The sequence below is a fragment of the Paenibacillus sp. FSL R5-0378 genome (genome assembly GCF_038009285.1).
Lineage (GTDB): Bacteria > Bacillota > Bacilli > Paenibacillales > Paenibacillaceae > Paenibacillus_AQ > Paenibacillus_AQ favisporus.
The window spans coordinates 1,689,509-1,745,275 of the sequence record NZ_JBBPAY010000001.1 but is presented as its reverse complement, the minus strand read 5'-3'; the positions used below and the strand labels follow the sequence as shown (position 1 = coordinate 1,745,275).

The 55,767-nt window shown below is 54.8% G+C and carries 61 protein-coding genes (1 of these 61 running past the window's edge); 16 read left to right on the top strand and 45 right to left on the bottom strand.

The features are described 5' to 3' along the window. Both MKY74_RS08010 and MKY74_RS08005 read right to left on the bottom strand, forming a co-directional pair. Positions 1 to 40, bottom strand: the 5' portion of a protein-coding gene (locus MKY74_RS08010) for an H-type small acid-soluble spore protein (RefSeq protein WP_076175007.1). 140 nt of this gene lie to the left of the window's left edge; only the first 40 of its 180 coding nucleotides appear in the window; it begins with the start codon at positions 38 to 40; its stop codon lies off the left edge, out of view. Positions 41 to 180: 140 nt separating this feature from the next. Beyond that, the gene (locus MKY74_RS08005; RefSeq protein ID WP_076175009.1) at positions 181 to 504 is read right to left on the bottom strand and encodes a hypothetical protein; all 324 of its coding nucleotides are present in this window, start codon (positions 502 to 504) and stop codon (positions 181 to 183) included. Between the two features lie 164 nt (positions 505 to 668). Here MKY74_RS08005 and ku point away from each other — a divergent pair, with 164 nt between their 5' ends. The 3 genes from ku to ligD all read left to right on the top strand — a co-directional run bounded on the left by ku (position 669) and on the right by ligD (position 3,537). After that, complete coding sequence (ku, locus tag MKY74_RS08000) at positions 669 to 1,577, top strand: non-homologous end joining protein Ku (protein WP_076175011.1); 909 nt, start codon at positions 669 to 671, stop codon at positions 1,575 to 1,577. A 22-nt stretch (positions 1,578 to 1,599) separates the two neighbouring features. Further along, on the top strand, positions 1,600 to 2,541 hold the full coding sequence (locus tag MKY74_RS07995) for an ATP-dependent DNA ligase (protein WP_076175013.1): 942 nt from the start codon (positions 1,600 to 1,602) through the stop codon (positions 2,539 to 2,541). A 93-nt stretch (positions 2,542 to 2,634) separates the two neighbouring features. Next, entirely contained in the window at positions 2,635 to 3,537 is a 903-nt protein-coding gene (ligD, locus tag MKY74_RS07990; RefSeq protein WP_076175015.1) for a non-homologous end-joining DNA ligase, read from the top strand. 50 nt (positions 3,538 to 3,587) lie between these two features. On the opposite strand, the gene MKY74_RS07985 is transcribed toward ligD, so the two are convergent. Beyond that, positions 3,588 to 4,412 (bottom strand): YitT family protein, encoded by an 825-nt coding sequence (locus MKY74_RS07985; RefSeq protein ID WP_240913448.1) that lies wholly within the window; start codon positions 4,410 to 4,412, stop codon positions 3,588 to 3,590. A 257-nt stretch (positions 4,413 to 4,669) separates the two neighbouring features. Between MKY74_RS07985 and MKY74_RS07980 the strand changes: the two genes are divergently transcribed. Next, on the top strand, positions 4,670 to 4,993 hold the full coding sequence (locus tag MKY74_RS07980) for a YnfA family protein (protein ID WP_076175017.1): 324 nt from the start codon (positions 4,670 to 4,672) through the stop codon (positions 4,991 to 4,993). Between the two features lie 31 nt (positions 4,994 to 5,024). Here the strand turns inward: MKY74_RS07980 and cls are convergent, their stop codons facing one another. Continuing rightward, the gene (cls, locus tag MKY74_RS07975; protein ID WP_076175019.1) at positions 5,025 to 6,461 is read right to left on the bottom strand and encodes a cardiolipin synthase; all 1,437 of its coding nucleotides are present in this window, start codon (positions 6,459 to 6,461) and stop codon (positions 5,025 to 5,027) included. A gap of 198 nt (positions 6,462 to 6,659) precedes the next feature. Between cls and MKY74_RS07970 the strand changes: the two genes are divergently transcribed. Both MKY74_RS07970 and MKY74_RS07965 read left to right on the top strand, forming a co-directional pair. Continuing rightward, entirely contained in the window at positions 6,660 to 7,655 is a 996-nt protein-coding gene (locus MKY74_RS07970) for a M23 family metallopeptidase (protein WP_076175021.1), read from the top strand. 148 nt (positions 7,656 to 7,803) lie between these two features. Next, positions 7,804 to 8,223, top strand: coding sequence for a bactofilin family protein (locus MKY74_RS07965; protein WP_076175023.1), 420 nt, complete (start codon positions 7,804 to 7,806; stop codon positions 8,221 to 8,223). A gap of 106 nt (positions 8,224 to 8,329) precedes the next feature. Here the strand turns inward: MKY74_RS07965 and MKY74_RS07960 are convergent, their stop codons facing one another. The 5 genes from MKY74_RS07960 to MKY74_RS07940 all read right to left on the bottom strand — a co-directional run bounded on the left by MKY74_RS07960 (position 8,330) and on the right by MKY74_RS07940 (position 12,835). Then, positions 8,330 to 9,109, bottom strand: coding sequence for an ABC transporter permease (locus MKY74_RS07960; protein ID WP_076175025.1), 780 nt, complete (start codon positions 9,107 to 9,109; stop codon positions 8,330 to 8,332). Continuing rightward, positions 9,102 to 10,013, bottom strand: coding sequence for an ABC transporter ATP-binding protein (locus tag MKY74_RS07955; protein ID WP_076175027.1), 912 nt, complete (start codon positions 10,011 to 10,013; stop codon positions 9,102 to 9,104). Before MKY74_RS07955 ends, MKY74_RS07960 begins: the two co-directional genes overlap by 8 nt. Positions 10,014 to 10,490: 477 nt before the next feature. Beyond that, positions 10,491 to 11,447 carry an LCP family glycopolymer transferase gene (locus tag MKY74_RS07950; protein WP_076175029.1) on the bottom strand — a complete coding sequence of 319 codons (957 nt, stop codon included), beginning with the start codon at positions 11,445 to 11,447 and terminating at the stop codon, positions 10,491 to 10,493. 61 nt (positions 11,448 to 11,508) lie between these two features. After that, positions 11,509 to 12,180: a sugar transferase gene (locus MKY74_RS07945; protein ID WP_076175222.1), complete on the bottom strand. Its 672-nt coding sequence runs from the start codon at positions 12,178 to 12,180 to the stop codon at positions 11,509 to 11,511. Between the two features lie 223 nt (positions 12,181 to 12,403). Further along, entirely contained in the window at positions 12,404 to 12,835 is a 432-nt protein-coding gene (locus MKY74_RS07940; protein ID WP_076175032.1) for a hypothetical protein, read from the bottom strand. Positions 12,836 to 13,056: 221 nt separating this feature from the next. Here MKY74_RS07940 and MKY74_RS07935 point away from each other — a divergent pair, with 221 nt between their 5' ends. Beyond that, complete coding sequence (locus tag MKY74_RS07935; protein WP_076175034.1) at positions 13,057 to 13,425, top strand: helix-turn-helix domain-containing protein; 369 nt, start codon at positions 13,057 to 13,059, stop codon at positions 13,423 to 13,425. A gap of 206 nt (positions 13,426 to 13,631) precedes the next feature. Here the strand turns inward: MKY74_RS07935 and MKY74_RS07930 are convergent, their stop codons facing one another. From MKY74_RS07930 to thpR, 6 genes are all read right to left on the bottom strand, one after another. Then, the gene (locus tag MKY74_RS07930; RefSeq protein WP_163882458.1) at positions 13,632 to 13,787 is read right to left on the bottom strand and encodes a hypothetical protein; all 156 of its coding nucleotides are present in this window, start codon (positions 13,785 to 13,787) and stop codon (positions 13,632 to 13,634) included. 337 nt (positions 13,788 to 14,124) lie between these two features. Further along, positions 14,125 to 18,723 carry a glutamate synthase large subunit gene (gene gltB, locus MKY74_RS07925; RefSeq protein ID WP_076175036.1) on the bottom strand — a complete coding sequence of 1,533 codons (4,599 nt, stop codon included), beginning with the start codon at positions 18,721 to 18,723 and terminating at the stop codon, positions 14,125 to 14,127. 386 nt (positions 18,724 to 19,109) lie between these two features. Then, positions 19,110 to 19,595: a ferritin-like domain-containing protein gene (locus MKY74_RS07920; RefSeq protein WP_076175038.1), complete on the bottom strand. Its 486-nt coding sequence runs from the start codon at positions 19,593 to 19,595 to the stop codon at positions 19,110 to 19,112. 95 nt (positions 19,596 to 19,690) lie between these two features. Beyond that, positions 19,691 to 20,374: a metal-dependent hydrolase gene (locus MKY74_RS07915; RefSeq protein ID WP_076175040.1), complete on the bottom strand. Its 684-nt coding sequence runs from the start codon at positions 20,372 to 20,374 to the stop codon at positions 19,691 to 19,693. Between the two features lie 55 nt (positions 20,375 to 20,429). Beyond that, complete coding sequence (locus MKY74_RS07910; protein ID WP_076175042.1) at positions 20,430 to 21,287, bottom strand: cell wall hydrolase; 858 nt, start codon at positions 21,285 to 21,287, stop codon at positions 20,430 to 20,432. Positions 21,288 to 21,543: 256 nt separating this feature from the next. Continuing rightward, a complete protein-coding gene (gene thpR, locus MKY74_RS07905) occupies positions 21,544 to 22,161 on the bottom strand; it encodes an RNA 2',3'-cyclic phosphodiesterase (RefSeq protein WP_167372921.1) in 618 nt (205 codons plus the stop codon). Between the two features lie 394 nt (positions 22,162 to 22,555). Between thpR and MKY74_RS07900 the strand changes: the two genes are divergently transcribed. Beyond that, on the top strand, positions 22,556 to 23,527 hold the full coding sequence (locus tag MKY74_RS07900) for a D-2-hydroxyacid dehydrogenase (protein WP_076175044.1): 972 nt from the start codon (positions 22,556 to 22,558) through the stop codon (positions 23,525 to 23,527). A gap of 340 nt (positions 23,528 to 23,867) precedes the next feature. On the opposite strand, the gene MKY74_RS07895 is transcribed toward MKY74_RS07900, so the two are convergent. The 5 genes from MKY74_RS07895 to glpK form a co-directional block, all read right to left on the bottom strand. Continuing rightward, positions 23,868 to 24,818, bottom strand: coding sequence for a TRM11 family SAM-dependent methyltransferase (locus MKY74_RS07895; protein WP_076175050.1), 951 nt, complete (start codon positions 24,816 to 24,818; stop codon positions 23,868 to 23,870). A 142-nt stretch (positions 24,819 to 24,960) separates the two neighbouring features. Next, entirely contained in the window at positions 24,961 to 25,899 is a 939-nt protein-coding gene (locus MKY74_RS07890; protein ID WP_076175052.1) for an LLM class flavin-dependent oxidoreductase, read from the bottom strand. Positions 25,900 to 25,927: 28 nt separating this feature from the next. Beyond that, positions 25,928 to 27,337 (bottom strand): deoxyguanosinetriphosphate triphosphohydrolase family protein, encoded by a 1,410-nt coding sequence (locus MKY74_RS07885; protein ID WP_076175054.1) that lies wholly within the window; start codon positions 27,335 to 27,337, stop codon positions 25,928 to 25,930. A gap of 309 nt (positions 27,338 to 27,646) precedes the next feature. Continuing rightward, positions 27,647 to 29,311, bottom strand: coding sequence for a glycerol-3-phosphate dehydrogenase/oxidase (locus MKY74_RS07880; protein WP_076175056.1), 1,665 nt, complete (start codon positions 29,309 to 29,311; stop codon positions 27,647 to 27,649). 57 nt (positions 29,312 to 29,368) lie between these two features. Then, complete coding sequence (glpK, locus tag MKY74_RS07875) at positions 29,369 to 30,859, bottom strand: glycerol kinase GlpK (protein ID WP_076175058.1); 1,491 nt, start codon at positions 30,857 to 30,859, stop codon at positions 29,369 to 29,371. Positions 30,860 to 31,524: 665 nt separating this feature from the next. On the opposite strand from glpK, the gene MKY74_RS07870 reads away from it, so the two are divergent. Continuing rightward, on the top strand, positions 31,525 to 31,890 hold the full coding sequence (locus MKY74_RS07870) for a hypothetical protein (protein WP_076175060.1): 366 nt from the start codon (positions 31,525 to 31,527) through the stop codon (positions 31,888 to 31,890). 14 nt (positions 31,891 to 31,904) lie between these two features. Next, on the top strand, positions 31,905 to 32,081 hold the full coding sequence (locus MKY74_RS07865; RefSeq protein WP_167372922.1) for a hypothetical protein: 177 nt from the start codon (positions 31,905 to 31,907) through the stop codon (positions 32,079 to 32,081). Here the strand turns inward: MKY74_RS07865 and MKY74_RS07860 are convergent. The 21 genes from MKY74_RS07860 to MKY74_RS07760 all read right to left on the bottom strand — a co-directional run bounded on the left by MKY74_RS07860 (position 32,065) and on the right by MKY74_RS07760 (position 46,557). Then, positions 32,065 to 32,382 carry a hypothetical protein gene (locus tag MKY74_RS07860; RefSeq protein WP_076175062.1) on the bottom strand — a complete coding sequence of 106 codons (318 nt, stop codon included), beginning with the start codon at positions 32,380 to 32,382 and terminating at the stop codon, positions 32,065 to 32,067. The two genes, MKY74_RS07865 and MKY74_RS07860, sit on opposite strands and share 17 nt — an antisense overlap. A gap of 89 nt (positions 32,383 to 32,471) precedes the next feature. After that, entirely contained in the window at positions 32,472 to 33,215 is a 744-nt protein-coding gene (locus tag MKY74_RS07855) for a glycoside hydrolase family 73 protein (RefSeq protein WP_144025511.1), read from the bottom strand. Then, positions 33,212 to 33,481, bottom strand: coding sequence for a phage holin family protein (locus MKY74_RS07850; RefSeq protein ID WP_076175064.1), 270 nt, complete (start codon positions 33,479 to 33,481; stop codon positions 33,212 to 33,214). The genes MKY74_RS07855 and MKY74_RS07850 overlap by 4 nt, the downstream gene beginning before the upstream one ends. 25 nt (positions 33,482 to 33,506) lie before the next feature. Then, positions 33,507 to 33,797 (bottom strand): hemolysin XhlA family protein, encoded by a 291-nt coding sequence (locus MKY74_RS07845; RefSeq protein WP_244169417.1) that lies wholly within the window; start codon positions 33,795 to 33,797, stop codon positions 33,507 to 33,509. 84 nt (positions 33,798 to 33,881) lie between these two features. Beyond that, entirely contained in the window at positions 33,882 to 34,076 is a 195-nt protein-coding gene (locus tag MKY74_RS07840; protein ID WP_076175066.1) for a hypothetical protein, read from the bottom strand. Between the two features lie 194 nt (positions 34,077 to 34,270). Next, a complete protein-coding gene (locus tag MKY74_RS07835; protein WP_341011885.1) occupies positions 34,271 to 34,489 on the bottom strand; it encodes a hypothetical protein in 219 nt (72 codons plus the stop codon). 11 nt (positions 34,490 to 34,500) lie between these two features. Then, complete coding sequence (locus MKY74_RS07830) at positions 34,501 to 35,817, bottom strand: tail fiber protein (RefSeq protein ID WP_076175068.1); 1,317 nt, start codon at positions 35,815 to 35,817, stop codon at positions 34,501 to 34,503. Between the two features lies 1 nt (position 35,818). Beyond that, complete coding sequence (locus MKY74_RS07825) at positions 35,819 to 36,394, bottom strand: YmfQ family protein (protein WP_076175070.1); 576 nt, start codon at positions 36,392 to 36,394, stop codon at positions 35,819 to 35,821. Continuing rightward, the gene (locus MKY74_RS07820) at positions 36,387 to 37,505 is read right to left on the bottom strand and encodes a baseplate J/gp47 family protein (RefSeq protein WP_076175072.1); all 1,119 of its coding nucleotides are present in this window, start codon (positions 37,503 to 37,505) and stop codon (positions 36,387 to 36,389) included. Before MKY74_RS07820 ends, MKY74_RS07825 begins: the two co-directional genes overlap by 8 nt. Next, complete coding sequence (locus MKY74_RS07815) at positions 37,505 to 37,963, bottom strand: DUF2634 domain-containing protein (RefSeq protein ID WP_076175074.1); 459 nt, start codon at positions 37,961 to 37,963, stop codon at positions 37,505 to 37,507. Before MKY74_RS07815 ends, MKY74_RS07820 begins: the two co-directional genes overlap by 1 nt. Continuing rightward, positions 37,956 to 38,366 (bottom strand): hypothetical protein, encoded by a 411-nt coding sequence (locus tag MKY74_RS07810; protein ID WP_076175076.1) that lies wholly within the window; start codon positions 38,364 to 38,366, stop codon positions 37,956 to 37,958. The genes MKY74_RS07815 and MKY74_RS07810 overlap by 8 nt, the downstream gene beginning before the upstream one ends. Then, on the bottom strand, positions 38,359 to 39,336 hold the full coding sequence (locus tag MKY74_RS07805) for an XkdQ/YqbQ family protein (protein ID WP_076175078.1): 978 nt from the start codon (positions 39,334 to 39,336) through the stop codon (positions 38,359 to 38,361). Before MKY74_RS07805 ends, MKY74_RS07810 begins: the two co-directional genes overlap by 8 nt. Continuing rightward, on the bottom strand, positions 39,333 to 39,968 hold the full coding sequence (locus tag MKY74_RS07800) for a LysM peptidoglycan-binding domain-containing protein (protein ID WP_179232172.1): 636 nt from the start codon (positions 39,966 to 39,968) through the stop codon (positions 39,333 to 39,335). Before MKY74_RS07800 ends, MKY74_RS07805 begins: the two co-directional genes overlap by 4 nt. Before the next feature lie 42 nt (positions 39,969 to 40,010). Further along, the gene (locus MKY74_RS07795; RefSeq protein WP_076175082.1) at positions 40,011 to 41,663 is read right to left on the bottom strand and encodes a hypothetical protein; all 1,653 of its coding nucleotides are present in this window, start codon (positions 41,661 to 41,663) and stop codon (positions 40,011 to 40,013) included. Between the two features lie 15 nt (positions 41,664 to 41,678). Next, complete coding sequence (locus MKY74_RS07790; protein WP_263880942.1) at positions 41,679 to 41,813, bottom strand: hypothetical protein; 135 nt, start codon at positions 41,811 to 41,813, stop codon at positions 41,679 to 41,681. Between the two features lie 23 nt (positions 41,814 to 41,836). Further along, positions 41,837 to 42,271 carry a phage tail assembly chaperone gene (locus MKY74_RS07785; protein WP_076175084.1) on the bottom strand — a complete coding sequence of 145 codons (435 nt, stop codon included), beginning with the start codon at positions 42,269 to 42,271 and terminating at the stop codon, positions 41,837 to 41,839. A gap of 361 nt (positions 42,272 to 42,632) precedes the next feature. Further along, entirely contained in the window at positions 42,633 to 43,040 is a 408-nt protein-coding gene (locus MKY74_RS07780) for a phage tail tube protein (RefSeq protein ID WP_076175086.1), read from the bottom strand. 74 nt (positions 43,041 to 43,114) lie between these two features. Continuing rightward, positions 43,115 to 44,575 (bottom strand): phage tail sheath family protein, encoded by a 1,461-nt coding sequence (locus MKY74_RS07775; RefSeq protein ID WP_076175088.1) that lies wholly within the window; start codon positions 44,573 to 44,575, stop codon positions 43,115 to 43,117. A 3-nt stretch (positions 44,576 to 44,578) separates the two neighbouring features. After that, the gene (locus tag MKY74_RS07770) at positions 44,579 to 44,788 is read right to left on the bottom strand and encodes a hypothetical protein (protein ID WP_076175091.1); all 210 of its coding nucleotides are present in this window, start codon (positions 44,786 to 44,788) and stop codon (positions 44,579 to 44,581) included. 11 nt (positions 44,789 to 44,799) lie between these two features. Then, complete coding sequence (locus tag MKY74_RS07765; protein WP_076175094.1) at positions 44,800 to 45,639, bottom strand: hypothetical protein; 840 nt, start codon at positions 45,637 to 45,639, stop codon at positions 44,800 to 44,802. Positions 45,640 to 46,080: 441 nt separating this feature from the next. Continuing rightward, complete coding sequence (locus MKY74_RS07760; RefSeq protein WP_076175096.1) at positions 46,081 to 46,557, bottom strand: ArpU family phage packaging/lysis transcriptional regulator; 477 nt, start codon at positions 46,555 to 46,557, stop codon at positions 46,081 to 46,083. Positions 46,558 to 46,819: 262 nt separating this feature from the next. Between MKY74_RS07760 and MKY74_RS07755 the strand changes: the two genes are divergently transcribed. From MKY74_RS07755 to MKY74_RS07745, 3 genes are all read left to right on the top strand, one after another. Next, complete coding sequence (locus tag MKY74_RS07755; RefSeq protein WP_076175099.1) at positions 46,820 to 47,278, top strand: helix-turn-helix domain-containing protein; 459 nt, start codon at positions 46,820 to 46,822, stop codon at positions 47,276 to 47,278. A gap of 39 nt (positions 47,279 to 47,317) precedes the next feature. Beyond that, positions 47,318 to 47,731: an ImmA/IrrE family metallo-endopeptidase gene (locus MKY74_RS07750; RefSeq protein WP_076175102.1), complete on the top strand. Its 414-nt coding sequence runs from the start codon at positions 47,318 to 47,320 to the stop codon at positions 47,729 to 47,731. 102 nt (positions 47,732 to 47,833) lie between these two features. Continuing rightward, positions 47,834 to 49,666 carry a 5'-nucleotidase C-terminal domain-containing protein gene (locus MKY74_RS07745; RefSeq protein WP_076175104.1) on the top strand — a complete coding sequence of 611 codons (1,833 nt, stop codon included), beginning with the start codon at positions 47,834 to 47,836 and terminating at the stop codon, positions 49,664 to 49,666. 158 nt (positions 49,667 to 49,824) lie between these two features. Here MKY74_RS07745 and MKY74_RS07740 read toward each other — a convergent pair whose 3' ends face one another. Together MKY74_RS07740 and MKY74_RS07735 are read right to left on the bottom strand one after the other, a co-directional pair. Next, complete coding sequence (locus MKY74_RS07740) at positions 49,825 to 50,976, bottom strand: transglutaminase domain-containing protein (RefSeq protein ID WP_076175107.1); 1,152 nt, start codon at positions 50,974 to 50,976, stop codon at positions 49,825 to 49,827. A 39-nt stretch (positions 50,977 to 51,015) separates the two neighbouring features. Then, positions 51,016 to 51,471 carry a hypothetical protein gene (locus MKY74_RS07735; protein ID WP_076175110.1) on the bottom strand — a complete coding sequence of 152 codons (456 nt, stop codon included), beginning with the start codon at positions 51,469 to 51,471 and terminating at the stop codon, positions 51,016 to 51,018. A gap of 363 nt (positions 51,472 to 51,834) precedes the next feature. On the opposite strand from MKY74_RS07735, the gene MKY74_RS07730 reads away from it, so the two are divergent. The 3 genes from MKY74_RS07730 (at position 51,835) to MKY74_RS07720 (ending at position 53,804) form a co-directional block, all read left to right on the top strand. Next, a complete protein-coding gene (locus MKY74_RS07730; RefSeq protein WP_076175112.1) occupies positions 51,835 to 52,992 on the top strand; it encodes an MFS transporter in 1,158 nt (385 codons plus the stop codon). A 107-nt stretch (positions 52,993 to 53,099) separates the two neighbouring features. Further along, positions 53,100 to 53,270 carry a hypothetical protein gene (locus MKY74_RS07725; RefSeq protein WP_167372920.1) on the top strand — a complete coding sequence of 57 codons (171 nt, stop codon included), beginning with the start codon at positions 53,100 to 53,102 and terminating at the stop codon, positions 53,268 to 53,270. Between the two features lie 174 nt (positions 53,271 to 53,444). Continuing rightward, entirely contained in the window at positions 53,445 to 53,804 is a 360-nt protein-coding gene (locus tag MKY74_RS07720; protein WP_076175114.1) for a toprim domain-containing protein, read from the top strand. A gap of 55 nt (positions 53,805 to 53,859) precedes the next feature. Here MKY74_RS07720 and MKY74_RS07715 read toward each other — a convergent pair whose 3' ends face one another. Both MKY74_RS07715 and cyoE read right to left on the bottom strand, forming a co-directional pair. Continuing rightward, positions 53,860 to 54,471, bottom strand: a complete 612-nt coding sequence (locus MKY74_RS07715; RefSeq protein ID WP_076175116.1) for an SCO family protein — start codon at positions 54,469 to 54,471, stop codon at positions 53,860 to 53,862. A 226-nt stretch (positions 54,472 to 54,697) separates the two neighbouring features. Beyond that, a complete protein-coding gene (cyoE, locus tag MKY74_RS07710; protein WP_076175118.1) occupies positions 54,698 to 55,633 on the bottom strand; it encodes a heme o synthase in 936 nt (311 codons plus the stop codon). Positions 55,634 to 55,767: the final 134 nt, after the last annotated feature.

Sequence of the window (55,767 nt, the reverse complement as noted above, 5' to 3'; positions counted from 1 at the left end):
CCTTTGCCTGATAAATATCCAGCGCGCGCTGAGCATCCATGTTGGTTTCAGCCTCCTGTGTAATAGAATCATAAGCTATCATTGTGCGCAGAACCTAGCATTCTTCGCTAGAGGCCTGCCGCTCTTCTGCGTTTACTTTGAAAATTTTAATTGCTTGTACATTTCAGCATTCCCGGGCTATCAGCCTTCCTCGGGATCTCCCTCTTGCGCGGGACCGATCATGCCCGGCTCAACGACGATCGTGTCGGTCGTGCTCGCCCCGATGTAGCCGTTGTCTGCCGTAATGTTGCCGCCGCCTAGTCCCTCATTGACCATCCGGTCGATATCGAGCATATGGGTATCCAACGATATATCCTCATCCGGCGAGGTTACGTTATGCCAGTTGACGTTGTCCGCATCGATATAATCCGAAGATTCGATCGTATCTCTGGCCGCCTCGTAATTTTCGAGCGCTTCCAGCGTCAGCTCCTTGTCGTCGTCCGGGTCCTGTCTTCTGTCCTTCAACCTTGCTCCCTCCTCGCTGCAGCATGCATGTAGTCATGGGTTCAATATGCCCTGCAGGCGGCCAAACCATTCATTTTTTCCTGGGCCAAATCGGCGGCGGGCCTTATAGAAACGGGATATTTTCCCCATACTAGTAGGAAAAAAGCGTTAAAGGAGCGATAACTATGCATACCGTCTGGAAGGGAGCGATCAGCTTCGGCCTGGTCCACGTCCCGGTGAAAATGTTCTCCGCTACGGAGGACAAAGATATTTCCATGAGGTACGTCCATAAAGAGTGCGGCAGCCCCCTCTCCTACGTCCGCAAATGCCCGGTCTGTGACGAGGAAGTGGGCTGGGAAGAAATCGCAAAGGGCTATGAATACGAGAAAGGAAAGTTCGTTTTGTTTGAAAAAGAGGAGCTCGAGCAGATTACCGAGCAGGCCAACAAGGCGATTGCCATCCTCGACTTTGTCGATCTGTCCGAAATCGATCCGATCTACTTCCAGAAGACGTATTACCTCGCTCCGGATCAGGCCGGGGGCAACGCTTACCAGCTGCTGAAAGAGGCGATGCAGCAGAGCGGCAAGATCGGGATCGCCAAAATCTCCATCCGCTCCAAGAGCAGCCTCGCGGCGATCCGCGTGCTGGATGAGTGCCTTGCGATCGAAACGATGTTCTACCCGGACGAAATCCGCCCGGTCTCCCAAGTGCCGAACCTTCCGGAAAATATCCAGGTCAACGATAAGGAGCTTGGCATGGCGCAAATGCTGATTGAGCAGCTCTCCACGCCGTTTGAGCCGAAAAAATACGGGGACGACTACCGCGAACGCCTGCTCGATCTGATCGAGCACAAGGTGGCCGGCGAAGAGATCAAGATCGCTCCGGCGAAGCAGGAGACGAATGTCATCGACTTGATGGCCGCCCTGCAGGCCAGCATCGAAGCGGCCAAGCCGGTGGCGACCGACCCGGGTCCGGCCAAGAAGACCGCCAAGGGCAAAGCCAAAGCCAAGCCGGCGGAACCTGCCGCCGCTGCCGGCGAAGGGCCCAAGCCGAAACGCCGCAAGACGGCCAAGAAAAACGAAACCGTCTCGTAACGGTTAGATCGGAGGATCATCGATGCCGCTTACCCCGATCGTCCCTTTCGAACCCATCATGACAGACCTCCTCCCTTCCGGAGAGCAGTGGATCGCCCAGATCAAATGGGACGGTGTCCGGATGATCACCTATTACGACGGCGGGGAGGTCCAGCTTGTGAACCGCAAGGGGAACAACCGGACGCGTCAGTATCCAGAGCTGCTGGATATCGCTTCTTACTGCCGTGCCGATTCGGTCATTCTGGACGGCGAAATCATCGCGCTGGTAGACGGGGTGCCTTCCTTTCATCAGGTCATGAAACGGGACAGCCTCCGCGTAGAGCAGCAAATCAAAGCCCGCGTCCAGCAGGTTCCGATCGTCTATATGATCTTCGACATCCTGTATTATAACGGCGAATGGGTAACGGGACGGCCGCTGCGCGAGCGGCAGCAGCTCCTGACGGAAACTGTGATCCCCAGCGGGCACGTCCAGCTTGTGCCGAGCTATACGGACATCCCGCTGCTGCATGACGTGTCGGTCCAGCACCGGCTTGAAGGCATCGTTGTCAAAGACGTTAACAGCGTCTATGCCCTGGGCGGCAAGGACAAGCGGTGGCAGAAGCGGAAGAACATCCAGGACGTGAACGCTGTAGTCGGCGGGGTGACGTTCCGGGACGGCATCGTGAATGCGCTGCTGCTCGGCCTGTACGCCGAGGACGGGAGGCTGGTCTATATCGGCCATGCCGGAACGGGCAAGCTGAAGGTGGCCGACTGGCGCAGCATCACCGAGCGGGTCGCGGACATGGCGGTGAAGGACCGTCCCTTCGTCAACCAGCCGGAGCGGCACAAAGGGGCGGTATGGATCCGTCCCGAGTGGGTGATCAAGGTGAATTTCCTGGAATGGACGCCCGGCGGCACCCTGCGCCAGCCCAGTATTCAGGCGTTTGTCGATGTTTCTCCCGCGGACTGCCGGTTGGATCCGTAGCTTCCAAAGGATCACGGCGAGGATCTATGGCCGTGACGTTCCATCATGCAGCTCAGAAATGGCATCCCGCCTAAAATGATTGGAGGTATCCGTATGCCGCGAACCGTGAAAGGCACGATTTCGATCGAGGGACAAGACATTCCCATTACCAATCCCGATAAGCCACTGTGGCCGGAAATGGGCATTACCAAGGCCATTTATTTGCAAAAGCTCGCGGCGCTCGCTCCTTATTTGCTGAAGTACTGCCGGAACCGGCTGCTCACGACGATCCGCTATCCGCATGGGGTGCCTGGCGAATTTTTTTATCAAAAAAATGCGCCGGAGCCGCTCCCTCCCTACGTCCAGACGGCCGAGAAGGACGGGATCAATTACATCCTGCTGAACGGCCTGCCCGAGCTGCTCTGGCTGGGCAACCTGGCCGCGCTGGAGTTTCACCCGTCCCTCCATTACGTAGGGAGCACGCTGCCCTGTGAATGGATGATTGACCTCGACCCGTCGCGGGAGGTCGAACCGCGGATCATGGAGGCCGCGTCCATCGTCGGCAAGGTGCTGCGCTCGCTCGGACTGCAGTCGGTGCCGAAGACGTCCGGGGCGACGGGTATTCAGATCATCGTGCCGATCAATGAAGGGATCACGTTCGACGAGCTGCGCACCGTCGGGCATTTCGTCGGCATGTTCGTGACGGAGAAGCACCCGGAACTGTTCACCCTGGAGCGGCTCAAGAAAAACCGCGGCGATAAAATCTACTTCGATTACCTCCAGCACTATCAGGGAAAAACACTCGCCGCCCCTTACACCCCCCGGGCACGTCCAGGCGCGACGGTGTCAACCCCGCTGCACTGGGAGGAAGTGGACAGCAACGTTGCCCCGACCGATTTTCACCTGCTTAACATCGAGGAGCGGCTTGCCCGCCACGGCGACCTGATCGCCGCGCTCGCCCCGCAGCCAATCGAGCAGGTGATCCGCCATTTAAGCGCATCAAAGCCCGGAAGGTAACCTTCCGGGCTTTGATGCATTTCACGGGTCAGTCCAGCTTCGCTGCCCCGCTAATGGATATCTTTTTTCTTGAAACGGCCGCCCTTAACGTCATGGATATTACCAACCGCAAGGAAGGCATCCGGATCCCAATCACCGACGATGGCCTTCAGCTTGGCCTCTTCCAGACGGGTGATGACCACGAAGATCACTTTCTTGCTGTCTCCGGAGTAGGCTCCTTCCCCTTCCAAATACGTGACGCCGCGTCCCAGGCGCTGGGTGAGGGCATCACCGATGTCCTTGTATTTCTCACTGATGATCCATACCGATTTGGACTGGTCGATCCCTTCGTTGGTGATATCAATCACTTTAAAGGCGATAAAGTAGGCGATCAGCGAATACATCGCGTTATTCCAACCGAATACGAAGCCCGCGCTCGTCAGGATAAAGAAGTTGATGAACATGATAATCTCCCCGACGGAGAACGGCGTCTTTTTGTTGATGAGAATCGCGACGATTTCGCTGCCGTCCGTGGAACCCCCTGCCCGGATGACCAGGCCGACGCCCGCACCGAGGATCACGCCTCCGAAGATGGCTGCCAGCAGCGGATCGAACGTAATGGGTTTAACGGGTTCCAGCAGCGCGGTGCCAATCGACATCACCAGGACGGCTGCCAGCGTGGAGAAGGCAAACGTCTTGCCGATTTGCTTGTAACCCAGAAACAAGAAAGGAATATTGAGAACCGTAAGAAAAATGCCGAGCGGCAGATGAAAAAGGTGGGACAGCATAATGGAAATGCCGGTAATCCCGCCGTCAATGATGTTATTGTTTACGAGGAATACTTCCAGTGCAACAGAGACCAATCCGGCTCCGATCAGCATGACCAGGATGCGCATGAACACTCTGGCTTTCGAGGTCGGCGCCTTGAGCGGCTGCAAATCCTGCGGCAGGTTTGGCCTATCCGTGGATTGCGGGTTTGAAGGTACAGCCATCGAATCCCCCCGATTCTATAGATTGTTGTAGCATAAAGGGACATGAAACGCCCGGGTAGCATCGTGTACAGCCTAAGAAATCTGGACTTCCGTGATTATTCCCTTACTTTATTATATCATAGTTTTTAGCTGTATATTATCAGGATGGGAGTTTTTCTGTCATGAAATCCTTATTATTATTTATAGCGGCCGGGCTGGCCGAGATCGGCGGCGGTTACCTGGTATGGCTGTGGATCAAGGACGCGAAGCCCTGGTGGTTCGGCGCGGCGGGCAGCCTACTCCTGATCCTGTACGGGATCATTCCCACCCTGCAGAATTATCCTTCCTTCGGCCGGGTTTATGCCGCATACGGGGGCATCTTTATCGTCCTTGCCCTGCTGTGGGGCTGGTGGATCGACAAAAACACGCCCGACGTCTACGACTGGATCGGAGCGGCTCTGTGCATGGCCGGCGTATCCGTCATTCTATGGGCTCCACGGCACTAGGCTTGGCAGCAGCAGATTCCGGGCCACGCAGTCATAACAGCGGGGACAGCATCCGGCACAGCACTTCCGCCAGCTTATGCAGAAACGGCCGGGCCTGAAACTCCTCGGTTACGATTTGATGGCTCTGGCTCATATCTTCCTTGAAATCTTTCACCAGTCGGTCGATCGAGGACTGCTCGAACAGCGCTGCCGTCAGCTCAAAGTTGCAGAAAAAGCTTCGCATGTCCATATTAGCGGTACCTACCGAGGCCATCAGATCGTCGACGATCATGACCTTGGCATGAATAAAGCCTTTCTGATATTCATAGAACTTCACTCCGGCCAGCAGGAGGTCTTCAACATAAGAGAGCGAAGCCAGGTGCACCAGCCTGGAATCGGCTTTCAACGGAATGATGATCCGCACGTCCACTCCGCTGACCGCAGCGGTTTTGAGTCCTTCATAGATGCCCTGATCGGGAATAAAGTAGGGCGAGGTGATCCAGATCCTTTTTTTCGCGACCGTAATCGCGCCAAAGCACATCTCCTGGATGGCATTCCAATCCTGATCGGGTCCGCTGCTGACGATTTGAACCTGTTCATCGGCTTCGCATTGATGCTTGGGAAACAGCGCAGGGTCCGACAACCGCTCGCCTGAAGCGAGCTTCCAGTCGCTCAAAAACACATTTTGCAAAAAATAAACGGCATCTCCCTCGATCTCCAGGTGCGTGTCGCGCCAATACCCCATTTTCTGATATTTCCCCAAATAGTCATCGCCGACATTCAGCCCGCCGACAAAGCCTTTGGTTCCATCGACGACAATAATTTTGCGGTGGTTGCGGTAGTTGATCCTGCGGTCGATCATGGCCAGAAGCGGCGGCAGGAAGAAGTGGAACTCCACGCCCGCTTCCTTCAGCTCCTGGATGAACCCGCGCCTGCGACCAAGCCTGTAGCTTCCAAAACCGTCGCAGAGCAGCCTCACCTTGACCCCGGCTTTCGCCTTCCGGACCATGATGTCCTTGAACCGGTTCCCGATATCGTCGTCCCGGAAAATATAAAATTGAATATGTAAGTGATCTTCTGCTTTGTCCATGGCGGCGAGCATCGCGCCAAAGGTTTCCTCCCCGTCGGTCAGCACCCTGCTCTTGTTGCAGCCGGTAATCGGGCTCTCGGACAGATGGGACAGCAAATTAAACAAGCGCTCCTGATGCTGAAAATCCTTGCTGTGCATATCCCCGGCACGCTTTACCAAGGACGCCTGACTCCATATCAAGGGACGGATCTCTTGAAACAGGCGCGAACCCTGCGTACGGACCTTCTTCCTCGCTTTATAGTCCTGGGCCACAAAATAATAGACCACAAAGCCGATCAACGGGCAGCAAAACAATATAAACAGCCAGGCGACCGTCTTGTAAGGATTGCGGAATTCCAGAAGCAGAATCGTTGCCGTTTGAAAAATAAAAACGAGTAGTGCGATAAGCAGCCACAGCATACGTCAGCCTCCTTGCGGGTCAAAAGCAATCTGTATGTTCAGGATTGACCACTTTCAACCTGCTTTATTCAGTATTTACCCGGATCAGCCTCATGCAGACGCAGCGGCGGCAAAGATCACATTTTTGACATGTTTTAAGAGATCAGAGAATACATAGAAGATAAGACAAGTACAATCAAGCCGAGGAAAGGAGCCGCCATGAAAAATGCCAAAGGCAACGGGCGGGTGACGCTCCTGGTCATGCGGGACGCCCAGCATTCCGTCAAACAGCTGCATCTCTCCAAGCCCTTGATGATGGCCGTCCCCGCCGTGGCCGTTCTGTCGCTGTCCGGACTCGTTCTTGCGCTGCAGGCCCACTCATCCCAGGTGATCTCCCAACTGGAGCAAAAGGTCACCGCCGAAAGCCTGAAGAACGTCCAGATGCAGCGGACGGTGAACAGCCGGGAGCAGTCCATCGAGCGCCTGCAGAACGAAATCGTCAACCTGTCGAGCCAAGCCAAAGATATGAAGCAGAGGATGGACCGCGTGGATGAATTGGAAAACCAGCTGCAGCAGTTCATTGACAAGCACGGGACCACCAGTATGGCCGAGCCTGCTTCCGGGGCCAAAGCGTCTTCCCTGTCCTGGGATGCCTCGCAGCATGTCGGTGGCGAATATATCGCTGTGCATGAGAACGATATGCTGGACCTGGCCCAGGAGACGAAAGATGACTTTCAGGAGATGCAGACGCTGCTGCGGTCCATGGAGAACCAAATCCCTTCGACCTTGAAAAAAGCCGAGGAAACGCAGGATCGGATCTCCGGGCAGCCCGACCTGTGGCCGACCGAGTCCCGGGTGACGACCTCAAGCTTCGGCTACCGGACGGACCCTTTTACCGGAAGGGCGTCCTTCCATGCGGGGATCGATATTGCCGGGGATAACGGAAGCCCCGTATATGCGGCGGGAGCGGGTACGATCGTGACGGCTGAGAACAGCGGCGGTGCGCGGGGACGGTATATCGTCATTGAGCATCCGAACGGCCTGCAAACCTGGTATATGCACCTCAGCAAAATCCAGGCCCATGTCGGCCAAACCGTCGACAAAGGCGAACAGATCGCCGAGCTCGGCTCGACCGGGCGAAGCACCGGCCCCCATCTTCATTTTCAGGTCGTGAAGAAGGATAAGCCTGTTAACCCGCTGCCTTATATTCAGTAGTAGGGTTTGATCGTAAGAAAAACGTCTATCGACGTACCTTCAAAGAAGACAGACCGCGTTTAGCTGAAGTTTTTCTTGCGATTATAGAATGGTTCAGCTTCGCTGAATTTTATAAATTCTATAATCTTAAAAAGGAGGGATTTCAAACATGAGCAGATCCAAAGCGAGCCGGCACCAGAGCGCAACGGACACTTTGATCGGCAAAGGGACAGAAATCGAAGGGACGCTGGCCTGTGAGGCCAACCTGCGCATCGAAGGCAAATTTAACGGCGTTATTGAGAGCAAAGGCAGCGTCATTGTCGGGGAGCATGCGGTGGCCAGATCGCACATTCATGCCAAAGAGGTCATCATTGCCGGAAAAGTGTACGGCGATGTGACCACGCTCGGCCGGCTGACCATCACGGCGACCGGGCAGATGTTCGGGGACGTGCTGGGAGCAACGTCGCTGGTCATTACCGAGGGCGGCATCCTTCACGGATCCAGCAAAATGGAGCTGAAGGACGCCCCGGAGGAAATGGCGCAGGAGGCCGCCTCCACCCCGCGGTATTTGGAATCGGAAGCCGGCTGATGCGGCCCGAAGCTTCTGCTTTCTTATCTTTGCAAAAAACGCAGTCGCAAGTGAACGGATCACGTCCACATGCACTGCGTTTTTTGGCTTTTAAAATCGTGACAGGTCAGGCCGCGACGTCCCGTTTGCCGAACACGGTCCAGGCGATGACCAGAAACAAGACGTAGTAGATGGCCAGAATCAGAATCGAGAACCCAAGCGTCACACCCCCAGGTCCCACCGAAGAGGCCAGATACTGCGACAGATCCATGTGCATAAACGGCAAAAACTTCGCCCAGCTGTAGCGCTCAGGATTGAACAGCATATTAAAGATGCCCTTCGCGAACATGATGAACAGGGACAGCCCGATGGCGAGCCCGCTTGCCCGGAACACGGCCGAGAGCATGAAGGCCAGCGCCACGGTCATGAATAGGTCTACATAATCGCAAAGCATAATCAGAAAGTAATGACGCGGCCCGATGCGCTCGCCCATAAGGGACCCGCCCGCTCCTCCCGAGAAGAAGATCGCGGAGACTCCGTATGACACGGCCATCAGCAGAACCGTGCACAGCAGGCTGAACAACACAACGGCAATATATTTGGAGAGCAGAATCTTCGATCGGCTCCATGGGCGGATCAGCAGCAGCTTGATGGTCCCCCAGGAGAATTCACCTGCAACGGAGTCCGACGCGACCACAACCGAAAATATGGTGCACAGAAAAAACGTAAACGCCCCGGTCTGAAGCACGCTTTCCCATAAGCTGATATTGCCCCCGCCATCCGCCAAATGAAACAGGAGCGGCATCAGAATGTTGACGATGGCCAGGATCGACAGCATGATCCACGTCCGGGCTCTCCGGTATATCTTCATATTCTCGTTCTGCACGAGATGGATAAAGCTACCCAATCTGATCACTTCCCGTCATTTCCAAGAATTGGTCCTCCAGCGACCGGGTTACCTTCTGAATCCCGTACACCTTGAATCCGCTCTGGACGAGCCGGGCATTCGTGTCGGCAATGCCATTTCGGTCGAGCCGGACGATCAGCAGTCCATCGCGTACCGTACCTCCCCCAAGCAGCTCCTGCGCCTGCTCCGGACGGTCCAGCGCAAATGCCGTTTCCACGGTCGTCTCCTGCGCTCCCTCAACACCGGCCAGTGTGCGTACATCAATCAACCGTCCGTTCTGGATGATCGCCACGGCGTCGCACATCAGCTCCATCTCGGACAGCAGATGGCTGGAGACGAATACCGTCGTCCCCTCTTCCCTGCACAGCCGGCGCAGGTAGTCCCTCAGTTCGCGGATTCCCTGCGGGTCCAGCCCGTTGGTGGGCTCGTCCAGGATCAGCAGCTTCGGACGGTGCAAAATCGCCTGAGCTACGCCCAGGCGCTGCCGCATGCCCAGTGAATACGTCCGCACCGGATCCTGAATCCGGTTGCTCAGCCCTACGAGCTGAACCACTTCCCGAATGCGCTCCTCGGTAATCCCTGACATCATCCGGGCAAAGTGCCGGAGGTTTTCATACCCCGTCAAAAACTTATACATTTCCGGGTTTTCCACGATCGCCCCCACGTGGACGATGGCCTGCTCAAAATGATCCTTGATGCTGTAACCGCAAATTTTAATATCTCCCTTGGTGATCTTGGTCAGCCCGACCATCATGCGGATAGTCGTCGTTTTTCCGGCCCCGTTCGGACCGAGAAAACCAAAGACCTGCCCGGGAGGGATGTCCAGCGTAACATCCTCAACCAATGTTTTGGATGAGACTTTCTTCGTGACACCTTCCAGCCGAACCACCGGTTCCTGCTGCATTTCTATCACCCCTTCTGCCCAAGTCTGGCCCCATTGTAGCATATTCGCCTTGCAGATGCCCATCATATGGGAAATCTGCCTCTGATTGTGTCTGCGAATAACATAGGGTACAGCAGCCCAGGGGAATCACTGTGCGGTAAAATCCCGTCCGGAACACAAGTGCCGTGTCCGACATAGGGATGACCTGCTCACATCGCAAGCAGAATACGGATAGCTGACTGTTCAAGAGAATCGACTTCCCTTCCATGAAGTGTGTCTTTGCGCTTAAAATTATGACCAACGACTTATTATAGATACATTCTGTAACATGCACACCAAGAAATCTACATGAATCTGCATCCTTTGTCAAGGAAACTGACGGTTTTCGTCGAAAAATAACCCCACAACGTGGGGCTTATGAATCAATCCGGGTTCAGAGATGCTGCAAAAGACGCCGGAAATGAAAAAGCAAGCGTGACATCAAGCCACGCCTGCCTCTTATTGTAAATGCTCTTTAATGACATTATGGATGCGCTGCCGCTCCTCATCGCTGACCATGTAATACCAAATTCCGTTGATCTTCTTGCCCTGGCCCTTGATCTCTACCTGCTCGATGGTCTTCAGGTCGGACCGGTAATCGGTCACGAAGGTCTTCATATTGTCGAAAGTGATGTCCGTCCTGACACTGTCGCCTACCTGGTTCAGTAGGGATTCGATTTTTACGACATTCGATATTTTGAGCGCATTATTGATCACCTGCTCCAAAATTTCCCGCTGCCGTGCATTACGCCCCAAATCTCCACGCGGATCGTCATACCGCATCCGAGAGAAGGCCAGCGCCTCAGAGCCGTCCAGCTTCAAGTCGCCCTGTTTGAAATCGTATCCTTCATATTGAAAGGCAAACGGATTATTCACTTCCACCCCGCCGAGCAAATCAATGATTTTGGCGAAGCCCTCCATATTGACCTTGATGTAATAGTTGACCGGATAACCGAGGAAGTGCTCTACCGTCGCGACCGACATGTTTACGCCGCCAAAGGCGTAAGCATGGTTGATCTTGTCCGTCGTCCCGTGGCCGACGATTTCGGTTCTCGTGTCACGCGGGATGTTGAACATCAGGATACTCTGCTTGGCCGGATTTACCGTCAGCAGGATCATCGAGTCGGAGCGGCCCGGGTCGTCCTCGCGCTGATCCACACCCATGACCAGAACGGTAAACGGCTCCCTTTCATTCAGATGAACCGCCGGCGGGTTTTCGGCACTCTTGGACGTATCCGCCTGGCCGCCTGTCTTGCCATCCGAGCTGACGGTTACCGGTACAACCGACGGTTCCCGCTTTTCATATATTTCGTTAGCCGTCGCTTTGACCGAATTGTAAATATACAATCCGTATCCCGCGACACCGACCACCAGCACCGATACGACGGCGATGGTCGAAACGACCCATTTTTTCATGATGCCTCTGCCACCTTCCTAATGGACACAGCTGCGTCCTGCGCACTTGGACACGCAGCGATTAGTACGCATTATCCGCGCCGAACAGCACTTTGACCGTTTTACAAATGATGATCATATCCATCCATATCGACTGTTCGTTTATGTATTTGAGGTCCAGCTCGACCATTTCCTGAAATCCCACATGGTTCCTTCCGCTGACCTGCCACAAACCTGTGCACCCCGGGACAACGAGCAGCCTCTGCATATCATAAGAAGTATAGTCGCTTACCTCCCGCGGCAAAGGCGGTCTTGGCCCGACCAGGCTCATATTCCCTTTCAGCACATTCATAAGCTGGGGCAGCTCATCAATGCTCGTTTTGCGGATGAACCGGCCGACCCGGGTGACCCGCGGATCGTTTTTCATTTTGAACATCGCGCCGGTCACATCGCTTTGCTGGATCAAATTGCCGAGCATCAGCTCGGCTCCGCTGACCATCGACCGGAATTTGTACATCTTAAATGGTGCCCCTCCACGTCCGACGCGGACCTGGGAGAAAAACACCGAGCCTTTTGGATCCTCCAGCTTGATAAGCAAGGCAACAGCTAGGAATACCGGACATAAAAAAATCAGCCCTATCAGCGATAAGCTAATATCCAGGGTTCGCTTGGCCCAAAGGTACAACATCCTGTCTTTCCGGGGAGTGATCGGAAGGGGCTTGCCGACGTCCACCGTTTTGTTCAGCGGATTCATGCTGCTCATAATTGAACATCCTCGTCCCTTTGAAGCATCTGCATCAGGAAATCCAAGGTCAACGTACGTCCCATGACTGATCCATCCCCCGCTCTCAATATAAGTCCAACCGGACGATCATATGACAGGCTTATACTTCAGCCTTTTTAAAGCAAAGCACTATGCAGCCCTTTGATAAATAGTGTAAAATGTCTGTATCCCATTACGAAAAAACGTAAGATTTTTATGCTTTGATATCAAAATGGTGTCCTGGGCCGGGGAAAGAATCGTGGTCACAGGGACTTTCATACGGTGTGGAGGCCGCTCGGCCGCCTCGTTGCGGGCGGTTGTGGTGTTTTGTCATGCGCTCCGGCTCCTGCTGCGGGGATTCAATACGAATGCCGTATTGGTGGGCCTTAAAGGAGATGCTGCTTTCTTTCCAAGCCACGGTGCCGTACACCTGACGGGCAGGGGCATTTGGAACGTGGATTATGAACCCCAGCCTGAGCTCGGGCACAACGGGGAGATCCAAGTCGCTGATGATTACCATTCGGCTTGGCTCGTATTCCCATAAGATGACAGGACGGGTCCGATGCAGAAAAACCGTCTGGTTCCCGACCTGATGGATATACATATACGTTTGAAGATGTATGCCATGTGCTGTTAACATATTCATCGGATTATTCCTGCCTCATGGTATGAAAATCGGGATAACGCCTTATACTGGCTAAGGGATACGATCCGTCTCAACAATTGATACAAATGGTATCATTTCCAATTTTCACTTTACGATACATTTTGTAACTAGTCAATACTTATTTCCTATATGAATCTATTTTTGCGACAATTTGTTTCTAATTTTATGTATTTTTTCAGGTATTCGGAGGAGGTTAATTCATGAATCATGGTAATCGCATCGCAGAATTGCGGGACCAACGCGGCTGGACCCAGGAGGAATTGGCCCAATCCATAGGCATTACGCGAGCCGCACTATCCCACTATGAAAAGAACCGCCGTAAACCTGATTTTGAGATTCTGACCAAACTAGCTGACAAATTTGACGTTTCCATCGATTATCTGATCGGCCGTACGAACCAGCCGAAGATTGTCATGGATCCGGAGGTCCGGGATTTTGTCGATCAACTGGAGCTTTCGGACGAGGACTTGCTGGAAAAGTTCAATTTGACGATTGACGGCCGCCGCTTGTCTGAGGAAGAAGCCAAACGTTTTATCGCTTTTGTGCGGATGGAACGGTCCATGAAATAATGAAAAACCTCAGCTTTCCTTGAACTTAGGAGGGCTGAGGTTTTTATAGGTTCGGTTACCGTAATTCGACGGGGTCCCCTTTTGGAGTATATGGAAGCCAACTGCTGCAGGGTGGCCTCCCTGTCTAAAATCGGAATGATAAAACGTTTTCTGTCCCTCCTTGTCGTTTTATGTGAACCCCCCGGACACGATCTGCGAAATTTCCGCTAATCCGTCCCCTTCTCCATCTTTTGAACAAAGCGCTTCCAGTTGTCAGGATGAATCCCGCATTGCTCCAACACTTTCATGATGTCTAATTGGGTTTGCTCCGGAAGTTCTTGGTTGGACCGGGCCTCGGCACCGAACTTTCTCTCATCTCTCATCGAAGATACCCTCGCTCCACTCAACATATTATCCAAAATGATTTCCACGGCTACTCTTTTGTTGACAAATACAACGTCTGTTCCAAGTATGAATGTCAAGAATCAGCCAAGTGACTAGGTCTTTTTTATTATATCCCAAGCCTCTTCTGGATGTTGTCGTCTAATGGGACAATTGCTTTTTGAAGTAGGTTCTATTTTTGTCGAAAAAAATGGGCATACGATTTATGTCTCCAATTGAAAACATTTCGTATGCCCTTTCCAGCAATTATTGCGCAAATATGAAAATTTCAACCTTGTTGATAGGAATTCTTTCTTTATAACATCCGGTTTGGAAGAATTAGTTGTTTCCCGCTCTCGCGAGCTCGCGCATGTTGGCTTCGAAGGCGGCCAGCAGGGCAGCTTCGCCGCTCAGTCCATTCTCCTGAACCTTGCGGATTTGCTGTGTCATCCGCTTGTAATCCTTTGGAATGACGCGGACAAACTGGCCGAGGCTGTTCTCCCAGTCTTCCAGCACACGCTCGCCGACAGCACTCTCCGTGTAGTTGACATGCTTCTCGATCATGCTCTTCAGTTCCTGGGCTTCCTCTGCATCTTCAACGCGCTCCAGAAGAATCATCTCCAGGTTGCAGCGGTCGATAAACGTACCCTGCGGATCATAGACGTAGGCGATGCCGCCCGACATGCCAGCGCCAAAGTTACGTCCCGTCTCCCCAAGGATGACGACGCGGCCGCCTGTCATATATTCGCATCCGTGATCGCCAACGCCTTCAACGACGACATTCACGCCGGAGTTGCGGACCGCAAAGCGTTCGCCGGCGATGCCGCGGATGTACGCCTCGCCGCTTGTCGCGCCATAGAAAGCCGTGTTGCCGATAATGATGTTCTCTTCGGCCTTGAACGTCGATTTCGGCGACGGCTTCACGATCAGCTTCCCGCCGGACAACCCCTTGCCGGTGTAGTCATTCGCGTCGCCGACCACGGTCAGCGTGATGCCCTTCGGAACGAAGGCGCCCAAGCTCTGGCCGGCCGTTCCCGTAAAGGTCAGCGAAATCGTATCTTCCGGCAGGCCGGCTGCCCCGTACTTCCGCGTGACTTCGCTGCCGAGAATCGTGCCGACGGCGCGGTCTACGTTCGTGATCGAAAGCTCGCTGGTAACCGGCGTTCCATCTTCCAGCGCCGGTGCTGCCAGCTTCAACAGCTCGCGCATATCCAGCGTCTCTTCGAGACCGTGGTTCTGGGTCTTCGTGCGGTAGCGCGTGCTTCCTTCCGGAAGCTCCGGTGTGTGCAGCAGAACGGACAGATCGATGCCTTGCTTCTTCCAATGTCCGTTCGCCTCTTCGGCATCCAGGCAGTCCGTGCGTCCGATCATCTCTTGGATCGTACGGAAGCCGAGCTCCGCCATAATTTCACGCATATCTTCAGCCACGAATCTCATGAAGTTAACGACATGCGCCGGATCGCCCATGAAGTTCTTGCGCAGTTCCGGATTCTGGGTAGCTACCCCCACCGGACAGGTGTCCATCTGGCAGACGCGCATCATGATACAGCCAAGTGCCACGAGCGGAGCCGTAGAGAAGCCATACTCTTCGGCACCCAGCAGCGCTGCGACGGCCAGATCGCGTCCGTTCAGCATTTTGCCGTCCGTTTCCAGGACGACGCGGTCGCGCAGGTTATTCAGGATGAGCGTCTGGTGCGTTTCCGCAACCCCAAGCTCCCAAGGAAGACCCGCATGGCGGATGGAGCCCTGCGGCGATGCGCCGGTACCACCGTCATATCCGCTGACGAGGATAATGTCGGCACGGCCTTTGGCCACCCCGGCCGCGATCGTTCCGACGCCAACCTCGGACACGAGCTTCACGTTGATGTTCGCGCGCGGATTGGAGTTCTTCAGATCATAAATCAGCTCCGCCAAATCCTCGATCGAGTAAATGTCATGATGCGGCGGCGGAGAAATCAAGCCCACGCCCGGCGTAGAACCGCGCACTTCGGCAACCCAAGGATATACTTTACGGCCCGGAAGCTGTCCGCCTTCACCCGGCTTCGCTCCCTGCGCCATCTTGATTTGAATTTCGTCCGCGTTCACCAGGTAGTTCGACGTCACGCCGAACCGGCCGGACGCCACCTGCTTGATTGCGCTGCGGCGGGAATCGCCGTTTGCATCCGGAATATAGCGCGCCGGATCTTCGCCGCCCTCACCGGTGTTGCTCTTGCCGCCGATGCGGTTCATTGCAATTGCGAGGCTTTCATGCGCTTCCTTACTGATGGAGCCGAAGGACATGGCACCGGTCTTGAAGCGTCTCATAATGGACTCAATCGGCTCGACTTCCTCAATCGGAACCGGAGCTCCTGCCGGTTTCAGCTTCAGCAGCGAGCGGATCGTCAGATGCTTCTCGTTTTCACCCTGAACCAGCTTCGCGTACTTTTTGTACACCTGATAATCGCCGGTACGTACGGCCTGCTGAAGCAGGTGGATCGTCTGCGGGTTGAACAGATGCTCCTCCCCGTCCTTGCGCCATTGATAGTCACCGCCGGAATCGAGCACCTTGTCGCTTCCGTCCTTGTCGGTAAAGGCGCGGTTGTGGTGGGCCAGCGCTTCGGCCGCCACTTCTTCCAGGCCGATGCCGCCGATGCGGGACGGCGTACGGGTAAAGTACTTCTCGACAAAATCCTCTTTCAGGCCGACGGCTTCAAAGATTTGCGCGCCGCGGTAGGATTGGATTGTCGAGATGCCCATTTTGGACAAAATTTTCACCACGCTCTTCGTCGCGGCTTTGATATAGTTTTTAACGGCTTTCTCGTGCGTCACGCCGCGCAGCAGCCCCTGCTGGATCATGTCGTCCAGCGTTTCGAACGCCAGGTAAGGGTTGACGGCACTCACGCCGTAACCGAGCAGCAGCGCGTAATGATGCACTTCACGAGGTTCGCCGGATTCGAGCAGAATGCTGACTTTCGTCCGCGTTCCTTGGCGGATCAAATGATGATGCAGGCAGGATACGGCAAGAAGCGCCGGAATCGCCGCATTTTCTTTGTCCACGCCGCGGTCGGACAGGATCAGGATGTTGTGGCCTTTCTTGATTACGCGGTCGGCCGCTTCGCACAATCCGTCAAGCGCCTTACGCAGGCCTTCCGCCCCCTCCTCTGCCGGGAAGAAGATCGGAATCGTCATCGACTTGAAGCCGGGACGGTGCACGTGGCGGATCTTCGCGAAGTCCTCATTCGAGAGAACCGGCGTGTCCAGACGGATCTGGCGGCAGCTCTCAGGCTCCGGATGCAGCAGGTTGCGCTCCGGTCCGATCGTCGTTCCGGTCGCGGTGATAATCTCTTCGCGGATCGCGTCGATCGGCGGGTTGGTCACCTGCGCGAACATTTGTTTAAAGTAGTTGTACAGGCGCTGCGGCTTGTCGGACAGCACCGCCAGCGGTGCGTCGTAGCCCATCGAGGCTACCGCTTCCTGGCCGGTCGAAGCCATCGGTTCCAGCACTTTGCGCAGATCTTCGAACGTATAGCCGAAGGAGAGCTGCAGCTGCTGCACGTTGTCATGCTTCGGATTCGGCAGCTCCGGCGCGTCCGGAAGCTCATCCAGATTGACCAGATGCTCGTCGAGCCACTCACGGTACGGCTGCTCGGCAGCGATCTGGGCTTTCACTTCCTCGTCGGAAATGATCCGTCCTTCCTTCGTATCTACGAGCAGCATTCTGCCCGGACGGAGACGGTCCTTGTACAGGACATCCTCAGCTGGAATGTCGAGCACGCCGGCTTCCGAAGAAAGAATAATCAGGTCGTCCTTCGTCACGTAGTAACGGGACGGACGGAGTCCGTTCCGGTCAAGGATGGCACCGATTTGGACGCCGTCGGTGAACGCCATAGCCGCTGGTCCGTCCCACGGTTCCATCAGCGTGCTGTGGTATTCGTAGAACGCTTTTTTCGTTTCGTCCATGCTTTCATGGTTGTTCCAAGGCTCCGGCACCATCATCATGGCGACGTGTGGCAGGGAACGTCCACTCAGGTACAGGAACTCAAACGTGTTATCGAACATGGCGGTATCCGAACCGTCCGGATTGATGACCGGCTTGACCTTCTCCAGGTCATCCCCAAAAATATCGCTCTTAAACAGCGACTGGCGCGCATGCATCCAGTTCACGTTGCCGCGGAGCGTATTGATCTCCCCGTTGTGAATCATGAAGCGGTACGGGTGCGCCCGTTCCCAGCTCGGGAAGGTGTTCGTGCTGAAACGCGAGTGAACGAGGGCGATCGCCGTCTCCACCAGCTCGTTTCTCAGGTCCAGATAGAACTGCCCCACCTGATTGGTGGTCAGCATCCCTTTGTATACAATTTTCCGGCACGAAAGGCTGGAAATATAGAAGGAGTCCGCCTGCGGAGCGTCGCCATAACGGATGGCCAGCTCGGCGCGTCTGCGGATAATGTACAGCTTGCGCTCGAAGTCCATTTCGTCCTTCACATCGATGCTGCGTCCGATGAAAATCTGCCGTACGTACGGCTTGGCTTCCTTCGCGGATTTGCCCAGCATCTCGTCATAGGTCGGAACGTCGCGGAAGCCCAGGAACTGCTGCCCTTCTTCCCGGATGATTTCGACGAGCCGGCTCTCATGAGCCTCCCGAACGGCTTCGTCGTGGGAAAGGAACAGCATGCCTACGCCGTATTGCCCCGGTTCAGGCAGCTCAAAGCCGATCCGGGCCGCTTCTTCCGCAAAGAAGCGGTGAGGAATTTGCAGCATGATCCCGGCGCCGTCACCGGAATTGGGCTCGCTGCCCTGTCCGCCGCGGTGCTCCATATTCTCGAGCATCGTCAGAGCCTGGCCTACGATCTCATGGGAGGCCCGGCCTTTGATATGAGCGACGAAGCCCATGCCGCAGGCGTCTTTTTCAAACTGCGGATCATAAAGTCCCTGCTTAGGGGGAAGTACCGTATGTCTCATGGAAAGCAACCTTTCTATCTTCAGAATAAATAAATGCAAGTAAATCCAGATACATCAAAATAAACCAGTACGAAGACGACATTGGCTACAAGAATAATACTTCATGCTCACTAGGGGAATGGGGTATGCGACAACGGCGGAAATCCTCGTTGCATGGGGGAATGGTTTTCTTTTTGTTATAAAACGTCGATAATTATTCAAAATGAATTGGTTATATTATTTTAACACCCACTAAACCTCTGCGCAATTTAAACTTTTTATGAATGTGATAAGAAATGTTTTGCAGTGAAGCATTAAAGCGGCATGTTGTAATTAACCTGAAAAGCGCATGATTATTCATTTCAACCAGGTTTTTTCCAATATACAGAAAAACAGCCTCCCCCAACTTAAGAGGGAAGCTGTTTGTCGGCGATGCCAATGGTGCCCTTGTGCTTCATGTCGCCGTTTTCGTGGAAATAATTGCTGTACAAAAACTGCAGCCGGCTGACCCAGCGCATTTCGCTGTTCATCGCGCGCAGCATCAGCTTCTGGACCTTCGGGTCCGTCGCCGTCAGCATCAGGTCCGAATAATTCCACGCGGCTTCGAGTGCGTCATCGACGGTCGTTTTCAGTCCGGTTACATACGCCCTCGGCGTTTCAACCTTGCTGAAGACCGGGTAGCAGCCGGTATGCTCATAATAGATACGGGTCAGCTCGGCGAGACGGCCCTGCCGCTCCTCTTCGACCACGCGGCTGAAATAGATCCGGTGGTCCGGGGGAGCCAGCTCCTGAAGCCTTCGTCCCTTACGGATCGCTTCGTACTCGCCCTGTATGGCTTTCTGCAGCTCGCCGGCCGGCAAATACCCGTTATGTTCACTAGTTCGGTAAAACAATCAACCCCCGCCTTTCCGATAGGCTAATGTTACGATACTGTATGCCCGGATACGGCGGGGGGTGCCATTTGTCAAAGCCACCGCTTCATCAGCGGTCAGATCTCAATGCTCTCTCCCGGCTTGAGCGCGTGTCCTTCAATGCCTTCCTGATGAAGACGGTCGCAGAAGAGCGTACTGTTCTGGTTAATGGCAGGGAAAGTGTTGTAATGCACCGGAATGACGCGGTCCGCCCGCAGCCATTTGGCCGCCAGCAGCGCATCGTCCGGTCCCATCGTCAGCACGTCGCCAATCGGCAGCGCGGCAGCATCGATCTGATTCATTTCACCGATAAGCCGCATGTCGCCGAACAGCGCCGTATCTCCCGCATGGAAGAACGTTTTGCCGCCCATGGTCAGCAGGATGCCCGCCGGTTCTCCGGCATAGATCAGCGCGTCGCCGTCCTGAACCGCAGAGCTGTGGAAAGCCAGCGTATATTTGACCTTGAATCCGTCAAACTGCTGCTGCCCCCCGATGTTCATGGCAAAGGTTTTCGCGCCCTTCTTGCGGCAGAACTCCGCCAGCTCGAACACGGCGACAATCGGACAATCATTCGCTTTGGCAATCTCCAGCGCATCGCCAAAGTGGTCGGAGTGCCCATGGGTGAGCAGCACCGCATCAACACGGATATCCGCAGGCGCAATACCCGATGCCGGATTGCCCGAGAGAAACGGATCGATGATCACGCTCCGGCCGCCTTCCTCCACCACCACACAGGAATGACCATAATACGTAATTTTCATATGAACGCCACCTCCTCATTATCCTTTACCCATAAACATTTTAAACTTACGGGATTTATTTGTAAAAGGAGTGGTTGCCGATCGTCTTGGCCAAGGTCCGCGTATGGTGAACCGTCAGGTCGTCGGCCAGCTTCAGCGACAGAAAATAATACGTATCATCCGAGACTTCCTTGCGTCCGTTAAGCGCCTCATTGACGGCATAAATCGAATCCTCGTTCGGCTTCACACGGTCAAAACGGCCGTTCGCCACAGGACTGAACTGATATCTCTGGTAAATGACTTTTCTAATCGTATCGGGAAAATTGGCTGACCGCAGCCGGTTCAAGACAACATTGGCCACAGCCACTTTGCCTTTGTACGGTTCGCCTTCGGCTTCTGCCATCACGATTCTACGGAGCAGAAGCACGTCCTCAGCGGTTACCTTGTACTGTTTGGTCGCTTCCGACTTCTGGGAAGGACTGAGCAGTTTGGTCCGGCTGAAGAATAACGTGGTGGGGGGATTCAGTTTTGGATCCAGCTTCGGCTTGGCTGCAACAGCTACAGCTTTCTTCGCCTTAGGCTTCGCTTGCACAGCTTTGGCCTTTTTGGCGGGCGCCGGTGTTTGTGCTGAAATCCCTTCGACAAAAAGGGGATGATGCTTAACGTTCCATTTTTTCAATAAATTTACATTCAAAAGCTGCACGGAGTTTTCCGCGGTTAACGGGTGTTTTGCCCCCTGTATAGATAAATGCTGCGGGCTTGCGCCTGCTTTATCGTTCTTGCTGTATGTTACAGCCCCCAGTTGATTCGTGCTGTCGTTATACTGCATTTTATGCATCTGCTCGTTTTGCAGCAGCATGCAAATTGCAGAGAAACACACCAGAAGCACACCGATCAGCAGTGCCATCCAGCGGTTTTGACGTAATGTGTACATGTTTCTCCTCCTATATTTCCGGCACATTCCCTCTTTAAGTAACCAAAAATACAGGTTTTGAATAACCTTTGGAAACATTTTCAGTCAATTGCTGTATCCGAGATCGTACAATAACTGACAAACAGGACAGTCTTTACAACACATGTTGCTTAGGAACGGCACAAATTTACTTCACAGGATACGGCAACAAAGGGAACTCGATATTCGATCATGTGCGGAAAAATATATTCGATTTCTATTGCTATTTATTTCCAATCTACGAATCTTTCATTTGAACGGCCTCTAGTATCTCATACATTGGCTTTTCGTGCAAATGCGTGGAAAAAAGTACAAATTCATCGACCTCCCAAATCAGAGGCTGATTTTTCCCTTCAGAACCGGATTTTTCCACTGTCAAAGACGGTAAATTGGAGCCTGTAAAAGGCGATTTTCCCGCGTATTTACGGGCAATCGTGACATGGGGACGGTAAGGCTTCGCCTCTTTTGCGAACCCCAGTTCCCCCATCCCGGAAGTGACCGCTTCATAGAGCTTGTCCAGGCCGCCGGATTGGTCAATTACTCCAGCCCATAACACCCGGGGAGACTCCGCTGACCCGAAGGTGCCGAACGCTCCAAATTCCAGTTGAAATGGGTTGATTTTCAAGGAGGCCCTTTTTAAGGCAGCCGCGATTTCCGGCACTCTTCCAGCATCAGCGTCCCCCAGAAACTGGACGGTAATATGGTAATCCTCCCGGTGCGTCCATTTTTTAAAAGCGAGCTCCTTCTCGTTCCGGTGCCTCCATTCTTCCAGTAATGATCGGATCGATTCCGGTATCCGGACCGCGACGAATAGCCTTAAAGGCTTATCTTGAACTGGTTTCTCTTTCATTTCCATGCAAGTAATTCCCCTTTCTTCCCCTTTGCGCCGCATAAAAGGATCCTGCAAAAATTGGTACCGAAGGTATAATTCGCATGAATTCCTTCATTAATATAGTTTCACCTTTCGGGCCCATTGTCATGCAGCAGAGTTACGCAAAAGCATACTCTTAGGAGGGCGTTTACTTGACCGCTGCTCCCTTTCATTCACTTGGCCTCGGGTGACCCTGTTGTATATCGTTTCAAATCTGTTATCCTGAATATATTCATAATATATAGACTGAACTAAAGATTTGCATTAAGCTTCCTGTTATAGCAGCCCCATACGGCCTGTAACATTTCATTAGTTCATTCTATTTAGAGTAGCAGAAACATCACATCACGGGTACATACAAGAAGGAGGCTGAAACGGTATGAAGCAAATTGTTTGTCTGCATTCCCTGACTCCGGAGCAGACCCAATTGATTGAACAAGCCGCTCCCGGCTATAAGCTGACCGTCGTCAAAAGCACCGATGCGGATCCCGCACTCATGAACGAAGCGGAAATATTGGTCGGCTGGTCCAGGCAGATTGCTGATCAGGTGCTGAATCAAGACAGCCGGCTGAAATGGCTGCAGACCTGGTCGGCCGGCGTGGACACGCTTCCGCTGGACAAGCTCGAACAGAAAGGCGTGCTGCTGACGAATTCCAGCGGCGTCCATGCGATTCCGATCTCGGAGACGATCCTTGGCATGATGCTCTCCTTCTCGCGCCAGCTGCACGTCTCGGTCCGCAATCAGCTCAAGCACAGCTGGGAGACCAATCTGTCCGCGCCGGGACGGGACACCTTGTCCGAGCTGCACGGCCGAACGGCCGTCATCGTCGGCGTCGGCGAGATTGGCAGCGAGACAGCTCGCCTGGCCAAGGCGTTCGGGATGCGCACCGTCGGCGTCCGCCGTTCCGGCAAAGCCGATCCACACGTGGACGAGATGTTCACCATGGACGGGCTCCACAAGGCGCTGAGCCAAGGCGATTACATCATCAGCGTGCTGCCGCTTACCGATGAGACGCATCACCTGCTGAACGCCGATGCCTGGGCGGCGGCCAAGCCGGGCGCCTGCTTCATCAATGCGGGCCGCGGGCCGACGGTGGATACGGCATCCCTGCTCGAAGCGCTCCGCAGCGGGCAGATCAGCTGCGCCGGGCTCGACGTGTTTGAGAAGGAGCCGCTCCCTGAGGACCACCCGTTGTGGGACATGGAGCAGGTTATCATTACACCGCATGTTTCCGGAAGCACCGACCGGTATACCGAGCGGGTCATCGATATTTTTGTCGAAAACCTGAAGGCCTACGTGCAGGGAAAAGAGCTTCCGCGTAATCTCGTCAATTATGAGCGTGCTTATTAATACGGACATCTCTCAGCAGCTGTCCCCCGCAAGGCGGAGTTTTGCCTCCGAAATTTTCCGGATGCTATGCGAGCGTCCTGATATCTTCGGAGCATGAAAAAAGGCTGTCCCGCGTTACCGGTCGATTCAGACCGGATCGTGAGACAGCCCTTTTGGGCTTGATACCCGTGATGAGCACTGAGATGATTGACTTGACTTCAACTCATGACGGTAATCTTCTTCTATTATAATGAGAAACTTCTACTTAAAGTGATGAGAGACTTCTATTTATTAAGATGAGGAACTTTCTTCTATTATATAGTAGAAAGTAATCGCATGCCGGATTGCTTATCCGCCTCCGTCACCCGCAAAGCCAGACGTTCCGGACAAAGCCGCCCTTCCATACCCGGGCGATGTCCAGAATGGCAAAGCCCGCCTGCTGAATCGATTCCGCCGCTTCCTCCGTCGATACAATAACAGCCCGCTTCGCCATACGGCGCAGGCTCTGCAGCATAACGAGCCGCTGATCCGTGCTGAGCACCGAGCACAGGTTGTACGGCATGTCCAATACAGCCGCATCGAAGCGATCCGTCACCTGCGTCATATCGCCGAGCGTCACCACCTCCGGATAGCCGAAGTGCTTCAGGTTGGCCCGGGCCCCCCGGATGGCCAGCGGATTGATGTCCCAGCCCCGGATGTCGATGCCCATCGACAGGGCTTCGATCAGCACGTTCCCCATGCCGCAGCAGGGATCGGCGGCCCGGACACCCGCAGGCTCCGGTACAAGGATGTTCACGAGCGAACGGGCGGTCGTGACGCTGAGCCCGGTGGAATAATTGTGCGGCTTGTCCTTGTGCAGCCGCCAAGCGCGTTCGGGATACCGGCACCACCCGAGCGTCCACTGTCCCGCGGCGGACAGGAGGCCGAACTGCACGTCCGGATGCTTCATCTCCGCCTTCCCCCGGATGCTGCTGCCGACACGGCGCTCAAGCATCCGCTGGTCCTCGTAGGAGCAGGGATCGCCGGATTTGACGTACGTTACTTTGAATGTGGCGTCCCCAAGCTCTAACTCCGAAACCTGCCGGGCAATTTCTTCGATCGAGTCGCCCTGCATCAGCACGTCCAGACGCATCGACACATACGGACTGCGGTCCGGGTCAAGCAACCGGGAGCTGCGCAGCATGAGGCCCCTCCCTTTCAAGGGTTTCGCCTGCCCGAGCAGAGCATTCAGCTCCATCCGGCACAGCTCCGTTTCCGACTCGTGGCTGGCGTACATATAAATAAACTCCGATGGTTCGGATGTCAATTCCATAGTTCCTCCGTTCGTTCTTCCTATCTTCAGGCTCCATTGCGATCTAACCGTTCAGCACCGTCACTATTCTACATTCCCAAATTCCCATTCCCAATCAAGAACCGCGTGTGCAGAATGGCAGGCGAACTTGCCTGGCTCCCTTTTATAAGCACACCGACGCCAGCAGCCGGTAAGATTCCAGCCGCTCGGCATAACTCATCACCGGCGTGGTGACCAGGAACTCATCGCACCCGAAGGAATCCGCCAGCTCCAGCAGCTTCGACTTCACCTGCTTCGGCGACCCGGTGATCAGCCGGGTCGCCTGCGGCTGCGGCTCGCTGGCCTCAGCTCCCGGCCGCTCGACTTCCGGCAGGGCTGACCGGCGGGACAGCGCCAGCGCCTCCTGCTCCGTCGCGGCGCAAATGACGCCGATGGCCGCGATGCTTCTCGGCCGCTCCAGCAGCGCCGACGGCTTGAAGCCCTCCCTGTAAGCCGCCAGCACCTCGGCGCCGTCGCGGTCGCTCATGAACTGGCCGAACACGTAGCCCGTGCCGTTCTCCGCCGCGAAGCCGGCGCTCTTGTTGTTCGTCCCGAGCATCCACAGCTCCGGCTGGATCCGCGGGACGGGCTTGGCCGCGACCGGCACGTCCTCGTACGCATAGCGGTCCTCCAGCAGCTCGATCAGCGAGCGGACCCGGGCCGGCATCTCGGCCACATGCTGCAAATAATTGCCGCTCAGCGCCATCGAGGCATGCGCCGAGCCGCCGGGTGCCCGGCCGATGCCAAGATCGATGCGGCCGGGATAAAGCGCAGCCAGCATGCGAAAGTTCTCCGCGACCTTCAGCGGGCTGTAATGCGGCAGCAGGACCGCCCCCGACCCGATGCGGATTCGCTCGGTCCGGGCTCCGATATGCGCCAGCAGCACTTCCGGCGCGGCGCAGGACAAGTTCACCAAGTTGTGGTGCTCCGCCGCCCAATACCGGGTGTAACCCCATTGTTCTGCATGGCGGGCCAGGCTGGCCGCTTCCTGTAGTGCTTCCTCAAAGGACGCCTCTCCTATTTTTGGTACAAGATCCAGCACGCTAAGTTTAAGAGCGCCCATCCGGTCTTTCCTTCCCTTCTATGGCTGCCTAATCCAGGTCGTAAATGGAACCTACCTTCAATCCGTACAGCTCATTGTAAATTTTTTCAGCAAACGCATCCGTCATGCCCGCAATATAGTCGATCACCATGTGCTCCCACGTCCAGATCGGATTCGGCCCGGCCTGATCCTTCTCGAACCGCTGCAGCCAGTCGGAGGGGATAATCGATTTGGAGGCGACCGGATCGAGAAAAGCGTCCCACAGCCGCTGGATCATCCACTCGCTGCGCTTCTGCAGCCGCTGCACCCGCAGGTCGCGGATCATCGTGACCCACGCGAAGCTTTTCAGCACGCTGACGGTTCGGAGCATATCCTGATCCTCCTGGCCTTCCTTGACGAAGGTCACCTTCTTCCAGCCCCCGTCGTCAATGACGCCGAGGCTGCTGACGAACAGGCTTACCCAGTAAGCCTTGACCTCGCGGCGGGTACGGGAGTAGTCAAACTCGCAGTACGGAAGCTTCTCATTCCACACTTTTAAAAAGGACGTCAGCACTTCCTCCACCTTGTAGCGGATATGCTCTTCCGGGCAGTTATCCCAGAACGCGTCCTCCAGCGTCATGACTTTCTCGACGATCAGGCGCAAAATATGCGGATCCTTCAGAAAATGCTCGTGCACTTCGATTTTTCCGGCCTTGATGCCGTCTTCGAGGTCATGGGCCGAATAGGCGATATCGTCGCATAAATCCATCAGCTGGGCTTCGAGCGTCTTTTTGCCTGCAGGAATGCCCCAGTCTTGGCGGATCTGTGAAATATAGCCCCATTCGTGCTGGTACAGCCCCTTTTTGAGCAGGGTGCCGGGGTATGGATATTTATTGATGCCGAGCAGGATCGCGTCGGACAGGTTCAGGCCGTCCACATTTTCCCGCTTCTCCAAAAACATGATCAGCCGGAAGTTGTGCGCATTGCCTTCGAAATGCTCGTATTTTTTCCGCAGCCTAGCGCGGACGTCGTTCACTTCATCCGGGGACAGATGCAGCCCCTTCACGGCTTCTTTCGTCCGGTCCCGGATCAGCTGATCCAGAATGCCGTCCAGCACCTCTTCCCCTTTATGTCCAAAAGGAGGATGGCCGAAGTCATGCGCGATCGCCGCGCATTCCACCACCTCCGGATCGATTACGAGCCCCGGATTGTCCGCCTGCTCGTCGCTGACCTCGGGATGCGCCCGCAGCAGGCTGCGCGCTGCTTCCCGGGCGATTTGCGCCACCTCAAGCGAGTGGGTCAGCCGCGTCCGGTAATAGTCCCCCGTACCCGCGCCGAACACCTGGGATTTGCCCTGCAGCCTCCGGAACGTCGGCGAATGGATCAGCCGCGAATAATCCCGCTCATATGGCGCGCGGGACGCGTCGGATTTCACTTGTTCGGGGTACTGCCGATGCTCTCTTTTTTCTTTAATGTTCATGTACAGCACTCCTCTCTCGGGCAGTATGGTTTTTTTATTATAAGCGATTTTGCCGGAGGTGTACTAACATGGGACGCGGGTGAGTGTCTATTTTCCCTAAAAATGCAAAGTTTATCGCAAATATCCGAACAGTTGGTGTCAACATCACTGACAGTGGATTGACAGGTAGGCATCGCTCATAGATTCACCATTGTCGAGACTGGGAGCCTGCGGGTTTTGACGGGTATTATCCCAAGCCAAAAAGAAACCCTTCATCCTGGGGATGAAAGGTTCCTGATAGAAATGCTTCATTCGATTGCCTTATAATGCTCAATCGGATTCCGCCGGCTCCACGGCCTCCAGCAGCGCGCGGTCGAGATCGGCCGCGTATGCTTCCTTCGCTGCCGGGCTCCAGTTCAGCACGCCGCCCATATATTCGATGACTGGCGCCTTCCAGGTGCGCACGAGCTGAATATCGAACAGCGTCGCGCCGAGCCGGCGGGTAAAAAAGTCCACCGGCGTCGCCGCCATCTCCGCTTCCAGCGCATAGGCCAGCTGGCCGAACAGCATCAGCGGCAGCCCGTGCGCTTCCGCCTCCGCCCGGTGGCTCTGGATCAGCCGGAAGACGCCGGATGCATTCGTGCCGTATTTGCCGGCGATCGCGAGGGCTTCATCCGGGGCCAGACCCGCCTCGATTCCGGTCTGGGCGGTCTTCCGCACGAAAGGCTCATACTGCGCCGATCCGCCGAAGTCCCCGCCCGAAATCGGCAGATGCTTCGTCTGGCATGCTTTAAACGGGCGCCCTGTTTGTTCAGTCAGCTCCCGGGACAGCACGTCCACAATCGTCTCGGCCATCTTCCGGTAGCCCGTCAGCTTGCCCCCGGCGATCGTCAGCAGTCCCGAGCCGGACTCCCAGATCTCGTCCTTACGGGAAATTTCCGACGGATCCTTGCCCTGTTCAAGAATGAGCGGCCGGACCCCGGCCCAGCTGGACTCCACATCCTCCGCCGTAATTTGCAGCTCGGGAAACATATAATTGATCGCGTTAATAATATAGTCGCGGTCTTGGTACGTCATCCGGGGATGCGCCGTATCCCGGTCGAAGAAAGTATCCGTCGTCCCCACATACGCCTTGCCATCGCGGGGAATGGCGAACACCATTCTTTTATCCGGCGTGTCGAAGTACACCGCCTGCTCCAGCGGAAACCGGGATTGGTCGATGACCAGGTGGACGCCTTTGGTGAGGCGCAGCGTTTTGCCCTCCTTCGACGCGTCCTTCTCGCGGATGCGGTCAACCCACGGCCCTGCGGCGTTAATGACCTTGGCGGCGTGGATTTCATAGGTGTCCCCGGTCAGCTGGTCGTGGACCACCGCGCCGCGCACGTTATTCCGGGCGTCGTACAGCAGCTCCTCGACCTTGCTGTAATTGAGCGCCGCAGCCCCGTGCGCCACGGCCGCTTTCATCACTTCGATCGTCAGGCGGGCGTCGTCGGTGCGGTATTCCACGTAGTACCCGCCGCCCTTCAGCCCCTCCTTCTTGATGAGCGGCTCCTTCGCCAGCGTCTGCTGCGGGGAGAGCATCATGCGGCGCTCCGCTTTTTTGACGCCGGCCAAATAGTCGTACACCCGCAGTCCGAAGGACGTGCTGAATTTGCCGAACGTGCCGCCCTTGTGGATCGGCAGCAGCATCCACTCCGGCGTGGTGACATGCGGACCGTTCTCGTACACAACCGCCCGCTCCTTGCCGACCTCGGCGACCATTTTGACCTCAAACTGCTTCAGGTAGCGGAGCCCACCGTGCACCAGCTTCGTCGAGCGGCTGGATGTGCCTGCGGCAAAATCCTGCATTTCCACCAGCGCCGTCTTCATCCCGCGGGTCGTCGCATCCAGCGCAATGCCTGCCCCGGTAATGCCGCCGCCGATGATCAGGACGTCAAACTTTTCCTGCTTCAAGCTCTCCTTGATTTGTTCGCGATTCGTATTGGACCATATCATCTGTGCTTATCTCCCTCCAGATCGAAAAAGAGACCCCCCAAGATATGTTTCTGTGTTTTATTTAAAAGCCATGGCTGCGTGTACGGCCTTCTTCCAGCCTTCGTACAGCCCGGTTCGCTCCTTCTCCTCCATCACCGGCTGGAACTCGCGCTCGATCGCCCACTGGCCGGAGATGTCCTCCTGGCTCTTCCAGTAGCCGACGGCGAGTCCTGCCAAATACGCAGCGCCCAGCGCCGTCGTCTCGTTAATGACCGGCCGTTCGACCGAGACGCCGAGCACGTCGCTCTGGAACTGCATCAGAAAATCATTGTGCACGGCACCACCGTCGACGCGCAGCGTGGTCAGCTCGATACCTGAGTCGGCCTCCATCGCGGACAGCACATCCTTTGTCTGGTAGGCCAGCGATTCCAGCGTCGCCCGGATAAAATGCTCCTTGGACGTGCCGCGCGTCAGGCCGAATACTGCTCCGCGCACATCGCTGTCCCAGTACGGGGTGCCGAGCCCGACGAATGCGGGAACGACGTACACGCCGTCCGTTGAAGCCACGCGTGAGGCGTACGTTTCGCTCTCCTTCGACTCCTTCAGCATCCGCAGCCCGTCACGCAGCCACTGGATGGCCGAGCCCGCCACGAAAATGCTACCTTCCAGCGCATATTCCACTTTGCCGTTGATGCCCCATGCGAGCGTCGTCAGCAGGCCGTGCTCCGAGCGGACCGCCGTTTCGCCGGTATTCATCAGCATAAAGCAGCCGGTGCCGTAGGTGTTTTTGGCCATGCCTTTACTGTAGCACGCCTGCCCGAACAGAGCCGCCTGCTGGTCGCCCGCAACGCCGGCGATCGGTACCTCTGTCCCGAAGAAGTGATACGGCACCGTCAGGCCGTACACCTCGGAGGACGGGCGCACCTGCGGCAGCATGGAGGCCGGAACCCCCAAAATCTCCAGCAGCTCGTCGTCCCATTTTAACTCGTAAATGTTATACATCAGCGTGCGCGATGCGTTCGAATAATCGGTCACATGCGCGCGGCCGCCGGTAAATTTCCAAATGAGCCACGTATCGATCGTGCCGAACAGCAGCTTGCCCTGCTCCGCCTTCTCCCGGGCGCCTTCGACTTCGTCCAGAATCCACTTGACCTTCGTACCGGAAAAGTACGGATCGATCAGAAGCCCTGTTTTGGCGCGGATGGTGTCGTCTAGCCCTTGGGCCTTGAGCTCCTCGCAAATGCCGCTTGTCTGCCGCGACTGCCACACAATCGCATGGTACACAGGATCGCCTGTTTCCTTATCCCACACCACCGCGGTCTCCCGCTGGTTCGTGATGCCGATCGCCGCGATCTGTTCGGGCTTCACGCCCGATTCCGACAGCACGGACGCGATCACCGACAGGACCGAACCCCAAATCTCGTTGGCGTTATGCTCCACCCAGCCCGGATGGGGAAAATGCTGCGTTATCTCCCGCTGGGCCGTATGTACGGCTTCTCCCTTTTCATTAAATAAGATAGCCCGGGAACTCGTCGTCCCCTGGTCCAGTGATAAAATGTATTTTTCCATAGAACCCTCCCTGCTCCGTCAGCGAACGATGCGCTCGTTGTGGTTGTGCACATTCGGGATGTTGCTGGATGTATATCCGCTAAGGAAGACAAACCATGTCGCTTGGTGACGTTTACATGGCTTTCCTTAGTGACATCATACTATATTTGGAGCGGGTTCGGGTTAACAAAATCGAAGATTGGCGAAGGAAATGGAGGAGTACAGATGATGGGACTGATGAGGTGCTTGGGGAGAATTGAAGGGCGCGAAAGGGAGCGGTAAAAGAGGAATTTAGACAGGTTGAGGGCGTGGTAGCGACCTAGTGAGGACATTGTAATGAAATTGTGAGGACTTGGCGATACGAAGCGGTGACATTGTGGGGGTGTGGCGAGGACTTGGCGATGACGAAGTGGAGACATTGTGAGACGTGGCGAGGACTTGACGATGACGAAGCGGAGACATTATGGGATATGACGATGACGTAGTAAGGACATTGTGAGGACCTGGCGAGGACTTGACGATGACGAAGTGGAGACATTGTGGGATATGACGATGACGTAGTAAGGACATTGTGAGGACCCATTACAGAGGAGTGGAAGATATATCAAACGGATAAAATTATTATATTGTAATGCGTATCGATACACTATATAATAAACAACAAATATCCAAGGAGGGTCTTTTGCATGAACTATTCGATTAACCTGTTCGGCTACCACGTGGACTGCAAGCTGAACGTCGAAGAAGACCGGCTGCAGCTGGACATCGCTGAGGAAGACCAGAAGTCGCTGAAGCAGTATTTGATCCGGGTGCTGCCAAAATACGGCCGCGAAGCGTCCCAGACTTCGACGTTGGACGAGCTGGTGAAGCTCGCAATTGATGCGGAAAAAACGATGGAAGGCCACATGTCCGAACCGAAGCTCAAGCTGCCTTACGAATTCCAGCCGGAAATCAAAGAGAAGCTGATCGAAGCGGCGGCGCTGCAGGACATGTCCGCAACCCAGCTGCTGATCCGGATTATCGAGCGTAAATACCAGGAAGTTATGGGGTAAAGGGGGTTTGGGTTATGCCATACGGCAACAAGGTTAAATTTCATTACGACGTGCCCGCCTACATTAAAAAGCAGCTTGCCGAAGCGGCCAAGAAGCTGAACATGACCGCCACGGAGCTGCTGTCCAAAACGATCGAGGAAGAATACGAGCGGGTCAAACGCGAGCAAGTTTCCGCTAACTCCAGGAAATAACGGGGATCTGGGCTGCGAACCTTTCCACGGAACGGGCCTGTTCCACGGAAAGACTCAGGTATTCATAGTCCTGACCGATCCGGTCGCATGACAGCAGATGGCACTCTGTATAGTCGTCCGCCGGATCGTGTTCCAGGAGATACACGCGGATGCTCGGGTTCAGGTCCTCGATTTTGCAAAAAAACACTGCTTCCGGGGCGGCGTCCATAATCGCCTTGATGCGTTCCCGCACACACCCCGGGAGCAGCGGCTCTAACAGCGAAAACGTCTGGATGGTCGGTTGGTATTCATAAATCAGCATAAGCGGATGCCTCCCTTTTAGTATGAAAAAAATTATGATTTCCCTCCTGCCTGACTTGTCTCTATCTATGGTAGGTACTCGCGTTTTCGTTAGAGCACCTTTAGCCGCTGTAAAATCGTCAGCACCCTGTACAGATCGTAGCTTCCATTCACCGGGGTGCTGATGATCTTTGCCTCAACCGCCGCATTTACCGCGGATTCCGCCCAGGCCGGAACCTCCATCTGCTGCCGCGCCTCCAGTGCGGAGATCCGCTGCTCCACCTTTTGCAGAAGGACCTCAAGTTGGGTCAGGCGTTCCGCTTTTTTCTTCAAATCTTCCAGCTGTTGTGCCAGCTCAGTGATGTTAACACTCATTTCGGTGTGTTCTCCTCTCCATGTGTCATATTGAGGCAGTCCATACTGCTCCATGATCGCGATTAGCTTGGACGGGTATTTCGGATCTGTCGCGTAGCCGCCTTTCCAAACTGCTTCGGCCGCCTGCCGGTATTCTGCGCGCAGCACGCCGTGGTACCGCGTCGGCTTATCCTTCGTGCCGTTCAACAAAAGCTTGGAATGGTCGGCAATGGACTCCGTCCAGGAGTGATATTTGCGAAAAGATGCCGCCACCTTCACCGCCTTGCCGTTGACATACTCTGTGGTGGGCATTTCTACGCTTCCCGCTGTGCCCTTGCCTTTGATACCGAACAAATTGTTCGCCTGCCGGGCGAGCCCGCTTGTCCCCCAGTTGGATTCCAGTATGGCCTGGGCGATGGTTAAGGAAGCTGGAACACCGGTGGCCTGCATGTCAGCGATGGCGCAGGGAGCGAGGGTGGCGATGAATTCCGTTTGATTCAATCCGAGTCCCCTACTTTCTTCGTCTGCTTCACAACCTGGTGGCCGAATATTGCAAAGGCTCCCGCCAAAATCCCCTGGATGAACGTCTCCGCGTTCCAGCCATGCATCCAAACCGTAAGTAACACAGCGGCGATGACCACCATGTACACAATGCTCCAATCCGGCACCGATGGCGTCTGTTTCATGACATATCCCAAAACCCAGCACACAGCTACCACAACCAATAGCTTCGGGTCGATCAACTGCCAAATCATATCCCAATCCATGTTTCATCCACCTTTCTGGTAATAGTTAATGTCCTGCAAGCTGAATGGCGGCTGCAATGGCACCCATCACGATCGTGATGGCCGCGCCGCTGACCGTCCGCCACAGCCATTTTTGGCCGTCCTCGATCCGGTCCAGCCGTTGATGCGCTGACTTTACCGACTGCATGGCTTCCCGGGCGAGTTCCTTGGTTGTTTCAATCGTGGCGGCCAGCGTCGGCACTTGCTCCAAGGTTTTTTCAATACGTGCGAGTTGAATTTGAATCTCCACCAATGCTTTGGTCGCATCCTCCACGTCACTCACCCTTTCGTGTGGCACGGCGTTCCCCTCCTTTGAATTGGTGAAATAAGATGCCCCCCGGAGTGGTTCCGAGGGCATAAAAAATACGCCTTGCGGCGCTAATTAACTTTTCAATTCCTCAGCCTGCCTTTCAGGCTGCAGGTCTGGCCGGAGCGTGTAAGCATAAGCGAAGACCTTCTCTTTGTCATCCGCATGAATTGTATACGACGATACAACTTGGTCGATCGTTCCTTCACCATTATCTACCGGGGTGATGGAGGCGTTGGCTACTACACGAATCTGAATGTCTTTAAGCATGAATCTTCACCTCCACTCACAAAAACAGAATTTCGGCTAAAGTCATTTCGACGTCCGAAACCCTCTCTTCAGAGACTCATTTTCAGTTTTCACCTCTGCAATTTGTTGCGTCAATGGCGGCTGAAATACAGGTTCCTGCGGCTCCGGATCATTAGGGTCCGTATAAGAAAACTCCAATTCCAATGTTTCGTGATTCACGCGGTACCCGTTGGATTGTGCGAAGTCTTCGGACAATTGCCGTACTCCAGTTTAATTACACCGACCGTTTCGGGATTACGTCCTTTCAGTGCAAGATAGGACTCGTAATCCTGTTCCTCTGTTGTTTCGACTACAAAACCAACATGTTCCTGAGTATCCAGCAAAACATTTCCTGTCTCTTTATCGAAATAAATCTTTCGTCCGATCTGATTCACGCTATCCCTCCTTATTCGGTAGCAAAGTAGTTATAAGTTCCGCCGTATCCAAGGGTGACACTCACATTAAAGTATCCACTGCCTACAGTAATGGGGTGTTGACCAGACCCTCCGGCGCCGTTATTAATACCTCTAAAGAGTTGAAATACACCTCCATTTGTAGGGGCGTCCGTACTATAAATCATCACATACGAATCCTGCACCCCACTCCAACTAGGTGTGACCAAAATAATATTGCTTGGTGTAAAGTTTAGGCCCGTAACACTTCCGTAACCTGTGGTTGGTTCGACGCGAATTTGTCCTTTTGCCCACTTCTTCCCTGTATTAATCAAGTTTATATTCGCCGCCATAGTGGCGAACGGATCTGTCGGAGAAGTTGGTATTCCTTTGCCGCTAATGGCAGTGGCTATGCTCGATTTACCATTAGCGACAGATTGAAAAATCGAATACATATCCCCTTGAGTACCATAAGTATCTGCTGACCCGATAGAAAATGTAATACGTCCAAAACCACGCACAACCTTTGCAGCGTTCGTTATTGGGCCAGTAACTACTAATCGTAATTTTACAGAGACAACGTCAGCTGGTATGGTAATTGCCGCAGTTCGTCTGTGCCACCACTGGCGATTTGCTGCGTACAAAGAACCTAAGACAATGCCGTTAGTAGCATTTATAACCTCAACGCGTACAAGATCTGTATCAAGCCCCTCATTAGTGTGGAACGTACACCCCAAATAATAATTTGCATTTGCAAATACTGCGATTGGATCCGATGACTCTAAAAATATGTGAGATCCAGCTGTTATTGATTGGTTTGGATAAAAATATCCTCCAATATTCGCGTCTTGTTGAACATAGGCCCACGAGCCTCCAGAAATAGTCCAATCTTGAAAACCAAATATCGCACTTCCATTACGCACTAGGTTAACCGAGTCGACTCGGTCTTTTTTGTAAAAGTTTGTGTCGATATATAATTTGGCATTAGCTTCAGCAGTATTTGCCTTTGCCTGTGCCCCTGAGGGTGTCTCGGCGGCTTCAGCCTTAGCCTGTGCTGCAGCAGCAACATCGCTTGCTGCTTTTACTGCTTTGGGAGTAGCGGCCATAGCTTCTGACGTGCTATTTGTTTCACTAGATAGTTGTACAATCCCCTTTTGCGTCAGGGACGCATCGGGGACTGTTATCTCACCTACCGCATCCTCTATAGCCTTAACAGCCCCATCAATCTTATCCCAGTTATCATTCAGGACAACATCCACGTTAAATGTTTCATTACCATCGGTTTCACCGTTGACTTTATATAAATTCAAATTCGGTGTTCTACTTGGCAATTTAAGCACCTCCAGATCTAAAAGCAAATTTCGAGAATGGCGTCTGCTTCAACTGATTAAATGTCATCATGTTGTTGATATCCTTAATAAGCAAAAACCGGAATTCATAAACGATAGCCATGTGTGCTGGCTTAATGTCGTCCAACACCCTCTTCAAATCCTCTATGTTCGAAGGGATACCAAGAGTACCAATAAAGGTAACGGTGATTCTATACTCACCCGGTGAAATCAGTACACTAACTTCCCCGCCGTCGTAGGCCTGCGCCACGTTTTTGATCATAGAACCCGCAACCTTGCCACTGCCTCTCAGCTTGGATTCAACATAAGAGCGTCTTTGATCAATCGGCTTATTTTTATCCGTAGGTATCCCCAGCTCCGCCTCCCACCGTTCCAACCCCCACGTCGCCGTCTTCACAAAAAACTGCTCCAACGTCTCACTCAGCGCCGCATAAAGAGCATCCATCTCCGCGCCTTTGGCATCCACATCAGCTCGAATGACCCGGCTGAATTCGTAGTAAGCTGGCAGATAGGAGAACAGTTCGGCACCACGAGAGCTTGTAAATGTAGCGTCACTCATGAACGTCCACCGCCCCCAATACGGCTACTTCCCCCGGACTGATTTGGATATTCGTATCCGCGGCACCGTTAACCGTCAGATTGGAATAATCGATGATCGGCGGGATATCCAGCAGAATGGCAGCAATTCGGGTAAAGCGGACAAGCGGATCGGCAAAAGCCAGCTGTTTCAAATAGGCGGTAATGCCGCCGATCATCTGCTCCTTGACCATGTCTAAAGTTGCACCGTCAGCCAAAGTGAGCTGGACCGAGATATCGATCGGCACCTCTTTTGCGGGCATTACCGTTACAACGGGTCCTGCCGGGGCCTTCCCTTCCCCCTGACCGTCCATCGTCGGATCAATATACTGCTGAACTGCTTCAACGATTGCCGGACTGGCTGCCCGTTTATCCATATCGACCAAATAAATGCCTACAGTCCCCGGACCTTGCCATAACGGAGCGACCTGCACTCCTCCTACGCCAGGAACCTCGTTGGCCCACTGGATATATTGAGCTTTGTTGCCGCTGGTCCCCTGGTTTCGGATTTCCGCATAGTACCGTTCCAATAACGACTCATCCGACTCTTCATCGGCTCCGCCGGTTACTGCTGCCGGATTGCTCACCGAAATGATGCCGCTGGTTGGAACCAACAACACCTCAATGACGCCTGCCGGGACGTTCCCCTGGCTGCCTGCAGTCAAGGCCGTGATGGGTGCCACTCCCTCACCGTTGCTATCCAGCGTCACGTCCGCGGTTGTTTGGTACTCAATGCTGGACTCTCCTGTAATCTCGTCAGCCGGCGTGGCTATCAAAGTTCCCTTCGCCAGTTTTTTCCCAGGCTGCCCCACAAACTTCACGGTCCCGGTCGCAGGCACCGCTGCTCTCCGGTTCACCCCGCGCTCCGCCGTTCTTAAGGTCAGGTACTCACCGAAAGCCGTACTCGCAAACCCCCGCCTCAGCACCTCCTGCGCCCACAGCGCCGCCTCGGAGAGCATGAACGCCACCGGCGCCTGCGCGTCCCAAATAAAAGAGCCCTCGGACTTGTCGATATCCGAAGGCACCCTGGCCAGCATGCGGTTCATAATGTTTTCTTCCGTCTGATCCTGCAAAAAAAGCGGCAAGTCCGCCATCAGATCACCACGCTTTCTATGATTTCAACCTCGTCCCGGACGCTTTGAATGCGACAGCTGAAGCGGCAGGCCTCGCCTTCCCACGCAAACACGAACTGATCCACGCTCTCCGTCCGCGCATCCGCCAGGAGCGCCTCCGAAACCATGCGTCGGATTTCGCTCTCGAGCAGAGCGTGATCGTAGCCGCTGCCGACCAGATCCTCCAGCTCGCTGCCGTAGTCTCGGGAATAGATGAGATGGCGGTAGCGCGGGGTACGGATGGCTTTTTCGCACCAGGTTACCCAGGCTTCCCTTTCATCCGCAACGGCGATTTTACGGGTGGGGGACATGACGAATTCCCCGGCGTCAAAATCGAACCGCCAGCTTCTCCCAAACACCGCCCCGCTTCCCTCCAATAGCTCCGTCTCCGCATCCTCGGTCCAGACCATGTCTTCCGTCTCCGGAAACAAATTAGCCACGGCCGCTCACCACCCTGCAGACGACGACCACGTCATCCCCGCCGTTTACGCGGACGGCCAGCACCCGGTCTCCGGGCTTAAGCCCGGCACCCAGCTTCAGCGCAGCATCCGGAACTTCGGTCTCGTCAAAATAAAATGACGTATCCATCGCCACGCTCCCCCAGTTCGGAGTATCCGTTCGCGTCCCAGACGCTCCGACCGCCATATAACGCGGCAGCGCAAGCAGCCCGGGCAGCTCCGCCACCATGTAGTCCTGCATTTCGTGCTTGAAATCGTCCAGCTTCAGCCCCGTCGACGTGATCGTCCCCAGTACCGCCCCGACGCCGCCGAGCGCCTGGCGCGTGTGCTTGCCGACCGAAGCGTACAAAGAGGATGCAAGCTGTCCATACGGGTCTTTATTCAAGGTAAAACCTCCTTTTGACGTCGTCGTAGGTCCCGAGCTCCAGCGACATGCTTCCCGGGTTGCCCAGTTCGCGGCTGACCGAGATGACCAGCAGCTGCACTTGGCCCAACTTAACCGCATCCCCCGCCCGAATCGTATTGATATCCGGAGCGTTCACAGTGATCGTCTCCTGGATGCCGCGCAGCTTGCTGCGGGCGAGCTCGCGGGCGGCTGCTCCATTTTTCACCTCGTCTTCCTGGATAATCGCCTGGAGCTGCCCGTACTTGGCTACGTCCTTTTCTTCAATGGCGAGGACTTTGGAGGGAACCTCTTTGCCTGTCTCGCTCGCCGCGGTCGCCAGCACCTTCACCTTCGTCGCCGCCCCTTCCAGCGTGCGCGTCTGCATCGTATCGGTTACCGCCTCAAGAACGTAGACGTCCGGGTTCGTACCCAGCTCGTACAGCTCCAAGCCGGAGGCGATCATCCGGGGATGATACAGCTTGCCGCCGGCTTTGGCGGTCGCCCGCAAATCTGCAAACATGCTGGCATACAGCGACTGCGTCCGGTACACAGCCCGGCCCAGCTCCTTGCCGGTATCCGGCAGCTTGGCGATTTTCAAATTCCAGTCGGCGGCATACTTTTTAAAACGCTGCGTCGCCGTCTGCTTCGCCGGGAACAAATACTCGTCCTCCGATTTGTCCAAATAAACAGTCCGGTCGTACAGTGTTATAGTCATCCGCTTCATGCCGTTGTTCGTCGTCTCGACTTCCCACACCACCGCAGGATGCAGCAGAGTGACGTAATCCTTTTTCCCGTAAGGAATACCGCTGATACGGATCGCCATGCCCGGCGAGATCGGGGGCAAATCCGGCGTCACCACCAAGTTGACCGTGCCCTGATAAGCGATCTGCTCCAGCGAATCCCGCAGGTTGATTGCCTCCACCAAGGGGGTCAAATCGTATTTGTCCTGCAGAATCACCTTGTAACTCATGACAGCACCAACTTCTGCCCCGGCTTAATAGCGTTCGGATCCTTGCCGATTACCTTCTGGTTCAGCTTGTAGATCTGGTTCCATTTTGAGCTGTCACCGAGCTCCAGTTTGGCGATTTTGGAAAGGGAGTCCCCCGCCTTGACCGTGTAGGTTTTGTTGTTCTCCTTCATGTCGGTGCGCTGCTTTTTGTTGACTGCCGTCCCGCCGCCAGTGCCGCTGCCAGCCGTTTTCGCCACCTTAAGCTCTCTCCACGTGCGGAGCGTGATGTCGAAATACACGTCCCCCGGCTCCCCGCCCCGGAACGTCGTTTGATGGGAGGCCACGAACACGGGCACATTGATCCCGGCTTCGCTGATGACAAACCGGAGCGGGGTTTTCATCACCAAAAAATCGTTCAGTTTGTTCATCGCCACCTGCGGATCAGGCAGCTCGCCTTTTCCCCCTTTGCAGAAGGATTCGTCGTACACTTTCGGAAAAAAGGAGGAAAACGAGATTTCCTTAATCCGGTCCCCCTGCGGAAAATCGAACTCCCCGGACGAGAGAATGTTGGCGGTATCGTAGCCCTTTTGCCTGGAAATGATCACTTCCTCCGGATTGACCGGAAACGTGAATCGTTCACCCTTCCCGGTCATTAACACCAAATCCACAGCAGTTCCTCCTCTCTGGAAACGTCGTTACACATATGCTTTCGCCCCCGGCTTGCGGTTCTGCGCAGCTTTGGCAAACTCCGAACGCAGGCGCTGCCCGATCTGCAGGATCAGGCCCTCCACATCTATGGGAGTCTCTTCATGCACAGTCACCTGGACTGCACCGGCCGGGAGATTGTAGTTGGTTTCCGTTTTAAAATCCTTCAGAAACCCCGACAGCGCCGACATCTGCTCCGGACTGATCTGCACGAGCTGTGGCGTCGTTTTGCCGCTCCCGTTGCCCCCGATTCCCGGCTTAACGCCTCCGGTTGCAGCCTGCAGCCGTGGGCCTGTTCCCATCGGAGCGGCCGGACCTTGGGCTCCGGGCAGGTAGGGACCGTAAGCTTTGCTGGTTAGTGGGAGGGGGGATGTTGGGGGCACATACCTATTCGGGTAGATCATTCCCGGTAACCCTTTTTGGGCTGTCCATGCAGGTGAAGCATATTGTCCGTACGGCAATCCTGTAGAAACAGCTGGTGCAGATCCTATGCTGGATTCAGGTTTTACGGGAGCCGGCTTGTCCTTTTTCTTCTTTTTCGAGAACAGACCCGAGACCCAGCCGCCGACCTTCTCTCCTATATAACCTCCGGCTGCACCACCCAGCATTGCTCCGACCGCCGTTCCTCCACCAGGAATAACCGATCCTAAAAAGCCTCCCAAAACTGTTCCGACGCCGCTCCCGACGGAGGACCCGATGGCTTGAGCCCGCTCTTTCCCGGTCTTTGCGGTCATAATGGATATGGCATCGGCTGCGAATCCAAGGACCCCCGGCAGATTTTTGCCTATGCCCTTGGCGGCTGAAGTCATCATTCCACTGCTTCCGATGGCTTTTACGGTAGAAGCAGCGATCCCGCTGCTCTGGGCAGCTTTTGTGGCTGAATTGGCGATCGCGCTGCTTTTACCGCCACCGAAGAAATCCTTTCCACTTTTCCACAATCCCTGTATTCCGCCGATAACGCCTTCACCAGCAGAACCAATGGTACCGATGAAATCACCCGCTGCGCCCATCGTTTTCCACGCTCGGCCCAAGGTCTTTTTCCGTTTATAAGTTTCAGTCCTTAGAGGAGTTTCCCTTTTGGCAGCGTCAGGATCGGCCGCCAGGTCCTTTTTTTCCTTATCCTTGTCCTCGCCTTTCCATGCCTTTTTGATGGCTTTGCCTTTATCCGGGATTTCCCCCGCGCTTTTCAACCCTCCGCCAAAGTTTTTAAGTGCAGAAAATACATCCTTGATTTTGTCAGAAGTGGACTTCGGCTCGTCCTTCTTCTCCCCTCCGATTTTCAGCCCTCCGATGGTCTCCGTGAGCTTTTTGACGGCGGCCGAGTTTTCCTGAAGCGCTGTAACGAGAGTGGAAAAATCAATCTTTCCGCCTAGCGCTCCCCCACCTACTGCAACATCTACAGTCGCCGTCGCCCGGATAACCTGCGATTTCACGCGATTGATTTTTTCCAGCAGGCTGTCCAGCCCTTTCGAGGCACTGTCCTTCAGTGCGATTTCGGGAACCATACGGGTTTTCCCGATCTTCAGCACCCGCCCCTGAATCCGTTCAAAATACCGCTCCATCGCCCGCAGCTCCCGGTTCGCCTTGATCACGTTTTTCGGATCGATGACGAGATTTAACCGGTAATTTAACGTTTCTGCCATGAATTCTTCACCTCCTTAACCTTGATTCATGGCTGCCATCTGTTCGATTTCTTCCTGGGAAAAAGCGAGCAGCAGCAGCCGCTCCCCGCGCGGGAGCCGCCAAAACTCTCCGGGACGAAGGTGATGCCGGGCCCACAGGTGGTACAGCATCGTCGTCATTCCCCCGGAGCCGATCAGTTTTTTAGGTCAGCGATCTCGACCCCGAAACCGGACAGCTCCAGCACCTTGTCGCCGACGGCGTCCAGTTCCCCGGCCAGCAGCATGCGGCGTACCGCCTGCTCCCCGCCCGACAGCTTCAATCGGCTTGTGATCCGCGGATCGCCCCAGCCGTTTAGCGTAAGCCCCTTCACTTCCAGCTTGCCGGTAGCTTCGGAGATAAGCAGCGCGTTGAACGTTTCGGTATCGACCTTTTCGTCCACCGCCCCTTTCACCGTCCGGCGGACCGTACACCGCTCACGGATGCTATCCACCTTGCTCGAGGTCAGGCCGTGCAGTACGATCTGCATATCCAGACGCTTGATGCGCACAGTCTCCTCCGGCAGCTTCTCCGCCGCCTCAAACAGGCTGTCCAAAATTTGTTCCTCGCTCCAGTTATCCTGCAAGCTCATGCGTTTTCCTCTCCTTCATTTGCTGAATGGTTTATGTCCCTAAATGGATGATGTTGAGAGTTTTACTTCTTGAAAAGAGTACTTACTCAGCCATTTTGCGTTTCCAGTCAGGCCGTACAATAGGTGTGCCGGTTCCAGTTCACGAAAAGAACACCCATAAGCGCAAAAGTGCGGCTATTTTCCGGGAAATCTCACCTAAGGCACGATTAAAAGCAAAAGTGCAGCTTCATTTCCGGCCAACCCGCCATTTCGCGAATTCCGCCAGAAATCAGTGCACTTTTGCTTCTATATTCTTTTAAAATGGTGACTTCGGCTGGATGAATAACACTTTTGCAGTTTGGCAGATATTTCTCCGGACTCCTTAGTCTGCCGTGATCGGGTCCAGCAGCTCGTACCCTTCAAAGGTAAACGTCGTTTCCTCCTGCACTTCCTCGCCAGCGGTCCAGTTGGCCAGCTGGATTTTGTCCGGCATGCAGCGGATCAGGCGGACGCGCTCGTGTCCGTAGGACTCGGGATCGTCCAGCTTGGAGATGATTTCAAACTTCGTGAAGCCGCGGTTGATCATGTCCGAGGTGACTTTGTAGCCGCTCATCGTGCCGGTTCCTTTTTTGCTGCCGCTTTTGTGGACCGTCCAGTCGCTGCCCACCAGCTTGAGCTCGCGCTTTTCGATTTCGACGCTGGCTTCGAGCTTATTAATGTGCGTCTGCCATACACCGTCGATATAGGCCTGGCCGTACGTGCCGAGAATGACTTTTGAAGCATCCAACATAGGGGTTCCTCCTCAGAGTTATTCATAGTTTTTTTCATAGATTGCATGGTTAAAAAAAGACCGCGGCTCTTCCATCACTGCACGTAAAAGGTGCCGAACAGCTGCTCCATCACGTCCGTCAGCTTCACATTCCACTGCAGGAACACCTGGTCAGGCTCCGGCTGCTTCACCGCAGAATCGCCGTAGTAGGCCGGGTCGAGGACGACGTCATAGCCATCCGGCTCAATGACGCTGCTCAGCGACAGCTGGCCGAGGTATTCCTTCACCGCGCCGATCAGGGCGAGGCTGCCTTCTTCCGTGTTGTTCACGCGGCCGATGTACGTCTGCTCCGCCGCCCGCTGCAGATCCGCATTGATCGCGTCCATGACGCGGATGGAGCGGATCTTCTTCCAGGCGCTGCTCTGGCCTTCGGCCGGTGTCGCCAGCGTGTTAATGCCGCGCAGCGCCTTCACCTGGCGGCCGTCAAAGAAGAGCAGGAACACGCCGCTCTTCACGGCCTGCTCCTGCTCGGAGCGCGTCCAGCGCCGGGTAACGTCCTCGAACGGCGTGACCGCGTACGTCGCGGACTGGTTCAGGCGCTGACCCGCGATCAGGCCGGCCACATAGGCGGCCGTCTGCGCGGAGCTGTAGTCCGTCCCGGACAGACGGACGCCGTTGCCCACGTTGACGATGCCCTCGTGGTTCAAGGCCAGGGAGCGGGCCGCCGCCAGATCGGCCGCGTCCTTCGACACGTCATCGGCGGCGCTGCCTCCGAAGACGGCCATGACGCCGCGACCTTCGCCGCGCAGCCGCTTGATCCAGGCGGCAAAGCTCTGCAGCAGCGCCATGTCGGCGGCATAGTCGAGCGCCAGCAGGTCGAAGTCCTGGCCTTCGGCGGCCTCCTGCATGGCGACGTAATCGGCGTTCGTCAGGCCGCCGATGCCGCTCGCGCCGCCGGTCAGCGCCAGTCCGCTGACGTCGGCCGGTACACCGCCGCCATCCACGGCCTCGGCAGTGACCCAGTCATTGCCGCCGTTGATGCTCGCGGCCAAGGAAGCGGCCGTGCCGTCCGCGCCGGTGAAGGTGCCGAGCAGCTTGGCGCCTTCATACAGGCGCAGCTCCTTTGCGGCCGGATTGCCGAGCGCAGGCTGTACCGTCACGGTGAAGCCGTTGCCGCGGCTGCCCGGGTGCTTCGCCGTCAGCTTCAAGACGGCGGCCGGCGCAGCATCGCCGCTCTGCAGCGTCACGGCTGCCGCCTGGGCCGTATCGTCCGCCAGGCGGTAGGCCAGCAGCTTCTTCGGGCCGCCGAGCAGCGCCAAGTATAGTGCCGGGTAGGCGGTCGCCCCATTTTCGCTATCTGCGGCAAACATCGCAGCAATCGCCTGCTCGCTGCCAATCTCCACGAACTCGCGGACCGGACCCCAATTGGCTTTGACCGGCACGATCACCGTTCCGCGGCTGCCGCCTTGAATGGCCGACGTTGCCGCTGCTTTAAAGTTCATATACAATCCCGGCAGCACCGGTTGATTTGTGCTTTCCCAAGTTCCACCTGCCATAAGTTAGACCACCTTCGCTTTCATGAATTGTTGGATCTTTCCCTGTACCTCGGCGATCGAAAAATGTTGACCGTCCATGTCATGCATAGCACCTGCCACGACCTCTGCCCGTACCCCGAACAGCTCCTTGGCCTGCGCCTTCAATTCCTTCAGCTCATACCTCGGCATGCCGCCTCCGGCATCCGGGGTTTTCGAAATTTTCTTTACGCCCATATCGGGCCACCTCATTTCGTGATAGGTTGAACGGCAACGCGGCGGATTAGCGCCGCTTCCTCCGCAGGACGCATCCGCCGCTGCACCAGGGTCAGCTTAAGCTGTCCATCCAGTATGGCGTCGGCCTGCATATTCGCGGAAACTTCCGCTACTGACAGGTAGCGGCGTTCCCCGTCACCAAGCGGCAGCTGGGTTTGCGCCCCCAGCTCCTCCACCAACGCGACCGAGGCATGATGCTCGGTCTCCGGGAACGGCGCCGCCAAATGTCCCACAAATGTTTTGCGGACCTCGTACATCGAAGCCCCCGCCATCTTCGTCTCACAGCCGGCAAGGCGCCACAATACGGCATGCTCCTCCCGGTCCCCGGGCCAGGACGTTTCGTAGACCTGCCACAGGTCAGCCAGCTTGCCCCGTGTCCATTCCGTCAGGGCGCTGAGCCATGCATCCGCAGGGGCAGGCGCTTCGGCTCCCGAAGCCTCCGGCAGGTATGCACCGAACCTGAGGCACCGGATGATGCCGCCCGAGGCCGGATCAAGCGCGTCCGCTTCCGGAACGCCCAAATAGTGCAGCAGGATCGCTCCCGGATCTGGACCTGCTATTTTTTGGCGCTGCAGCCCCCGAACCAGCTGCTGTGCCCAGGCATCCAGCCGGGATATCCCGGCAGTGCCGCTGTACAGCTTCACGCGCACCACCTGCCGGTAACCCGCCCAAGCAGACTTCCAAATCTCCTCGCCAAGGGTGAGAACAGCGTATGGCCCGTCGTCCCCTCCGGCCGGTGGCTGCACATCGTAGATCCGGCCTTCCAGCTCGGGAATCAAGGCAGCGACTGCCTGTTTAACGGCTTCCCTCATACTACTACTCGCCGAACCGTTTCTTTTGCGTCATAGCCCCTTCCATTCTTTTGTGTCCGCTGAATTTGTATCAACTCGGCCCCCTCCTCTCTCTATGATCATGGCTTACCGGGCAATGAGCATGTACACGTCCGCAAAAAAACCGGCCCTTCCGGCCGGCTTAACATCCACTGATTGTGTTCGGTACGCCCCTTTGCTTCATTCCCGATGATATAATCTTACACCCCGGATTCGAAAACGCTGACGGCAGTTCGGACGGTTATCGGCGGAAAATAGTACGAATATATGTTCGTGTTTTTCATCCTTTTTATTCCAAATAGGAGTGGTTAATATCAGCACTTCTGCGGCCGATTCATCCCCCGAAACTCCCGCTTCCCATTGGATAAAGAAAAAAGCCGAAGACCTCTCCGGTCCCCGGCTTGTCCCGCTTATGAGCAGGCTTTATTTGGAATTGCATGCTTTGGCTTTTTGAAGCTCGGATAACGTCAGCAGCCCGCGGTCTGCAAACGCCAGCGCCATTTTATAGAAGGCTCGCGTTCGTATTTTCGTGTACGTGTCCTTACTGACCGGCGGGTCGAGCACGTAATTGTAGACTTTATAGTCGAAAACGTCATCTTCCTTCATGTACCGTTCGCGGATCAGCGTCTGTTCCCGTTCGCCCAGCCGTTCCACGATCGACTCGATCATCCGGCAGTATGCCTGGCGGGTCGCAGGCGCGTCCACATTGTAGACGGCGACCTGCGCCGTCTGGTCCGAGGTCACGTTGGTCGGTCCGTGAAACCGTTCTGTATAAGAGGCGGTAACGTTCGCTTCCCTGACTTCAAACGTAATCGTTTTATAGATCCGGTATTTCTCCAAAATCGCTTCAACGGCGGCCTGGGTCTTGCGGCGGTCCAGCTGCGGCAGCATTTGATCCATATTCAAACACGCTCCTTCATGGATGTTCACCTAAAAAAAACTGTGGCTTGTTCGCATTTTTGTTCGTATAATGATGTTAACATACCACTTTTTGGGTATCCCGTAAAACCCGGAAATCCCGCCTTAACCACCATTTCGCTCCGGATTCCTTTTTCTTTCATGCCATTTGGTAACTATAACATCATTTTCTTTACCTTTTGGCAATATTGGATTATAGTAACGGATAGAAATAGATCAACGTCATAGAGGGAGTGGCTAAACCGTGGAAAAAGAATTCGGAGCCGTGCTTAAGCGGCTGCGCGAGCAGAAGGGCATGACGATCAACCAGCTTGCCGAAGCATCGGGCATCAGCAATTCGCAAATTTCCCGCATGGAGAACGGGATTCGGGGCGTGCCCAAACCGCCGACCATCCGGAAGCTCGCGGACGCGCTGGAAGTTCCTTACGGCGAACTGATGAGCGCCGCAGGGTTTTGGGATGCAGACGGGGCTGCCAAAGGATTGCGGGAGGAAGCGCCGGCATGGGCGACCTATAAGGACAAGCGGGATTTCAAGAAAATGCTCGAGGAAGACGGAGAGCTGATGTTCGACGGAATTCCGCTGGACGCCGAGGACAAGCAGCGTATCAAGGATGTCCTCACCGGGCTGTTCTGGGAAGCGAAGCAGATGAATAAGCGGAAGAAGAAGGAGCCAGGTTCTCCGGACAGCCCCTCTTCTTCGTGATGGGTGGGACGAACAATCCACAACTTGCAGGTGAATCCTATGGATGAGATGATTCGAAAGCTAATCCGAAAATATAAGACCAGCTGCCCTTTCGAACTTTCCCGGTCCCTTGGCATTCATATCCGCTACCTCGATCTCGGCAAATCCACCAAGGGACTCTATTACCGGAAACTGAGACGGCGGTTCATTGTGATTCACAGCGAGCTGTCCCCCGAGTGGCAGCGGTTTGTCTGCGCGCATGAGCTCGGCCATGACCGGCTCCATAAGGGGATCAACCGTTTTTTTCTGGAGGAGCATTCCTACTTTGCCCCCGGCAAGCTGGAGCGGCAGGCCAACCGGTTTGCCGTCGGCCTTCTGTCCGCGGGAACGGCGATACTGCAGGACGAAACGACTGAAACCTACTGCAAGCGTGTCGGCATTCCGCCGGAAATGCACACTTATATTCAACCTTAGGCCAATAAATGATTCATAAGTCTTATTTCACCGTTCCGATAGTCTATTAGAATAAAAGGGAAGGAAAATTTATCTAATACGATTTAGGAGGTTATGAGATTCATGATCACAAGGAAATGGTTCACCTCCCTTCTGTTCAGCGCGGTGCTGTTGGCTGGTTCGGCCCAGATGGCAGCGGCGGCAGAGGGTACGACCGGGAGCACCCCGGAGCCATCCGCCCCGTCCGGCAAGCATATTACGATTCTGCACACAAATGATATGCACGGCCGTGCGGTAGAAGCATCCCCTGAAATGGGATTTGCCAAGGTCACAGGAATCTTTAACCAATACCGCAGCAAAAATCCGGATACGCTCGTTCTTGATGCAGGCGATGCCGTACATGGTACGCCATTTGCCACACTCGTTCAAGGCGAGAGCATCGTGAAGGTCATGAATGAAATGGGTTATGACGCCATGGTTCCGGGCAATCACGAATTCAACTACGGCTGGAAGCATCTCGTCGAACTCTCCAAGGAGTTAAAGTTCCCGATGCTGAGCGCGAACGTCATCCAGTCTGACGGCACTACCCTCTTCAAGCCTTACATAATCAAGGAAGTCGACGGCGTCAAGTTCGGCATTATCGGCCTGAGCACGCCGGAGACCGCATATAAGACGAACCCGACTAACGTCACCGGGCTGAAGTTCGCCGATCCATCGGCCGAAGCCAAGAAATGGGTGAACGAAATCCGCGGGCAGGTCGACGTCGTTGTCGTAGTTGGCCATCTCGGTCAGGACAAGTCGAGTGTCGACACCAGCCTTAAGGTCGTTAAGGAAGTGCCCGGCATCGACATTTTCATCGACGGACACAGCCATACGGTTCTGGAAAACGGCCTGATGGCCGACAACAACACGTTGATCGCCAGCGCCGGCGAATACACGAAATATGTCGGCGTCGTCGATCTGTGGGTCGACAACCATAAAGTGGTGAAGAAAGAAGCCACGCTGATCGATGAGAAGGAAGCTGCCGATATCAAGGCCGACCCGAAGGTCGCCGATCTGGTCGCTTCCATCCAGAAGGAGCAGGAACCGATTCTGAAGGAAAAAGTCGGCGAAACGCCTGTGAAGCTGGAGGGTTCCCGTGAGAAAGCGCGCACCGGCGAAACTAACCTCGGTGACCTGCTGGCCGACGCGATGCGCGATGTGAGCCAATCGGATGTGGCCATCACGAACGGCGGAGGCATCCGCGCGTCGATCGAAGCCGGCATCATCACCAAAGGCGACATCGTTACGGTTCTGCCATTCGGCAACCAAATCGTGCAGCTGAAGGTTAAAGGCTCTGATATTAAGGCGGCCCTCGAGAACGGCGTATCCGACTATCCGCAGTCCAAGGGAGGCTTCTCCCAGGTTTCCGGGGTGACGTTTAAGATTGATACGTCCAAGCCGAAAGGAAGCCGTGTTCACTCCGTGAAGATCGGCGATAAAGCGCTCGATCCGGACGCCACGTATTCGCTCGCGACCAATGACTTTATGGCTGTCGGCGGCGACGAATACACGATGTTCACGAAGTATCCGCAAGCCGGCATGTACGGCGCCCTGGACGAAGCCCTGATCAACTATATCCAGCAGGGCAAGCCGATTCCGGAAGGACCGGCCGGTCGGATTACCGAAGGACCTGCCCCTGCGCAAACGACAGCGCCGACACCGTCCGAACCAGCGCCAACGCCGGCCAAACCGGAAACGTCGGCGCCTTCGAAGCCGGCAGCGCCAGCCAAGCCGCAGCCTGAGGTCAAACCGGCCCCTGCTCCAGCCGCGAAGGTCTATATCGTCAAGAAAGGCGATACGCTGTACAGCATCTCGCTGAAATACCATACGACCTGGCAGACGCTGCGCGACCTGAATCATATCAAGAACGCCAACCGGATTTATCCCGGTCAGCAAATCAAGCTGCCTGCTTAAACCTTGACGGCAACCTTAAGGAAGCTGCGAAACTCGGGAATGAAGCCCAGCATCCGGCTTCAAAGCATCATCTATCAAAGCACAAAATCCCCTTGCCCAGACAACCGGGCAAGGGGATTTTGTTAATGATCCTATACCATCAGATATTCCAGCTTGAATTACAGCATCTGCTCCTTAATATGCGTTTCCGCAAATTTCGGAGGATTAAACCAGTCGCCGCTCTGTGCCCATGTCGGATCCAGCGGCACCCACTTGTTCTTTTCAGGCAAATACACTTCATTCCAGGCATGCGGTCCATATCCGCCCTGGCCGTCATAGCCTTGGCCGGTGACCACCTTCACCTGCAAGCCCTGGGACCGGGCCATTACTGCATACAGTCTGGCATAATCGATGCAGACGCCCTTCTTCGTGTTGAACGTATCCTGCGGCGTCTGTTCATGCCAAATGCCCCGCTGCTCGTAATCATCTACCTTGCCGTAATCGTACTGCACCCGGGTGCCGACCCAGTCATACAATTTACGCGCCTTTTCCTCGTCGGTTTCCGCGCCCTTGACGATCTCGGCGGCGGCCGCCTCGATATCCGAAGGAATCGCGTGGTCGATCACCTCGTATTTGCGCTGCATGATGCCGTTCAGCTCTTTTTCGACAGCTTTCGTGAATACCGGAAGCTTGTCTTTTACCAAGTGACCCGACAACGGTTCGATGACCCGTTGCGCCCCTTCTTTATAGATCGGCGACGCCTCCACATATTGGGTAAACGAGGTGTGCGGATACAGCGATACATACACGAACAGCAGCGCGACGACGACGATACACCGTCCTGCCCCGATCAAGAGGCCGATGCACGCACCGGCCAATCGGCTCAGCAGCGAAGCGGAGGACTTCCCGCCCGGGTTAAAGAGCGCGCTGCTCCCGCCGAAAATCAGCACCGTTAACCAACGGATCAGGAAACGGATGATGCTGTAGCTCACGATAAAGATGACGGCGAACCGCATCAGCGGAAAATCGGCCATCGCCGTAATGAACGTATAGTAAATCTGCTCCCACATTTTCAAATCCCGGTTCGGGAGCTGGCTGGCATAATCGGCGAGCCATTCCTGAACTCTGGGTGATACCCATAAGGTAAAAGGAACCGCAAGTACCAGTCCCAGCAGAATAAAGACGCTTTCCCTCAGCAGGGACAGCAGCCTTCCCGCAGAGCGGGATGCGCCCCGGCTCCAGCCCTGAAGCAGGGACACCAGCAGGATCAGCAGCAGCAGGATGCTGATGATGTTAAATTCCTTAAGACTTTCTATCCATGATTGCAGCATAAGATGACCCCCTCCACGTTGGTGCATGGATTAAGTCCTTTATTTTCCATTTGAACCGCCCGCCTGGCTCTGGGATTCAGAGATAAACGATTTGACCGTGTCGTTGATCTTCCACTGCCCGAGGGGTACGCCGCGGAACGTGACATCCACTTTGTCGCTTCCCTTGGTTCCCTTCATTTCCAGGTTCGGCGTCGTGATCGTAAACGTTCCGTCCCCGTTGTCTGCATACTTGGCATCCTTGGCTTCCTTCATCATGACATCCATAGCCTCGTTCTTCAGCGTATCTACGGTCTCGTCCTTCACCGTCGTTACGACCTGATTGATCTGCTCCAGGGAAATGCCGCTGTATACGACAAGCGCCAGCACGATGATGATGACGAGCGCCCATTTGACCATCGTCTTGACCAGATTCAGGACGATAAACAGCACGACAAGGGCAATCACGATCACCAGCCAGTTTTGCTGCAGAAAATCGGACCATACCTGCATATCCATTTCAAAAACACACTCCCATCGACCTGAAGGGCTTAAGCCACCCTATCAAGTGATTTAGAAACTTCCATTCGATTATACATGATCCGGACATCGGCTGTCAGCCAGCCCTTAGACGGGGCTTTCCGTCGTTCCCGGGGCGTAGGTGCCTCCAATATCAAGAAATCCACAATCTGCCCGGCATACAGCAGTCCAGTCTTACGTAACCTGCAAAGCTAGCGATTTGCCCGTCCCAAAAAAGAGGGTCTAAGCCGCCAAGTAGAAACGTACACGTAGATTGATGAACGAATGGTTGTCTCAACCGCGGGTCAACCCGTTCCACACCGAACGTACAGATGATGAATCTGCGAAAAAGGAGCTGCTCACGTGAAAACTGCTATTTGGCTGTACATGTTTTTGTTTCTCGCCTTCTTCGACCTTCACGCCCAGTACCCCATACTCACGCCATTCGCGGTCTCCTTGGGAGCAGCGCCGGTCTTTATCGGGTGGATGATGGGCATATATGCACTCACCCATTTGCCCGGCAATTTGATTGCAGGTACGGTCATCGACAAGCACGGCAGCCGGCGCTATATCATTTTCAGCCTCGTATCGGCCGGTATCGTCCTCCTGCTGCAGGCGCATGTTCAGTACCCTTGGCAGCTGCTGGTCCTGCGGTCGATCAGCGGCTTTGTGCTGGCCTTCTTGTCGCCAGCCTGCCTTGCCCTGCTCGCTTCCCTGTCCAAAAACGAGGTGACCCAGGGCAAATATATGTCCGGTCATGGCGTAGTGCATACCCTGGCCTCGGTCGTGTCGCCGGCTGCGGGAGCCTTTATCGTGGCGCATACCGGTTATTCGACAACGTTCCAGGGTCTCGGGTGGCTGCTGATTGCGACCGGGGTCATGGCGGTTTTCAGCGTCCCGAAACCGGTCAAGGCGATGACGGATGCCCTTGGCGGTAATGAAGAAGCTGCAATGACGTCCCCTGCCCCCAGCGTATCCTGGCGCTATTTTATCCTCCCCTTTGTCGTTTCCTGTTCCCAAGGGATCCTGTTCTTCGAGCTGCCATTGCGCGATACCGGGGTGGAAGGCATTAAGTCGACCGGCATCCTGTTTTCCGTCCTGAGCATCGGCGCCCTGGTTACGCTGAGCATGCTGTTTATCAACCGCTATTCACCCTATAAAAGGGTCATCGCAGGCGTTCTATTGATGGCTCTTTGCTTCTTTGGCATGGCCGCGTTTCCTCATGTGCCGCTGGTCGTTATCCTGTTTATTCTCGGTTCGGCAAAAGGCATCATCTTCCCTGGGCTTGCCTCCATGTTTATTCAGCTCAGCGGCGGCAGCAAGCTGGGAAGGATCTTTTCGCTCCAGTCCATCGCCATGTCCATCGGCTCCTTTATCGGTCCGATCGCCGCAGGCCAGCTGAGAGGATCCGTGTCGCCGTACTACATTGCTTTTGTCCTCCTCATGGCGGGACTTATGATGATCCCCATCAACCGCAAGGGATCTGCGCTTCATCCCCATATAAACGAAAATCCGGTGTAGTCATAAGCCTAAAAATCGAGAGATAGGCCCCTGCACAATAATTCCTGCACTCACCCACATAAGATGGATTGTGTTAACCGACCAGGCAAGAAAGAGGGGTGATCTCGATGGGTTTGTATTCTCACTGCGGCTGTGGTCCTGTAGTAGCACCGGTGGCCGCTCCTGCAACCAAGGTAGCTCCTGTGGCGGCAGCTCCGTGTGTGCCTCACAGTAACGTAGGCATCGTACTGGTACTGTTTATCCTGCTTGTCATCATTTTGCGTGCATTCTGGTGCTAGAACGGCGATCTTCCCATATTAAACGGTCTGTCTACCCTGCTGGACAGATCGTTTTACTTTTTTTTGCATGGCTTGCCGAAAACAAGCTAAACTAGAATTACCCGGACCTAAGCTTCAACATTTCCCGGGGAATTTCGAGACAAACATCCTTCTCTTAGTCCGAGGTGAGCCATCATGCCGATTTATATTATTGTCGAGGGAAAAAACGACCGCAGTAAGGTCCGCCGCCTGCTGGATCCCGAAATTCAAATTGTGTGCACGTACGGAACGTTAAACACGACAAGACTCGAGTCTTTGCGCAAAGAAATTAAGGACAGCGAGGTTTATCTGTTTATGGACAACGACAGCTCCGGCAAAAGGATTCGCGGCGTTCTCCGGGATGCCTTCCCGGATGCAGGCCACATCTACACAAGACGGGGATACCGGGGAGTTGAGGGCACACCGGATGAATATATCATTTCCCAGCTGGAAAAAGCGGGGCTTGAGGAATTTATCGTTTATCCCGATTCCTACACCGTATGGTCCAAAGATTAAAAAAAGGCGCCTACCCATCCGGAGCATGCCGGGGATTTGGCGCCTTCCTGTTTGATTATTCCTTGGCCAACGCCTCAACGTCCTTGGCAAGGGATTCTGCCGTAACTTCATCCGTATTGTTGGCGTTATACAGCTTGCGGACCTGATTGTCCCGGTCGACAAGGGCAATAATGTTCGCATGGGAGAAGTTGTCCTTGTTGTCTCCCATAATGGCGATTTTGAACGACTTTTCGGCCAGATCGCGGATCTGCTGATCTTCGCCTCTCAGGAAGTACCAGCCGTTGTAATCGACATTAAACTTGTCCCCGAACTCTTTGATCTTCTCCCGGGTATCTACCTTCGGATCGAAGGAGATCGAGACGAACTCGGCGTCTTTGCCGAAGGTTCCGTCCTTGACGAGCTGCTTCTGCGTCTGCGACAGCATGAAGGTCGTTACCGGGCATACGTCCGGGCAGCTGGTGTAGAAGAAGTAGAACAATCTGACCTTGCCTTTGGTATCGTCCAGGCTTACCGTTTTGCCATCCACATTTTCAAACGAAAAATCTCCGACCTGGCTGATAACCGGCAGCTTCTCTTTGCCGAATCCCATGGCGTTATATACCAGGTACCCTGCTCCAATCACGATCACCACCAGCAAAATCCATGTCCATTTGTAGCGCTTCAACATCGAATTCGTTCCCCTCTCCCTAATCACGATTCCTGCTGTCCCTTATGCCGGCGGACATCTTGATGCCGCCCTGCCTCCCCAGGACTACAGGCAGTAGTTTGTTATGTAACACTGACGCGGCCCATCCGCCCTGACGGCCGGGTGACCCGCTTGAGCCCGGGTGAACAGGTTTTCATTTCTTCCTTTTAAAAGAATCCCATGATTCCATGGGATTCTGGGTAAGAACTTAGTGAGTTGTGTTCAAAATCATTGCGATCAAGCTCAAGGTCAAGTAGTTTATCGAGAAGAAGAACGTTTTCTTAGCCCATGCTTCATCGTCTTTGGCGGTAAATCCCTTCAAGCCATAATACAGCCAGATCAGGGACAGCAAGAGCGAAATGATCATGAAGTAAATGCCCACATAGCCGTATGCATACATTAATACCGGTACCGGAACCAGCAATACCAGGTAAGGAATACATTGAATCTTGGTACGCTTAACGCCTTTGACGACCGGCAGCAGCGGGAATCCCGCCACTCTGTATTCTTCGACACGCCGGATGGCGAGAGCCCAGAAGTGAGGCGGCTGCCACAAGAACAGCATCGCAAACAGCAGAACAGCGCCCATATCGACCGTACCCGTTACGGCAACATAACCGATTACCGGCGGCATAGCCCCCGAAATCGCGCCGACGGAAGTACTCCAGGTGGACGTCCGTTTCAGCCACATCGTATAAACGACTCCATAGACGAACATACCGATAACCCCGAAGATGCCGGCCATAACCCCTGAAAAAATAAAAAGGTCAGCGAGTCCCAGCACACCTAGAATAAAGGCATACCAGAGTACAACTGCTGGCTTTATGCGGCCGGCCGGAAGCGTACGTTTACGCGTCCGTTCCATCTTCATATCCAGTTCACGATCATAATAATTGTTATAGACACAGGCGGAAGCCATAACCAGCATGGTTCCCAGTAGAGTCAGAATCATCTTGCCTATATGAATATCCCATTGGGATGCGACCCAGAAACCTGCAAATGCAGCAATTAAGTTAGACCGGAGAATACCGGGTTTAGTTAATGTGATAAAATCTTTCCAAGTTGCCGATGGATTGGGTGGCGTTTGATTGATGGAAAGCGCTGCGGAATCCGAAGGAGCTTGGTAAGTCAAGTGATTATCCACGCCTTAAGATCCTCCTTAGTTCTGTCGTTATGGAGGAACTTGCCCTCCGCTATAAAGTTTATCATATCAAAAGGTAAAAGTGTTTGACAATCCTCTCCAAAATCATTCACCATTTTGACAATTTAGTGACACGT

Excerpts from the sequence above, each read along its gene's own strand:
- ku (WP_076175011.1), top strand. The coding sequence starts at position 669 with ATGCATACCGTCTGGAAGGGAGCGATCAGCTTCGGCCTGGTCCACGTC.
- MKY74_RS07995 (WP_076175013.1), top strand. The coding sequence starts at position 1,600 with ATGCCGCTTACCCCGATCGTCCCTTTCGAACCCATCATGACAGACCTC.
- ligD (WP_076175015.1), top strand. The coding sequence starts at position 2,635 with ATGCCGCGAACCGTGAAAGGCACGATTTCGATCGAGGGACAAGACATT.
- MKY74_RS07985 (WP_240913448.1), bottom strand. The coding sequence starts at position 4,412 with ATGCGCATCCTGGTCATGCTGATCGGAGCCGGATTGGTCTCTGTTGCA.
- MKY74_RS07980 (WP_076175017.1), top strand. The coding sequence starts at position 4,670 with ATGAAATCCTTATTATTATTTATAGCGGCCGGGCTGGCCGAGATCGGC.
- cls (WP_076175019.1), bottom strand. The coding sequence starts at position 6,461 with ATGCTGTGGCTGCTTATCGCACTACTCGTTTTTATTTTTCAAACGGCA.
- MKY74_RS07970 (WP_076175021.1), top strand. The coding sequence starts at position 6,660 with ATGAAAAATGCCAAAGGCAACGGGCGGGTGACGCTCCTGGTCATGCGG.
- MKY74_RS07965 (WP_076175023.1), top strand. The coding sequence starts at position 7,804 with ATGAGCAGATCCAAAGCGAGCCGGCACCAGAGCGCAACGGACACTTTG.
- MKY74_RS07955 (WP_076175027.1), bottom strand. The coding sequence starts at position 10,013 with ATGCAGCAGGAACCGGTGGTTCGGCTGGAAGGTGTCACGAAGAAAGTC.
- MKY74_RS07950 (WP_076175029.1), bottom strand. The coding sequence starts at position 11,447 with ATGAAAAAATGGGTCGTTTCGACCATCGCCGTCGTATCGGTGCTGGTG.
- MKY74_RS07945 (WP_076175222.1), bottom strand. The coding sequence starts at position 12,180 with ATGAATCCGCTGAACAAAACGGTGGACGTCGGCAAGCCCCTTCCGATC.
- MKY74_RS07940 (WP_076175032.1), bottom strand. The coding sequence starts at position 12,835 with ATGAATATGTTAACAGCACATGGCATACATCTTCAAACGTATATGTAT.
- MKY74_RS07935 (WP_076175034.1), top strand. The coding sequence starts at position 13,057 with ATGAATCATGGTAATCGCATCGCAGAATTGCGGGACCAACGCGGCTGG.
- MKY74_RS07930 (WP_163882458.1), bottom strand. The coding sequence starts at position 13,787 with ATGAGAGATGAGAGAAAGTTCGGTGCCGAGGCCCGGTCCAACCAAGAA.
- gltB (WP_076175036.1), bottom strand. The coding sequence starts at position 18,723 with ATGAGACATACGGTACTTCCCCCTAAGCAGGGACTTTATGATCCGCAG.
- MKY74_RS07915 (WP_076175040.1), bottom strand. The coding sequence starts at position 20,374 with ATGAAAATTACGTATTATGGTCATTCCTGTGTGGTGGTGGAGGAAGGC.
- MKY74_RS07910 (WP_076175042.1), bottom strand. The coding sequence starts at position 21,287 with ATGTACACATTACGTCAAAACCGCTGGATGGCACTGCTGATCGGTGTG.
- thpR (WP_167372921.1), bottom strand. The coding sequence starts at position 22,161 with ATGGAAATGAAAGAGAAACCAGTTCAAGATAAGCCTTTAAGGCTATTC.
- MKY74_RS07900 (WP_076175044.1), top strand. The coding sequence starts at position 22,556 with ATGAAGCAAATTGTTTGTCTGCATTCCCTGACTCCGGAGCAGACCCAA.
- MKY74_RS07895 (WP_076175050.1), bottom strand. The coding sequence starts at position 24,818 with ATGGAATTGACATCCGAACCATCGGAGTTTATTTATATGTACGCCAGC.
- MKY74_RS07890 (WP_076175052.1), bottom strand. The coding sequence starts at position 25,899 with ATGGGCGCTCTTAAACTTAGCGTGCTGGATCTTGTACCAAAAATAGGA.
- MKY74_RS07885 (WP_076175054.1), bottom strand. The coding sequence starts at position 27,337 with ATGAACATTAAAGAAAAAAGAGAGCATCGGCAGTACCCCGAACAAGTG.
- MKY74_RS07880 (WP_076175056.1), bottom strand. The coding sequence starts at position 29,311 with ATGATATGGTCCAATACGAATCGCGAACAAATCAAGGAGAGCTTGAAG.
- glpK (WP_076175058.1), bottom strand. The coding sequence starts at position 30,859 with ATGGAAAAATACATTTTATCACTGGACCAGGGGACGACGAGTTCCCGG.
- MKY74_RS07870 (WP_076175060.1), top strand. The coding sequence starts at position 31,525 with ATGAACTATTCGATTAACCTGTTCGGCTACCACGTGGACTGCAAGCTG.
- MKY74_RS07865 (WP_167372922.1), top strand. The coding sequence starts at position 31,905 with ATGCCATACGGCAACAAGGTTAAATTTCATTACGACGTGCCCGCCTAC.
- MKY74_RS07860 (WP_076175062.1), bottom strand. The coding sequence starts at position 32,382 with ATGCTGATTTATGAATACCAACCGACCATCCAGACGTTTTCGCTGTTA.
- MKY74_RS07850 (WP_076175064.1), bottom strand. The coding sequence starts at position 33,481 with ATGGATTGGGATATGATTTGGCAGTTGATCGACCCGAAGCTATTGGTT.
- MKY74_RS07840 (WP_076175066.1), bottom strand. The coding sequence starts at position 34,076 with ATGCTTAAAGACATTCAGATTCGTGTAGTAGCCAACGCCTCCATCACC.
- MKY74_RS07825 (WP_076175070.1), bottom strand. The coding sequence starts at position 36,394 with ATGAGTGACGCTACATTTACAAGCTCTCGTGGTGCCGAACTGTTCTCC.
- MKY74_RS07820 (WP_076175072.1), bottom strand. The coding sequence starts at position 37,505 with ATGGCGGACTTGCCGCTTTTTTTGCAGGATCAGACGGAAGAAAACATT.
- MKY74_RS07805 (WP_076175078.1), bottom strand. The coding sequence starts at position 39,336 with ATGAGTTACAAGGTGATTCTGCAGGACAAATACGATTTGACCCCCTTG.
- MKY74_RS07800 (WP_179232172.1), bottom strand. The coding sequence starts at position 39,968 with ATGACCGGGAAGGGTGAACGATTCACGTTTCCGGTCAATCCGGAGGAA.
- MKY74_RS07795 (WP_076175082.1), bottom strand. The coding sequence starts at position 41,663 with ATGGCAGAAACGTTAAATTACCGGTTAAATCTCGTCATCGATCCGAAA.
- MKY74_RS07790 (WP_263880942.1), bottom strand. The coding sequence starts at position 41,813 with ATGCTGTACCACCTGTGGGCCCGGCATCACCTTCGTCCCGGAGAGTTT.
- MKY74_RS07785 (WP_076175084.1), bottom strand. The coding sequence starts at position 42,271 with ATGAGCTTGCAGGATAACTGGAGCGAGGAACAAATTTTGGACAGCCTG.
- MKY74_RS07780 (WP_076175086.1), bottom strand. The coding sequence starts at position 43,040 with ATGTTGGATGCTTCAAAAGTCATTCTCGGCACGTACGGCCAGGCCTAT.
- MKY74_RS07775 (WP_076175088.1), bottom strand. The coding sequence starts at position 44,575 with ATGGCAGGTGGAACTTGGGAAAGCACAAATCAACCGGTGCTGCCGGGA.
- MKY74_RS07770 (WP_076175091.1), bottom strand. The coding sequence starts at position 44,788 with ATGGGCGTAAAGAAAATTTCGAAAACCCCGGATGCCGGAGGCGGCATG.
- MKY74_RS07765 (WP_076175094.1), bottom strand. The coding sequence starts at position 45,639 with ATGAGGGAAGCCGTTAAACAGGCAGTCGCTGCCTTGATTCCCGAGCTG.
- MKY74_RS07760 (WP_076175096.1), bottom strand. The coding sequence starts at position 46,557 with ATGGATCAAATGCTGCCGCAGCTGGACCGCCGCAAGACCCAGGCCGCC.
- MKY74_RS07750 (WP_076175102.1), top strand. The coding sequence starts at position 47,318 with ATGGATGAGATGATTCGAAAGCTAATCCGAAAATATAAGACCAGCTGC.
- MKY74_RS07745 (WP_076175104.1), top strand. The coding sequence starts at position 47,834 with ATGATCACAAGGAAATGGTTCACCTCCCTTCTGTTCAGCGCGGTGCTG.
- MKY74_RS07740 (WP_076175107.1), bottom strand. The coding sequence starts at position 50,976 with ATGCTGCAATCATGGATAGAAAGTCTTAAGGAATTTAACATCATCAGC.
- MKY74_RS07735 (WP_076175110.1), bottom strand. The coding sequence starts at position 51,471 with ATGGATATGCAGGTATGGTCCGATTTTCTGCAGCAAAACTGGCTGGTG.
- MKY74_RS07725 (WP_167372920.1), top strand. The coding sequence starts at position 53,100 with ATGGGTTTGTATTCTCACTGCGGCTGTGGTCCTGTAGTAGCACCGGTG.
- MKY74_RS07720 (WP_076175114.1), top strand. The coding sequence starts at position 53,445 with ATGCCGATTTATATTATTGTCGAGGGAAAAAACGACCGCAGTAAGGTC.
- MKY74_RS07715 (WP_076175116.1), bottom strand. The coding sequence starts at position 54,471 with ATGTTGAAGCGCTACAAATGGACATGGATTTTGCTGGTGGTGATCGTG.